This window comes from Nitratireductor sp. StC3, assembly GCF_003015025.1.
Lineage (GTDB): Bacteria > Pseudomonadota > Alphaproteobacteria > Rhizobiales > Rhizobiaceae > Mangrovimarina > Mangrovimarina alexandrii.
This window is the reverse complement of record NZ_PYBP01000012.1, coordinates 1-56599: the sequence shown is the minus strand read 5'-3', so window position 1 is coordinate 56599 and position 56599 is coordinate 1. Positions and strand designations below refer to the sequence as shown.

The window sequence follows — 56599 nt, the reverse complement described above, 5'->3', positions numbered from 1 at the left end:
GTTTTCCTTGCCTGAAAACATCGCGCTTTCGAACTACTCGATCCCGTTTTACGAAAACTTTCCCGAGACGATGGCGACCGAGAACGGCCCGGCCGAGATCGGCTTCAAGAAGCAGGGATATATCTTCATCGTGCCGCCGGCCGAAATCGACGTGCTCAAGGCCAATTACGATACCGAGCTCGGCCTCGGCTGCAATGTGGTCTGGCTGGAGCCCGACGAGATCAAGGCGCGCTTTCCATCGATGTATGTCGGGGATCTGGGCGCGGCGGTGCTGTCGCCCGACGACGGCTGGCTCGATCCGTATGCGGTGCTCATGGGCTTGCGCAAGAAGGCGCAGGCGCTGGGCGCGGTTTTTCTGGCCGAGACGGTGACGGGAATGGAGCGCGGGGCGGCGACGGTGACGGCGGCGCTGACCGACAAGGGCACGCGCATCAAGGCCGACCATTTCGTCAATGCCGCGGGCGCGTGGGCCAAGGATATCTGCGCCATGCTGGATTTTGCGGTGCCGATCGAACCTCTGCGCCGGTTCGAGCACTATTTCGAATGCGAGGACGAGATCGAGGCGCTGCCTTATCTCAAAGACCCTGAACGGCTTGCCTTCCGGCCGGAGGGCAGGGGCTACTCCGGTGGCGTGCCGACGCTCGAGGAACCGCGCGGCTATAATTTCGAGGCCGACCACGGCTATTTCGAGCATGTCGTCTGGCCGGCTCTGGCGCACCGCTTTCCGAAATTCGAGCGGACGAAATGCAAGGCCACCCTGCCGGGGCTCTATGACCAGAACGATTTCGACGGCAACGCCATCATCGGCCCCGGCGCCGATGGTCTGGGCAATTTTCACATGGCGGCCGGCTTTTCCGGCCACGGGCTGATGCACGCGCCGGGCTGCGGGCGGGCGATCGCCGAACTGATTGTCAAAGGCGGCTACGAGACGATCGACCTGACGCGGTTCGGATGGCAGCGCCTCGCGGACGGAAAACCGTTGCCGGAGCGTGGCATCATCTAGACCGCCTGCAATACGGTGGGCCCGAAGCTGGCCGCGCCGGGCCGAAGGGCAAACGGCCTCACTCCGCTTGTCCTTGACGACGCGCGACGCCCCGCTCCGGCGCGGTTCAGCACATCTGCCTTATCAACCGCGATAAGAGCAGATCGCATTGGCCAAGATCGGAAAGCGGCAAGAATTCGTCCGGCTTGTGGGCCTGCTCGATCGAGCCCGGGCCGCACAGGACCGTATCGATTCCTTGGCCCTGAAACAGGCCCGCTTCCGTCGCATAGCCCACGCATCTGACCTCGCGGTCTCCAGTCAGCGCGCGCACCAGCCGTTCGGCGCTCGAGTTCGTATCGACGGCCAGGGGCGGGATGTCGAAATCGGTCGTCGTGCGTATCGACGAGCGCGGGCCGACGGCCCGCATCTCGGGCAGGATGACGTCCTCGACCCAGTGCGTGAACCTATCGACGATTTTTTGCGACTTGGTTCCCGGCAGGGTTCGGATATCCCAGCAGAACGCGCAATGGCGGGCGATGATCGATGGCGCCAGCCCGCCCTGAACCATGCCGACATGGATGGTCGTGTAAGGCGGCACGAACGCCTGCTGCAGCAGGCCCGGCCGCTTTTGCGCCTCGGCCATCTCGGCCAGGCGCGCGATCAGCCGGCCGGCAGTCATGACGGCGGAGACGCCGATGTCGGTGCGCGCGGAATGGGCTTCTTGCCCCTCGACGACGGTGTTGAGGCGGCGCATGCCCTTGTGCCCGGAAACCACGCGCAGACTGGTCGGTTCGCCGACGATGGCCCAGTCCGGCCTGGGTAGGTCCGCTCCGATCTTGGCGACGAGTTCCAGCGCCCCGGCGCAGCCGTTCTCCTCGGTGTGGGTCAGGCAGAAATGAATCGGGCGTTTCAGCGGCGCGGCGATCATTTCGGGCAGCATGGCCAGAGCGGAAGCGCAAAATCCCTTCATGTCGCAAGTGCCGCGGCCGAAGAGCCTGCCGTCCTTCTCGACGAGGCGGAACGGATCGCTCGACCATGGCTGGCCGTCGACGGGCACGACATCGGTATGGCCCGAAAGGCAGACGCCGCCCTCGGGCGCGCAATCGCCGACGGTCGCCCAGAGATTTACGAAGCCCGCCTGCTTGCCGGGCATGATTTTCGGCTCGATGCCATGGGCGCGGAACCAGGCCGCGACGAAATCGATAAGCCCGGCATTGGGGCGATCGAACACGGTGTCGAAGGCAACCAGCCGATCCAGCATTTCCAGCGAGTTCATCGGGCCGATCCGAAACGAAACCAGGTCATGACAGCCTCAGGAGCCCAGATAGTTGGGCAACCACAACGCGATCTCGGGAAATGCGATCAGCAGCACCACCATGATCAGCATGGTCAGCACGAAGGGCAGCGCGCCGATCATCACGTCGTTGAAATTGATGTCGCCGCGAATTCCCTTGATGACGTAAAGATTGACGCCGATCGGCGGCGTGATCAGCGCCATTTCCAGAAGCACCATCAACAGAATGCCGAACCAGAGCGAATCGAAGCCGAGCGCGAAGACGATCGGCGCGATCAGCGGAACCGTCGTCAGCATCATCGAGAAGGTCTCCAGGAAGCACCCCAGAATGATGTAGAAAATCACGATGGCGATGATCATCTGCAGCGGGGAGAAGCCGAGGGATTCGATGAAATCGGTCAACTCCCGGGTCATGCCGGTCGCGGCGAGCACGAAGTTGAGGAAGATTGCGGCGATGATGATGAACATGATCGTGCCGGTGGTGCGCATCGTCGACACCAGCGCGTCGCTCAGCATCTGCACGCTCAAGGACCTGTAAAGCGCGGCAAGGCCGATGGCGCCGGTAACGCCGAGGGCGGCGGCTTCCGTCGGCGTGGCAAGGCCGGCGTAGATCGAGCCGATCACCAGGGCGAAAAGGAAGAGCGGCGGCCCCAGATCCTTGAGAAGACGGAAGCGCATGCGCCATGTCGTCTCGATCCTGGCGCCGTCCCACGACGGACGCAGCGTGCATGCGATCACCACGATCAGCATGAACAATCCGGCTAGCAGCAATCCCGGAATGAAACCGGCAAGGTAGAGCTGGGGCACCGAGGTGCCGGTCAGCAAGCCGTAGACGATCAGGTTGATCGACGGCGGGATCAGGATGCCGAGCGTGCCGCCGCTTGCCAGGGTGCCGAGAAACAGGCGCCGATTGTAGCCGAAACGGTCGCATTCCGGCAGCGCGACGGTTCCGATGGTCGCGGCGGTCGCGACGCTGGAGCCGGAGGTTGCCGCGAACATGGCGCAGCTTCCGATATTGGTGTGCATCAGCCCGCCCGGCAGCCACGACAGCCACTGCGACAGCGCATTGTACATCCGCCCCGCAATGCCCGCCCGCAGGATGATCTCGCCGAGCAGAATGAACATCGGCACGGCCACGATCAGGAAGTCGTTGCTGCTGCGCCAGAATATCTCGCCAAGCGCGCGGTCGAGCGGCACCGGCGAATAGAGCCAGCCGATGCCGAACCCAAGCAAACCGAGCGATGCGGCGATCGGCACGCTGAGCACGATCAATGCGATCAGCGCAATTCCAGTGGTCTTCAGCATCGTGTTATTGCCCTACATGACCGAATTTTGACCGTCTTCGCCATGATCGGACGCGCTTCCGGCGATCAGGAAGACGCTGTCCAGGTCGCGGCCAAGCAGGGCGGTGAACAGCCGCGCAAGCGAGACCAGATAGGCGAAGGTGTACCAAACGAGCCCCATCAACCAGATCGATTGGGGCACAATCAGCGGCACGCTGAGCGGCGAGACGGAGCGTGAATTGCGCGCCACCGTCTCGATCACGACCCCGCTCGCGCGATAGGTCAGCAGCAATATGAAGGCGCCGAGCAGCACCATGCTGATCACATCGAGGACGACGCGGCCGCGCCGCGGCAGCATCCAGTAAAACGAGTCGACGCGGATATTCGCCCGCCGGTGGAGGCAATAGGGCAGCGACCATGCAATGCCGATGGCAAGCGCATAGCCCGACAGCTCATCGGCGCCGCCGAGCGTCCATCCAAGCAGGCTCCTGGTGACAACATCGATGGAAACCATCAAGGCAGAGCCCAGGATGACCAGGCCCGCGAGCTTGGCGAACATGAGCGAATAGCGCCTCATGACGATGTCGAGTTTTGTGATCATGGGCCAGCCGTGTCATCGGGAAGAGGACGGGGCGGCTCGGGCCGTGATCGCCCGAACCGCCCGCATATGCATTATTGCTGAGCCGCCGCCGACAATTCCAGCACGGTGCCGACGGAGCCGTTCCATTCGGCTATGCAGTCCGCGCCGCAGCGTTTTGCCCAGCCGGACAGGACGTTCTGTTCGACGATTTGCTTGAGCTTTTCCAGATCGGCATCGCTGGGGACGACCAGCGTCATGTTCTGAGCCTCGCCGAAGGAGCAAGCGCCGTTACCGGTGTTGCAGTTGATGCCCTCCTCGTCGGCCGACTCCGCAAAGGCCCAAGCCTTATCCTCAAACCGCCTTGCCTGGTCTTCGATGAGTTTTTGGGCATCCGGGGTCAACGTGTTCCAGGTGGTGTTGCTGACGGCCAGAAACAGGCTCGAGCCCTGCGCCGCCTTCAGCGTGTAGAGATGCGTCGCGACCTCGTACCATTTGGCCGTGTAGCCGGAAAGCGTGCCGGTGACGGCGCAGTCGACAACGCCGCGCTGCAACGCTGTCACGACCTCTGCGAAATCGATCGAGGTGGGGATGCCGCCCATTCCGGTGACCAGATCCGATAGGGCGCGGTTGTAGACGCGGACCTTCTTGCCCTGGAAATCGGCGATCCCCTCGATCGGTTCGCGGCAATAGAAGACCTGGGTCGGTTCGCTGTAGATCGCCAGCAGCGTCGCATCGAAGGTCTGATCGAGCTCGCGCGCCAGGATCGGTCGATAGGCGTCGACCGCCTCGCGGGCCTGGCTCCAGTTCTGGATCGCGCCGGCCGGGTCCACGCCCTCGAATACCGGATTGTCTCCGGCGACATAGGTGAAACCGGCATGAACGAAATCGAACAGGCCGAGCTTCAGCATGCGACCGACATCGAAGCCGTCAAGGCCGAGTTCGTCGACGGGCGTAAGCTGCGCGGTAAGCTCTCCGCCGGAGCTTTCGGGCAGCGTTTCTTCCCACAGAGGCTGCTCCGAATTCTTGTAATGCGGCGCGTTGCTCCAGTTTCCGATCACCTTGAAGTTGTGGTTTCCGTAATCCTGAGCCGAGGAAATACTTGACGAATAAGTCATCATCGCCATTGCGCCGGCAAAAATAAAGGCGCATGAGCGTTTTGTACGCAATGATCTCATATCAAACCCCCTATGGTTGTGTTCTTTCTTGCTTGGTTTCATTAGCCGACGGGCATATTTCCTCCCAAGCCCAATTTTTAACCTATTGGCATATTGGATGAAAACAATTGAAAAAATCCATCAATTATGTGAAGATGATTCACTCAGCGGGGCGCGCAGAGGAATACGCACGAGACGAACGAGACGAACGCGAGGCCGGAAAAGCACATCCCGTTGGGCATCGTATGGCGCAAGCTGTGCAAGCGGAAAAGCGGCGGCGCAATTTTTTTTCAGGCGCGTTGAACGCCGCACCGGCCATCGTGCCGAGGCGGCCGGTTCGGCAGGCCGCAACGCCCGCAACGCCCGCAACGGCTCATATGCGGTTGAAGGCGGGTGGGCGCCTGGGGGGCCGCGTCCGGGTCGGGCGGATCGGCCGCGCGCCGGTTTCGTCACCCGAAGGCACGGGGCGGAAAAGCCGGCCCGGGCGGATGCCGGCCACGGACCGAACGCATTACCGGGATGCGGCGGAGCGTCCGTTTTGAATGTCCTGCAAGGCTCCCAGCAATTGCGTGACCTCGCGCTCGGTGTTGTAGTGGCACAGTGAAATTCGCACGCAATCGCCCAGGCCGAGCGGTTCGAGGACGTTGCCGCTATAGTGATCGGCCTTGCGGGTATGGGTGCGAATGCCCTGCTCGTTGAGCCGCGTCACCACATCAGACGAGGCCATGTCCGCCACCACGATGGAAACGAGGCCCTCGCGGTCGGGATTGTCGGGACCGGCCAGGATGGTGACATGGTCCATGGCGGCCAGTCCGGGAAGATTTCCCGTGCCGTTGATCATGATGTCGGTCAGGTGCTTTTCATAGGCCTTTATCGCCGTGCCGGCGGCCTCGATACGGGCTCGGCGATCGCTCGACTGGCACAACTCGCCGCCGAGCCAGTCGAAATAGGCGACGACGTCCGACGTGGCGGCGTAGGCGCCGGTGTCGCGGGTTCCAAGCTCCCAGCCGGTCGCGGGGCCGTTTTGCAACATGTCGTGGGGAAGGGCGCTCAGCCGTTCGGAAATCCAGGCGACGCCGTAACCGTGACGCGAAAAAACCTTGTAGGGCGAGATGGCGTAGCCGTCGACCCCGTACCCGTCTATGTCGAGCAGCCCGTGGGCGGCGTGCTGGATGCCGTCGACGATGATCATGCAATCCGGCGCGACGTCGCGCACGGCGCGGGCGATGGCGGCGACATCCATGCCGATACCGGTGACGGGGGAGGCGTGCAGAATGGTTGCCACCGCCGTGTCGGGCGTGACGCGGCGGCGATAATCGTCGGCGGTCACGGCTCCGGTCCGGTTGTCGTGCGGGACGTTGACATAGGTCAGGCCGGCGATCTCGGCCCACCGGCGCGCCGCGCTCCGGCTTGCGGGGTGCTCGATCGACGAGCCGATCACGGTCGATCCCCGCGCGGCGTTGACGCAGGCCGTGCGGATCATGCGGAACAGAAGTTCGGTACCGCTTTCGCCGACGAAGAACTGTCCCTTGGAGGCGTTCATGAAAACGGCAAGATCCGACTTTGCCCGCGCGATAATGTCGACCAGGGCGTGGCTGGCCGGGTTGTCGCGTCCCTGGTTGTCGGGGATCGCGGCGAATTTCGCCGAGGTCTGCACGACGCTCTTGAGCGTCAGCGCGCCGCCGGCGTTCTCGAAAAAGATGCGAGGCCCCTGGAACGGGCAATCGTCCACATGGGCGAAACGGTCGCGGACGGCGTCGATAAGACCAGGTTTGGTATGAAGCACTGCGGTGGGTCCTTGTTCTAGAGCGTGTGCGCGACGATGGTCCGGCACAATTCCGCGATTGCTATATGGCTTGCCCGCGGAAATCCGTCGACCGCGTCATCGATGATCCCATGGGTGGAATTGATCAGGCCGTTGGCAACCATTGTGTCGAGCAGCCGAGTTTCGCGTTCGGGTGTGTGAAGCAGTCTGGCGTCGCGCGCGCGTGCGGCCATCGCCGCGGCGATCGCGGTGCATCCCCAGTTCGAGCAGGCTGCCGTCACCAGCACGTCGCAGCTTGTCACCGCGCCGATGCCGCCACCGCATCCGCACTGGCATTGCGCGCCGTAGGGGACATGGGCACGCACGTGATCGGCGACTTTGCCCATGCCGATCTCGTTGCCGCCATCGCCGACAGCCACGACCGGGATGGCGCGCTTCAGGCCCTCGTCGAAAAGCAAGTCGACGCGCGCGCGGCCCATGCCGTAGTCGATGCCGCGCATGGAATGGTAGACGCCGTGCGTGTTCCGGCCCACGCGTTCGGTCGAAAACAGCAGGTCCGGCCCGAGCCGGTCGAGCAGGGCAGGGGCGGCGGTGCGCCCGGCATCGTCCTCGGTGGGAAACGGCATCATGACGACGGTGGCCAGGCTCCGGTCGGATCGGGCGATCGCGGCCTGCTTGTGCGTGACCGGCGACAACCCGGCCGCGACCATGACGGCGCGAATGGCCGGCAGCAAGGACGCCTCGCACAAGACGATGCAGGTCGCGTTGCGTGCCAGAACGAGCGCGCGCACGATCGCGGCCGCGCCCGAGGGGCCGTCGTTTTCGCCGATCGCCGGCGAAATCCACGCGCGCGAGACCGAGCCGGTGGTCACGACCACCGTCCCGCCCTCCGGAACGGCCATCAACGCCTCGGCCGCGGCCCCGACCAGCGCGCCGCCCTGCAGGTCGCGGGCGGCGGCAAACAGCGGTTCCACGCCGCGTTCTCCGATGTCGATGGTGACCAGCCTGTCGAGGCGCTCATCTAGGCGCGTCTGCGTCGTCTTAGCGTTCATATGTCGCCTCCGAACAGGAGATTTGCGAACCATGCGCGGTCTTCAAGATGCTCCGCGACCGTGCCCATGGCGCCGGTCAGGCCGTCGGCGATCCTCTCGGCTCCGCCGGCCCGCGCCAGCGCGCCCGAAGTCGGTTTCAGCCGCATGGAGACGCGGCCGCCGGGCTGGCCATGGGTGTTGACGGTGACGATCCCCAGATCGCGCAGCATCAGCATGCCGATCGCCGCCGTCGTCTCGGCGGGGACACGCGCGGTCCGGGTTTGTCCGGCCAACTCCAGCACTTTGGCGTGCAGGTCGTTTTCGTCGAGTTTGGGGCCGAGCGCGGAGCGCGCGACGATGCCGCCGCCCAGCTTTTCCTCCAGCACGGTGGCAAGGTCCTGGCCGTCCTGGGCCTCCTGGACGAGAAGTTCGGGCGCGAAGGCCTGCAGGCTGCGCATGGCGCCGACGGAGATCGGGGCACGGGCCTCCATGCCCAGTTCGCTGGCGCGCGCGACGACCGGAACGATCATGTCCGGCCTGCCGCACAGCACGCCGGCGCGCGGACCGGAAAGGCCGGCCTTGTCGGCGTTGGTTATGACCAGATCGGCGCCGAGACGGAGCGATTTCGCGCCGCCGCACAAGACAGGCCGGAACCGGGCGCCATAGGCCTCGTCCATGAAGCTTATCGCCTTCGCCGTTCTGGCCGCCGCGATCGCCGCGCGGGTCAGATCGTCGGGCAATACCGAAAGTTCGGAGGTGACGGTGGTGACGACGAGAAGGGCGGCACCGGTTTCCGTCAGCGCCCGCTCGACGCCGGCCAGGTCGTGGACCTCGTGCAGCGCAACGCCGGCCAGCCGCGCCCCGCGGATCACCGAGGCATGGGAGCGGTCGCCCGCCGGCACCAGGGAAACGACCGGGCGATCGTTCGAAAGCGCCAGGATGGCGGCGACGTTTCCCGCGCTGGTCCGGTTGATCACGGCGGCCTGCTCGTCGCCGGTGCCGCCAAGATGCGCGACGGCGATCCGGCGCAATTCCTCGCCGAACAGGCCCGGACCGATCCATTCCTCGCAAAAAACGTCAAGATCGTCGCGTTTTACCGGGAAAAAACGCAGATTTCCGGTGAAAATTGCAACTTTTTCGACACCTTCACGGGCAACGAAGGCCTTTGCCACGTGCCCCGCCCGTCGCAGGCGCCGGACCTCGTCCGCTGAGGATGCCAACACCTGGCCACGGGCGTAACCGACGTTTTCGTCGATCGAATTGCCGAACCGGTCCACTGTCATTGATCGGCTTCCACGTTGACCGTCACGTTCTTGCGATAGGTATAGGCTTCAAGCGCGCCTTCGATGGAGTATTCGCTGCCGATGCCTGATTGCTTGGTGCCGCCATAGGACATTCCGGGAATTTGGCCGCCGCCCTGATTGACCTGAATCCAGCCGGCATCGAGGGCGCGCGTCATGCGCATGATGCGGCTTGCGTCGTGGGTGAACAAAAACGCCGCGAGCCCGTAATGGGTATCGTTGGCCATGGCGATCGCCTCCGCCTCGCTCTTGAAGGGGATCGCGACCATGACCGGTCCGAACACCTCCTCGCGCACGATGCGCCAGCCATTGTCGACGCCGGCGACTATCGTGGGAAGCGGATGGAAACCGGCCGGATCGGCCGCGGGCGTGCCGCCGAGCAGGAAACGGGCGCCTTGCGCTTCGGCTTCGGCGACATAGCGGCGAACCTCTTCGTAGCGCTCGGCATTGATGATGGCGCCGACATCGGCCTCGTCGTCGAGGGCGTCGCCGACCTTCAAGGCCGCAGCCTTGCGGACCACTTCGGGCATCAGCACGTCCCAGATGTTTTCATGCACGAACAGGCGCGATCCGGCGGTGCAGCTTTGACCCTGGCGGGCAAACCGCATGGCGTTGGCGACCTGTTGCGCGGTCGCGTCCAGGCGGCCGTTTTCGACGGCGTCGGGGAAGACGATGGTGGGCGATTTGCCGCCGAGCTCTAGCGTTAGCTTGGCGATACGATCGGCGGTCGCATGGCCGACGAGGCGGCCGACCTCGGACGATCCGGTGAACGATACCTTGTCGACGCCGGCATGGGCGGCCAGGCAGGCGCCGGCCTCCTCGCCGAGCCCTGTGACCACGTTGAAGACGCCGGGCGGGAACAGGCCGTGTGCGAGTTCCGCCAGCTTCAATATTGCGAGCGGGGCGTCCTCGGCCGGCTTCAGGACGAGGCAATTGCCGGTCGCGAGCGCCATGGAAATCTTGACGGCACCGAGCTGCAGGGGCGAATTCCAGGGAATGATGGAGCCGACGACGCCGTGGGGTTCGCGCGTCGTGTAGCTGAAGAGGCCGGGCCCGAGCGGCAGTGTCTCGCCCTTCTGCTCCACCGCCACGCCGCCATAATATTTCAAGACGCCGGCCGCGCCGAGCGCCTCGCCGCGCGATTGGGTCCGGATCGCGTTGCCGGTTTCGGCCGCCAGCAGGCGTGCGATCTCCTCGGCGTTCGCCTCCAGCCGGCGGCCCAGTTCGAGCAGGCGGGCGCCGCGTTCGCTGGCGGCCAGGGCGCGCCAGGCAGGCTGGGCGGCTTTGGCCGCCGCGACGGCCAGGTCGATCTCGATGCCGGTGCCGCGTCCCACCTGGCATATCGTGCTCCGGCGCGAGGGGTTTTCGATGTTCAAGGTCCGGCCGTCGGCCGGCCGGTGCCAGGCGCCGTTGATGTAGGAACCGGCCAGGCCGTCGGTGGGAAGCGTGTAGTCGAGAAGCGGCATGTCAATCGTCCTGTGGGCAGGGAGCGCCGGTGCGCAGGGTTCGGTAGTAGGCGGAAAAATCGAGACCGCCATCGGCGCCGTCCGCGAAGTCCGTGAAGGCGTTGGCGGCGAGCGCGCCGAACGGCGTCGTCTGGCCGCTGGAGCGGGCCGCTGCCTGGGCAAGGCGCAGATCCTTGGCCATGAGCTGCGCGGCAAACCCGGGCGCAAACCCGTTTGACGACGGCGCACTCGGAACGATCCCGGGGATCGGGCAACGGTTTTCAAGCGTCCAGCTCTGTGCCGCCGCGCCCGCGCACAGCGTGTAGAACTGCCCCAGATCCAGATTCATCGCCTCGGCGAGCGCGAAGCCTTCCAGCACGGCCATGGCGGTGATTCCGCAGATCATGTTGTGGCATGCCTTGGCCGCCTGGCCGGCGCCGGGAGGGCCGAAATGGTTGATCTTCTTGCCGAGCAGCTCCAGCACCGGCCAGGCGCGCGCGACATCCCGGTCGCTGCCGCCGACCATGAAGCTCAAGGTTCCCGATCCCGCGGCCTGGGGGCCGCCGGAGACGGGCGCGTCGATCTGGGGCAGGGAGCGCTGCGCGGCCATTCGATTGAGCTCGCGCGCGGTATCGACGTCGATCGTCGAACAGTCGATCAGCACCGTTCCCGCCGCCGCGCGGTCAAGGATCAGCCCGGTATAGGTGTCGCGGACATGCTTGCCTTCCGGCAGCATGGTGATCACCACCTCCATGCCCGACAGATCGGCATCCTCCGGCGCGCATGCACCCTCGAACCGGGATCGTGCCTGCGCGCTGCCGTCCACGCCCAGAACGGCGTTGCCGCACGCGGCCAGATGTCGTGCCATCGGCAGGCCCATCGCGCCGAGGCCAATCACCGCCAAAGTCGTCATGATCCGTCTCCCTAGATTTTTTCGCGGACGATGTTCCACGCATCGTCGAGTGCGAGCTTGAACCGGTCGACGGCGATGTCGATTTCCTGTTCGTTGATGATGAGCGGAGGCATGAAACTGATGCGGTCGCCGATGGCACGCAGGTAGAGCCCGCGGTCGTGGGCGAAGTTCTGGACCAGTTCGCCGACCTTCCAGGCCGGATCGAACGGCTCGCGCCGCACGGCGTCGCGCATCAGCTCGAACCCGCAGAACAGGCCGACACCGCGCACGTCGGCGACCAGCGGATGGTCGCTCAAGGCCTGGCAGCGTTCCAGGAACCGCTGCGAAACGCGCCGCACGTGGCCGACCAGGTCGATCTCCTCGTATATGGCCAGCGTTTCCAACGCGACCGCCGCGCCGACGGGATGTCCGGCATAGGTGTAGCCGTGCCCGAAAATGCCGACCTCGTCGGCATTCGTCATCATCTGCGCATAAAGCTCGTCCTTAAAAAGCAGCGCGGAGATCGGGAAGAAGGCGGCCGACAGCGCCTTGGCGCAGCTCACCATGTCGGGCTTGAGGCCCCACGTGTCCGAGCCCCACATATTGCCGGTCCGGCCGAAGCCGCACACCACTTCGTCGGCGACGAAGGTAATGTCGTATTTGCGCAGCACCGCCTGCATCTGTTCCCAGTAGCCGGCGGGCGGCATCAGCGCGCCGCCGCCGGAAATCGCCGGTTCGGCGAAGAAGGCGGCAATCGTTTCAGGGCCTTCGGCGAGGATGAGCTCCTCGAAGCGTTGCGCCATGCGCGCGGAAAATTCCTCCTCGCTCTCGCCGTCGATGTGGAAACGGTAATAGTTGGGCAGTTCGGTATGCTTGAACTCGGGCAGCGGCAGGCCGAACTTGGCATGCATATGCGGCTGCCCGGACAGCGAAACGGTGGCGACCGTATTGCCGTGATAACCGCGGATGCGCCCGATGATCTTGCGGCGCTGCGGCTCTCCGCGCGCGGTGCTGGCGTACCAGAGCAGCTTGATGGCGGTGTCGTTGGCCTCCGAGCCCGAGCACTGGAACAGGGCGCGGGTCATGGCGCCGGGCGCCAACGCCGTCAACCGGGCGCTCAGTTCGGCAACACGCGGATGGGAGCGATTGTAGAAAGTGGGCGCAAACGGCAGGGTGTTCATCTGCCGCTTGGCCGCTTCGGCGATGCGCTCGTTGTGATAGCCGAGGCTGACGCAGCCCAAACCCGAGAAGCCGTCGATGATTTCGCGGCCCTCCGCGTCGTAGATGAACACGCCCTGGCCGCGATTGATCAAAGTGGGGCCGTGTTCGGCATGGGCGCGCAGATTGGTCTGGGGGTGCACGTGATGGGCGATATCCTGCGCAATGGTCGTCTTGACGTCGACGTTCATGAAACGGCTCCGGTACGAAAGTGATGATCGAAATCACAATAGGATTGACTGAACCGCAATCTCGAATTTCAATGGTTTTGATGAAATTCAATCATGCAAAGCCGTCATGAAGCCCTATCTGGACCTCCGCCATCTGCAAATGATCCAAGCCGTGATCGCGACCGGCCGCATCACCGACGCGGCCGACAGGCTCGGGGTGACGCCGTCCGCGCTTTCCCATCGTCTGCGCGAGGCGGAACGGCGTCTTGACGTGCCGTTGTTCACGCGCATGCACAAACGGCTGCGCCAGACGCCGGCGGCGGAATATCTGGCCGTCGTCGCCGAGCGGGTGCTGGCGGATTTGACGCGCGCCGAAGACGACGTAAGGCGAATGAATGCCGGCATTCAGCATGTCGTGCGGCTGTCGGTGGAGTTTTATTCGAACTATCGATGGCTGCCGGCGTTTCTGAGTTTTCTGAAGTCGCGCAGTTCGGCAATCGATCTGCAGATCATGGCCGGCGGCTCGACCCAACCGCTGAACGCTCTGATGAACCGCCATATCGACATCGCCGTGGTGTCGGGCGAGCAGCGTCAGACCGGCCTGACGCTGATCCCGCTGTTCGACGATCCGTTGTTGTTCATCATGCCTCCCGGCCACCGGCTGGAGACGCGCGATTACATCGAAGGCGCCGATATCGTCGACGAACCCTTCATCACCTACACCAAGGTGCCGCGACCGGACCGGGAATTCGCCCGCCTGTTCCGTCCAACCGAAACCTATCCGAAATGGATGTCGACGGTGGAACTGCCCGAAGCGATCGTGGAACTGGTCGCCTCGAACCTGGGCACCAGCGTGTTGACGAGTTGGGCCCTGCAGAGCGCCCTGGCCGAGGGCCGCATCAGAGGGGTTCCGCTCACGCGCCAGGGCATCACTATTCGCTGGTCCGCCGCCTTGCGCAACGAGGATATGGAACAGGACAATCCAATCCGCATCGTGGCGGAACTGATGGCCGAATGGTGTTCACTGCCCGGTCGCGGCCTGCATGTCGCTTAGCGCCGTTCCTGTTTCGCTGGAGACGTTCGGGCGTCGGGATTTCGTCTGGCCAGGCGCGGGCGGCGATCCGGTCAAAGCCCCGTCAGCCACTGCGAAGCTCACATCCGGAGCCGTTCGGCAGCGTCACGTTTGCATGCGCGCGTTGTTCGGGTCGTACAATGCTCGCAGGCTCGCCGTCGCCGCGACATGGCGACCGGCGACGGGAATCGCGTAAGGCGTTTCGGCCGCGGCCTTCGGCGTCGATCCGGCCTCCAGCGCGACATAACCCATGCCGATCGCGCTTCCGACGGTCCAGCCGTAACTCGCCGAAACAAGCCGGCCCACAACCTTGCCGTCGCGCAGGATCGGTTCGTTGCCGAAGAGGAGCGGATCGGGCTCCTGCAGCCGAAATTGCAGCAGACGCGTTGTCGGGCCGGCTTGCCGGCGCGCCATGATCGCCTGCTTGCCGACAAACTCGGTCGTGAAATCGCAGGCGAAGGTCAGACCGGCATCGACCGGACTGTCGAACGGACCGATATCGCGGCCCCAGTGGCGAAACCCTTTCTCGATCCGGCAGCTTTCCACCGCCATGCCGCCGCACAGGCGCGGCGCCCGCGCGGCGGTCGTCAGAAGCTCGAATACATATTGGGCGAACTCGGCGGGCACGTGGAGTTCCCATCCCAGTTCGCCGACATAGGTGATGCGCTGGGCGCGCGCCGGCGCCTTGCCGATGAACACGTTCCGCCAGGTGCCGAAGGCGAAGGCCTCGTTCGACAAATCCGCGTCGACCAGGTTGGACAGGAAGGCGCGCGCGCTGGGGCCCATCACGGCGAGGGTGGCCTCCGATGCGGTGACGTTGACGACGGCGGCGCGCGTGACGTTCGTTTCCAGCCAGCGCCCGACCGGTGCCTCGGCCCCCGCAGAGGCCATGACGAGATAGCGGTCCGGGCGCAATCGCGCCACCGTCACATCGGCTTCGATGCCGCCTTGCGCGTTGAACATATGGGTGTAGATCAGCGTTCCGGGAGCGACCGCCACGTTGCCGCCGCACAGCCGCTGCAGCTCCGCCTCGGCCGTCGACCCCGCCACCACGAAGCGGGCGAATGTCAGGTCTATCAGGCCGAGATCGTCACGCAGAGCCTGATGCTCCGCCCGCCAGGCGTCGAACCAGGGCTGTCTTTCGAAACCATCGGTGAACGCCGCTCCGAAGAACATCGGCCGTTCCCAGCCGCCAACCGCGCCGAACGCCGCGCTGGCCGCCGCAAGGGCGGTATAATAGGGGGTGCGCCGCAAGCCGCGCGCGGCCTGCGGCTGGCGATGCGGCGAATGCAGCGCGTAGGCCAGCGAGAGGGTCTCGGCCGCCTTGGCGGCGACATAGCCGGGCGCGTTCAAGCCGGGGTGAATGCGCCTGGCATCGACGTCGGTAAGGTCCATGGTCATATGACCGACCATGATCCACTCGGCCAGAGCCTTGCCGGCACCGGGCCCGTTCTGGATACCGGTCGAGTTGAACCCGGCGGCGACCCATAAGTTGTCGATCTCAGTGACCGGCCCCAGATAATATCGCCCGTCGGGCGTGAAGCATTCCGGACCGTTGAAAAATTTCCGGATACCCGTCTCGGCCAGGATCGGCACGCGCTCCATCGCCGGTTCGAGTATCGGCAACAGGTGCTCCTCGTCGCAGGGCAGTTCGCCGAACTCGAAATCCTCGGGTATGCCGCCCTCGGCCAGCCAGGCCGTGGCGTGCGGCTCCGAACAGCCGATCAAAAGCCGCCCCGCATCTTGCTTGTAGTAGGTGTATTCGTCGACCACCCGCACTATCGGCAGGTCGTCGCCGAGCTCGTCGATCGGGTCGGTGACCACGTAATAGTGATTGGTTGCGTGCAGCGGCAGACTCACCGCGTGCGCAAGCCCGAAATCCCGCGACCACATGCCGGTGGCGCAGACCACGTGTTCGGCCCGCACCAGGCCCTCGGGCGTTTCGACACCCACGGCGCGGCCGTTCTCGATCACGACCCGCTCAATCTTACAATCCTCGAAGATCGCCGCGCCGTGCAGACGCGCGCCGCGGGCCAGCGCCATCGTGGTGTCGATCGGGTTGGTGCTGCCGTCGCCGGGAAACCAGAAAGCGCCCTTGGCACCGTGCGTCGACAATAGCGGCCAGCGGCCTTGGGCGTCGCGCACCGGGATCTCTCTGGCCGCGATGCCGCAGCCATGCGCATAGTCGACCCTTCGGCGCAGCTCCTGCATGCGCGCGTCGTTCAGCGCCAGGGTCAGCGAGCCGGTTCGCTTGAAGCCGGTCGGCTGTCCGGTTTCCGCCTCCAGCCGCTCCATCAGGTCGAGGCCGTATCTGGCCAGCGTCGACATGATCGGCGTCGCCTGGGTCTCGCTCACCAGCCCGGCGGCGTGCCAGGTCGATCCCGAGGTCAGCTTCTTGCGTTCGAACAGCGCGGCGTCCCAGCCCGATTTGGCAAGATGATAGGCAATGGCGCATCCGACGATGCCGCCGCCGACGATGGCGACCTGGACCGTGTCTGGAAGGGGCTTTTTCATGGCGTCAATCCTTCAGCCGTGCATTGTCCGGGTCGTAAAACGGCGTTCGCGCGACGATGGCCGGAACCGGTTTGCCGAATATCTTGATGTCGACCCTGTGGCCGGGGACCGCCGGGCGCTTCAGATAGCCGAGTGCGACGCGCGAACCGATGCGAAAGCCCATGCCGGCCGAACTGACATGGCCGGCGAGCTGGCCGTTTACATAGATCGGATCGGAGGGCAGCGGATCCGGTCCGTCGTCCTCGAGCAGGAAGCCGGCGAAATGATACTCTTGGGGCCCGGCGCTTTGCGCCAGAAAGGCGTCGCGGCCGACGAAATGGCGCTTACGGCGGCTGACGAAGCGATCCAGCCCGGCTTCGAACATGGTATGTTCGGTGCCGAAATCGGCGCCCCACGCGCGATACCCCTTTTCCAGCCGCATGGCGTTGAGGGCGTAGGAACCGAAATCGACCAGACCCGCATCCGCGCCCCGCTCGGCGATCGCGTCGTAGACGGCGGTCAGGTCGGCCGGGCGCAGATGCAGTTCCCATCCCAGTTCGCCGACATAGGAGACGCGCAGCGCACGCGCCGGCGCGCCGGCGACGGTGATTTCGCGCACCGACATGAAGGGCGCGGCGTCGCGCGATAGGTCGTCGCCGGTCAGCGGCTGCAGCAGGTCGCGCGATTTCGGTCCCATCACCATCAAGGCGGCGTCGAAGACCGAGCCGAGCCGCAGCCTGACCCCGGTTTGCGGCAGAAACCGCCGCAGCCAATCATGATCGCGCTGGGCGGCCAGCGTCGGTCCGTAAAGCAGATAGCGGTCCTCGTCCAGCCGGGCTATCGTTGCTTCCGACCAGATCCGGGCCCTCGGCGTCAGCATGTAGCCGAGCTTGACCCGCCCCACGGCGGGCAGCTCCCCGCAAAACACATGGTTCAGGTAGTCGCCGGCACCGGGGCCCTCGACCTCGAAGCGCGTAAAGCCGCCATGGTCCATGATGCCGACACGGTCGCGCACGCCCAGGCATTCGCCCCTGGCCGCTTCGCGCCAGGCCTCGTCCCGGAAGCGCAGATCGCCGTTGTTCCTGACCGTGTCGGTTTCAAACCAGAACGCCCGTTCCCAGCCGGCGACCTGGCCGAAGACGGCGCCTTTGGTCTTCAGGCGTTCGGCTAGCGGGGTCTGGCATACGGGCCGTCCGGACGTCCAGATACGGTGCGGATAGGGGATGGCATATTGGTGCTCATACAGGTCGCAGGCCCGGTCAACGGCGTAGTCGAAACCGGCCCAGTCCCCGAAACGGCGCGGGTCCCAGGCCGCCATGTCCCACTCGGTTTCGCCTTCGCTGATCCACTCCGCGATCGCCTTGCCCGCCGCCGCGGAATGGGTGATGCCGACAGGAAAGCCGCACGCGTGAAAGACGTTCGGCATGCCGTAGGCGGGACCGCATAGCGGGGCGCCGTCGGGACTGTAGGGAATCGGCCCGTTGACGAAGCGCCTGACGCCAGCCTGCCGCAGCAGCGGGATGTGCTCCAGCGCGGCTTCGAGCACCTCCATCATGTCGTCGACACTGTCTGGAAAAAGCTGATTGGCAAAACAGTCGGGCATGCCGTCCAGCCACGCGGCACGGCCGGCGTGCCCGTAGGAGCCCATCAACAGCCCGTTGCGCTCGCGGCGCAGGTAGAACATGGAGTCGGGATCGCGCACCAGCGGAAAATTCGCCGGGTCGGCTTCCAGTTCCGCCAGCGCCTCGGTGACGAGATATTGGTGCTCGAGCGTGACGATCGGCAGCGATTGGCCGACCATCTGCCCGACCCGTCGCCCATAATAGCCGGCGGCATTGACCACCACCTGGCAAACCACATCGCCCCTGTCGCTTGCAACCAGCCAGTCGCCCGAGGGGCGCCGGGTGATCGCGCGCACGGTGGTGAAGCGGGCGATGGCGGCGCCCAGATCGCGCGCGCCCTTGGCCAGGGCCTGGGTCAATTGACTGGGATCGGCATCCCCTTCGTAAGGATCGTAAAGACCGCCGATGACGCGCGTGCCGGCCGTGTAATAGGGATGCATCGCCTCCATCTCGCACGGCGTCAGCATGCGCAGATCATAGCCAAGCGTATCGGCAATGCCGACGAGGTGGCGGTAGAAGTCGACCCTTTCCTGGGTTTGGGCGGTCCAGAAGGCCCCGGTATGGCGATAGGTGATCGGGGCGTCGACGGCCTGTGCCAGATCCTTGTAGAGCCGCCAGGCATAGTTTCCCGCACGCATGCCGCCCTGGCTGTTGGCATAGGTCGGGATGTTGCCGGCGGCGTGCCAGGTCGAGCCGCTGGTCAGCTCGTTCTTCTCGATCAGCAGCGTGTCGCTGACGCCGGCCTTGGCCAGGTGATAGAGGATCGACATGCCGACCGCACCACCACCTATGACGACGACATGGGCATGGGTTTTCATTGATCAAATCAGCGTATTTTCGAAGAAAACGAGGCGGATACCGAAGGTCGCGGGGACAGTAGGAACAGTTTCGGCCGTGTCCAAACACATAAAGAACGGGATTTGGTGAAAGAAATTCAATCGGCCGGCCTTTCCGGACAAGACGCGCCGCCCGTCGACGCGAACGCCTCGCCCCCGGCCTTCCCCCCGCTGGATTTTCCGAACCGGTCGGGAGGGATCGTTGCCGCATTCGCCTTTCTCGGGTCTCGCCCGGGCCGTGACGCCCCTTCGAAACGATCCGGCCCGGTCTTGGAAAACGGTCGAGACACGAACGGTTTGATCGAGCGCAAGGCGCGGGGATCGCCGGTCGGAATAAGCTCCAAAACATGCAGTCTGCGGATTGCCTCTTTCATGCGGCACGGAACAGGTCAGGGTTGGTTGGGACAAGGTTGGCTGGAACAGGGACACACGATCCGATCCACCTGGGGATCAGGCGGGGGCTGGACATCCGCTTGCCCGGCAAGCCGCGCCAGCTCGTGCGCGAGGCGGCCGGCGCGGTCGCCTCGGTCGCGGTCTCCGGCCACGACCTTCCCGGGGTAAGACCTGATTTCGCGGTCGGGCCCGGCGACAGGGTCCGCGCCGGTCAGACGGTCTTCGTCGATCGAAAGCGGCCCGAGATCGCCTTTGCCGCACCGGCCGCCGGCATCGTCACGGCGATCAATTACGGCCGGCGGCGCGCGCTCGATTCGCTGGTGATCCGGCGCGACGGCGACGAGGCGGAAAGCCACGACGTGCCGTCGAACCCCGCCGAGGCGGGGGATATGCGCGGCCTTCTTCTGCGCAGCGGTCTGTGGCCCTCCTTCCTGGCACGTCCCTTCGGCCACATTCCCGACCCCGACGCGCGCGCCGACGCGATCTTCGTGACCGCATTGGACAGCAATCCGCTGGCGGCGGATCCGCGCGTGGCGATTGGGCTGCACGCGGACACATTCCAGCGCGGTCTCGCCGTGCTGCCGCTGCTGACCCGCGGACCCGTTTACGTGTGCCGCGCGCCGGGTCCGTCGCTATGCGGCGATGGGGACGGACGCATCCGCGACGTCGCGGTGTCGGGCCGGCATCCGGCGGGGCTGGCGGGCACCCATATCCATCACCTCGCTCCGGTGGCGCATGGCGGGACGGTCTGGCAGATCGGCTACCAGCATGTGATCGCCATCGGCCATCTGTTGGCGACCGGACGGTTACCGGGCGAGCGTGTCGTGGCGATCGCCGGCGCGGGCGTGCGCGATCCCTCGCTGGTGCGGCTGCCTGTGGGCGCTTCGCTGGACGAGGCGCTCGACGGCGAACTGATCGAGAGCGCGGTGCGGGTCATTTCCGGCCCGGCGCTGTCCGGTCGCGAGGCGGCCTATCTCGGCTGCTATCACAACCAGGTCACCGTGCTTGCGCACGAGGCGGAGGGGCGGGGCAGGCACGGGCTGCTTGCCCGGCTGGGCGGGCTGTTCGCGGGCGCCCCGGACAGGGCGATCATACCGCGCGAGGCCTTCGAGCGCGCTATGCCGCTCGACATATTGCCGGTGCCGCTGCTGCGCGCGCTCTCGATCGGCGATGTCGAGACGGCCCGCGATCTGGGGTGTCTCGACTTGGTGGAGGAGGATCTCGCGCTGCTTTCGCATCTGTGCACCACCGGCACGGATTACGGCGCCTTGCTGCGCGAGGTGCTTGACCAGATCGAGGCGGAAGGCTGATGGACGCGCGGATCGACTTCCCTCAGACCGCGCTGGCTGCCGGGCGGGGCGGACATCTTCCACGCCGCTGGACCGGCGACCGGGCAACGAGCGTCTTTTCGCTGGCGCTGGCCTTTCCGCTTGCCGCGGCGGCCTATGAGACGGCGGGCGCGATCCTGCCGCTGATCGCCGGTGCGCTTGCCGTCGCGCTCGGCTGGACCCTGTTGTTTACGCGGCTGCGCGGCCGGCAGATGAACTGGCACGCCGTGCCGACCGCGATCGTCTTCTGCCTGATGGTGCCGTCCGGGCTTCCCGCCTGGCAGGCGCTGCTGGCGCTGAGTTTCGGCGTGGTGATCGGCGAGCAGATATTCGGCGGGCGCGGCTATTCCTTTTTGCACCCGGCCGTCGCCGCCCTTGCCTTCGTGTTCTTCTCGTTCCCGGCATCAGGCGCCGAACAGGGCGATACGCTGCTCGTCGCCGCCGCCGTGCTGCCGGGGGCGCTTCTTCTTCTGGCGTCGGGGCTGATTTCCTGGCGCATCCTGGTGTCCGTGGCGATCGGCTTTTCAAGCTGGGCGATGTTGAAGGGGCTCGGCATGCCGGGCGCGTTGTTGACGTCGAGCCTCGCACTCGGCGCGGTCTATCTCGTGTGCGAGCCGGCAAGCGCGGCGGCCACCAACCCCGGACGCTGGGCCCACGGGCTGCTGGTGGGCGTGCTGATCGTCATCCTCGGCGAAGCCGGGCAGGGCGTCGGCTCCACCGCCGCCATCGTGTTTTCAGCCCTTCTCGGCAGCGTGTTCGCGCCGCTGATCGACCGCATCGCCGTCCGCATCAACATCACTCGCAGGAAGCGCAGGCCATGGCAGACCTGAACCCTCTCAGCTGGTGGCGGCGATTCCTCGCGCTGCCCAACGACAGCAGCGCCAAGACCTTCCTGGTGGCCTTTCTGGTCGCGTCCGTTTCGGCCGTCGCCGTGGCTGTCACCGCCGTCAGCCTCAAGCCGCGGCAGATGGAGAATGTCGAGCGCGCCCGCCAGCAGCGCATGGCCGAGATGCTGGCTTCCGTGCCGGGGATGGCCGATATTCTCGGCGAGGTCGACGCCGACACGCTGGAGACGCGTATCGTCGACCTGACGGCCGGTATCTATGAGGACGATGTCGATCCGGCCTCCTTCGACGCGGCGGCGGCAGCGACCGACCCCGCGCGCTCGGTCGCGCTGTCGAAAGAGCAGGACATTGCCGGCATCGGCCGGCGGCCCGACCTTGCGCCGGTCCACATCGTGCGCCGGGACGAGGAGACGCTGCTCGTCGTGCTGCCGGCCTACGGCACCGGCTACCAGTCGACCATCCGCGCCTATCTGGCGCTTGAAGGCGACCTCAACACGATCGCGGCCATCTCGATCTACGAGCAGGGCGAGACGCCCGGGCTGGGCAGCCGCATCACCGACACCGAATGGCAGGCCCAGTGGGCCGGCAAGAAGGTCGCCGACGAGGCCGGCGAGATGCGCATAGGCGTCGTGCGCGACGCGTCCGGCAACGCCTACGAGGTCGACGGCATCACCGGCGCGACGCGCTCCTCGCTCGGCGTTTCCAATCTCGTCCGATTCTGGCTCGGCGCGGACGGGTTCGGCCCGTTCCTCGACAATCTGCGCGAGGGGAGGCTGCCGCGATGAGGCGCGCCGGCTTGCGTACAGTTCTGTTTCCGATCCTCGACGGCAACCCGATCACCGTGCAGATTCTCGGCATCTGCTCGGCGCTCGCCGTCACCACGTCGCTGGCGACCTCGCTGACCATGAGCGCGGCCCTGACCTTCACGGCCGTCGCCGCGAGCTTCCTGATCAGCCTGATGCGCAACCATATAGCGTCCTCGATCCGGCTGATCGTGCAGGTGACCGTCATCGCCTCGCTGGTCATCGTCGTCGATCAGCTTCTCAGGGCCTATGCCTACGGCATGAGCCAGCGCCTCTCGATCTTCGTGGGGCTGATCATCACCAATTGCCTCGTGCTCGGCCGCGCCGAAGGTTTTGCGATGCGCAATCCGCCGCTCGCCGCCGCGCTCGACGGTCTCGGCAACGGGCTCGGCTACAGCCTGATCCTGGTCGTGGTCGGCACAATCCGCGAGCTTTTCGGAACCGGCATGCTGCTCGGCTTTTCCGTTCTGCCCACCGTGGAGGCTGGCGGCTGGTTCCAGCCGCTCGGCCTGATGCTGCTGGCACCGAGCGCGTTTTTCATCATCGGTTTCCTGATCTGGGCGCTGCGTACCTGGAAACCCGAGCAGGCCGAGGAGCCGGAGTTTCGACTGCGCACCGGCGATCAGCGGAGGCGGGCATGATCGAGCTTTTCCAGCGCGCCCTGCTTGAGGACAATCTCGCGCTCGCCTTCTTCCTGGGCATGTGCACGTTCCTGGCCGTGTCGAACCGGTTCGAAACGGCGCTGGGCGTTGGCGTGGCGCTGGCGGTCGTGCAGACGATCACCGTGCCGGCAAACTATCTGGTACAGACATTCCTGCTCTCGGAAGGCGCCTGGACTTGGGCCGGCCTGCCCGAGGTCGACCTGTCCTTTCTGCGTTTCATGGTCTTCATCGGCGTGATCGCGGCGGTGGTCCAGATTCTCGAAATGGTGCTTTATCGCTACGCGCCGGCGCTTTACGGCGCGCTCGGCATCTTCCTGCCGCTGCTGACGGTCCAGTGCGCCATCCTTGGCGGCAGCCTCTTCATGGTGGAACGGCGTTACGATTTCGCTGAAAGCGTCGTCTACGGGCTGGGCAGCGGATTGGGCTGGGCGCTGGCGATCGTCGCCTTCGCCGCGATCCGCGAGCGGCTGCGCTATGCCGACATTCCCGCCGGGCTGCAGGGTCTCGGCTCGGCCTTCATCGTCGCCGGGCTGATGTCGATGGGCTTTTCGGCCTTTGCCGGGGTGCGGCTGCCATGAACGAAATCGTCCTCGGCGCGGTCCTGTTCGTTGCGGTCGTGCTGATCCTGTCGTCGATCGTGGTCGCCGCGCGGGCGCTGCTGTTGCCGAGTGTCGGCGTCGCGGTGCGCGTGAACGGGGAAAAGACCCTGCACGGCCGGGCGGGTATGAAACTGCTGGAAATCCTGACGGATGGCGGCGTGCCGGTGCCCGCCGCCTGTGGCGGCAAGGGCACGTGCGGCCAGTGCCGGGTCACGGTCGAGCAGGGCGCGGGCGCGCCCGCGCCCACGGAGGCGGCGAAGCTCACCCGTCGCGAGATGCGCGAAGGGGTGCGCCTGGCCTGCCAGGTGAGCGTGCGCAACGACCTCGACGTCGGCGTCGCTGACGAGATCATGGGCGTGGAAAGCTGGGTTTGCCGGGTGTTGTCGACGCGGATGCTGTCGCCGCTGATCCGCGAAATCGTGCTCGAGCTGCCATCCGGGAAAAGGCTCGATTTTCGCGCCGGCGCCTTCGTGCAGGTGACCGCGCCGGCCCATGATCTGCGCTTCGCCGAGCTGGACGTCGCGCCCGCCTATCGTGAGACATGGGAACGGCTCGGGCTGCGCGCGCTCGTCTCGCACAGCGCCGGCTCCACCTCGCGCGCCTATTCGATTGCGAACCGGCCGCAGGATACCGGCCGCATCGTCCTGTTGATCCGGCTCGCCCTGCCGCCGCCCACGGTCGATGGTGCCGCGCCGGGGATCGTGTCGTCGTGGCTGTTTGACCGCAAGCCCGCAGACGAAATCGCCGTGGCCGGGCCCTATGGCGATTTCGCCGCGCGCCAGACCGATCGCGAGATGGTGTTCATCGGCGGCGGTGTCGGCATGGCGCCTTTGAGGGCGATGATTTTCGATCAGCTCCAGCGCCTCGGCACAAAGCGGCGGATGAGTTTTTGGTACGGTGCGCGCAGCCGCGCGGACCTCTTCTATCAGGACGAGTTCGACGCCCTACAGGCCGACCATGCCAATTTTTCCTGGACGCCGGCGCTTTCGGAACCGGCCGCCGGCGACGCGTGGAAGGGCGCCACCGGCTTCATCCACGACGTCGTGCTGAGCGACCATCTGGCCGACCATCCGGCTCCCGAGGATTGCGAATATTATCTCTGCGGCCCGCCGCTGATGATCAAGGCGGTGCTGGCCATGCTGGACGAAATCGGTGTCGATCCCGACAGCATCTTCTTCGACGATTTCGGAGTCTGACCATGAAACTGTCCCGACGCGATCTGATGCTTTTTGCAGGCGGTGCGGTGCTGGCCGGGGCCCTGCCGGCCGAGGCGGCGGAGGCCGGGCAGCGTGTCCTGCGTGGCCCGGCTTTCGGCGCGTCCTGGACCCTCGTGGCGGCGGGGCCCTTGGACGCGGGGGCGATCCGAAGCGCTTTCGCGGCGGTCATCGCCTCGGTGGACGGCGCCATGTCGCCGTTTCGCGCCGACAGCGAGCTGTCGCGTTTCAACCGCGCGGCCACAACCGGCTGGCAGGCGCTGTCGGCGGCGAGCTGCGCGGTGGCGGCGGAGGGGCTGCGCGTCGCGGCCCTGACGGACGGCGCCTTCAACCCGACGCTCGGCCCGCTGGTCGGCCGCTACGGCTTCGGCCCGATCCGTCAGGGCCGGGCCGGCCGGCCCGGCGAGATCGAGGTGGCCGACGGCGCGGCGCGCAAGGCGCGGCCGGACCTGTCGCTCGATCTGTGCGGCATCGCCAAGGGCCATGCGCTCGACCGCATGGTCGCCGTGTGCCGCGCGCGCGGCATGACCGATTTCGTGCTGGAACTCGGCGGCGAGGTTTTCGCCATCGGCCGCCACCCGTCGGGCCGGCGCTGGCGGATCGGCATCGAACGGCCGCTGCCGCAAGGCGGCCTTCAGCGCGCGGTCGCGCTCGACGGCATGTCTTTGGCCACGTCCGGCGATGCGGTCAATGGCTATGCCTATGGCGGACGGCGCTACGGCCACATCATCGATCCGGCAACGGGCGCGCCGGCGCGTTCCGCTCTCGGCTCGGTCACGGTGGCGGCGGAAACGGCGATGACGGCGGATGCGTTGGCCACGGCGCTTTACGGGATGGGCGCGCGGCGGGGCCCCGAATTCGCCCGGCGCGCGGCGATCGAGGCGCTGTTCGTCATGGACGATGCGCGCGAGGTCGCCACCGCCGGCTTCCAGGCGCGGCTGCTTTGAGCGGAGGCGGGCATGCAGACATTTCTTCTCACGCTTTTCCTGATCCTGCTGTCCATCGGCGGGTTGGCGCTCGGGCTGCTGTTCGGGCGCGCTCCGATCCGCGGTTCGTGCGGCGGGCTTTCGGGCGGCGACGGCGCGGATTGTGCGGCCTGCGGCTGCAAGACGAGGCGCACGCCATGAAAGCCAGGCCGAAGATCGCCGACTATATGGCCACGCAACTGGTGACGCTGACCCCGGGGATGGAAATCAACAAGGCGATGAAAATCCTGCTCGACGCGCGGCTTTCCGGCGCGCCCGTGGTCGACGACAAGGGCCAACTGATCGGCATGCTGTCCAAGAAGGACTGTCTCAAGGCCGCGCTCAGCTCGCATTATTATCGGGAATGGGGCGGCGTGGTTGGAGACTATATGGCCACCCAGGTCGAGACCCTCGAGGCCGAGATGGAACTTGTACAGGCGGCCGAACGCTTCCTTGCGAGCCATTTCCGCCGCTTTCCCGTGCTGCGCGACGGTCGTCTCGCCGGTCAGATCAGCCGCAGCGACGTGCTGCGGGGATTGATCGAGACCTGGTGAGGAGCGGCGTGCGGAGGCCGATCGCGCCACCGCAGCGGCGCGACCGGCAGAGGCCGGAGGCTCATTGCGCGACGTAGCCGCCGTCCACCGGGACGTTTGCCCCGGTCATGAAGGAGGCGCGTGGAGAGCAGAGCCACACGATCAGTTCCGCCACCTCTTCGGGCCGGCCGATCCGCCCGATCGGATGCATGGGGTCCATCATTTCCGCCGATGTCTGCGCGCCGTCGGTCGACTGCTCGGCGAGCGAGTCCAGCATGCGGGTGTCGATGCCTCCCGGGCAGATCGAATTGACGCGTATTCCGTGCTTGCCGTATTCCAACGCCGCGTTCTTCGTCAGGCCGTTGACGGCGTGCTTGGAGGCGACGTAGGGCGCGAGGCCGGGAAAGCCGACCAGGCCGGCGACGGAGGCCAGATTGACGATGGCGCCGCCGCCATTCGACGCCATCTGCGCCAGTTCGGCCTTCAGGCACAAGAAGACGCCCTTGGCGTTGATCGTCAGAACGCGGTCGAAATCCGCCTCATCCTGTTCGGCCAGCGGCGCGATCTTGCCCTCGATACCCGCATTGTTGCAGGCGCAGTCCAGACGGCCATAGGTCTCCACCGTTTTGGCGATCAGCGCGGAGACGTCGGCGGCGGACGAGATATCGGCTTTGACGAAAATCGCCTCGCCGCCGTCCTTGCGGATCAGTTCGACGGTTTCCGCGCCGCCCGTTTCGTTTACGTCCGACACCACCACCTTGGCGCCTTCCGCCGCAAACCTGACCGCGGTCGCCTGGCCGATGCCGGCGCCCGAACCCGTAACCAGCGCAATCTTTCCTGAAACAAGTCCCATCTCGTGCTACTCCGGATCTCTTCCTTGACGGTTTTCCAGAAGAACGGATTTGGCGCGGGCGCGCCTTGACGGGGATCAAGCCGAGGCTTGTTTCGTCGGCAAAACGGCGCTGGGGCCGCAGGCGGCGACTATGCCCGACCACCCCTGGCGGGTAGCGCGAACGCCTGCCTGCCGAGCCGGCGGCACGAACCGCGCGATCGGGTTTTTGCGCCTCCAGGCGTGGTCATGGCGCCGATGGGCTGGCATAGGGCGGTGGCGGATGATCGCCGGCCCGGTCCGGCGGTCTCGATCCGGAGGTTCCCAAACAAGGGCCTGGCGCGGCCGATCCATCCTTTGCGCTAGGTCAATGCGGTGTCAGCCTCGCGCGGGCACAAACCCGAAACTGCAGGAGACAGGAAAAGATGATCAGAGTTCTCGCCGCCCTCGGCGTCGTGCTGGCGGCCATGTCGCAGGCCCGGGCTGACGAGCGGCCGGTCGCCGACGGTCGCGCGCTGATCGAGGCCAATTGCGCGCAGTGCCATGCGACTGGGTCGACCGACGCCAGCCCTCATCCGGACGCGTCGCCATTGCGCACGCTTTCCCAGCGCTATCCGATCGAATCGCTCGAGGAAGCACTGGCCGAGGGCCTGTCGACCGGTCATCCCGATATGCCGGAATTCGTCGCCGCTCCCGAACAGATCGGCGCCATCATCGCCTATATCAAAAGCCTCAATCCTTAGGCTCCCGGCCGCGCGTCGTCAGACGCCGCGAGCCAGGCGGCCGCCGTTTGAGACAGATCAAGGCGATGGCCCTGCGCGGGCGCGATAGTGCGCGGGCTGGAAAGGACGCTCATGAGACTCGAAGCCTTCGTTCCCCTCGTTACCTATCCGGAAGCCAACGCGGACGCGTTTGCCGAGCATGCGGTGCGTGTGGGCGCCGCGATCGATGCGGGTCTGCACGCACTGGCCATCGAGGCCGATATTCCCGACACGGCCAACGTGCTTTCGAAATGGCTGCTCGACACGCCCGCCCTGATCCGGCAGGCGGAGGCGGCAAGCCGACAGCGCGGCGCGCACCTGCTGGGATTGCTGCGCGACGAGGCCGCGCGGATCGGCGTTGAGGTCGCCACCGAGACCGTTGCGGCGCCGCTGGCGATGCTGGCCGACGCCGCCGCCAGGAAAGCGCGGTATTTCGACATGAGCCTGATCGGCTGGGAGGCGGGCAACGCGACCTCGCGCGCGACCGCCGAGGCCGTCGTGTTCGGCTCGGGCCGGCCGACCATCCTGTTGCCGGAACTCTCCGACATTTCCCATTTCGACCACGTCGCCATCGCCTGGGACGGCGGCCGCGTGGCCGCGCGCGCGGTGGCTGACGCAAGCGTGTTCCTGAAACGGGCGTCGCGGATTTCGGTCGTCACCGTTCTGGACGAAAAGCCGCTGGAGGAAAAGGATGCCGGCGAGCGGCTGGCGGGCGTGCTTCGCGCACGAGGCCTGAATGCCGAGGCGGTGCCCTTCCATGCCGAGGATTGCCCGATCGCCGAGACGCTTCAGCAGACGGCGATCGAGGCGCGGGCCAAGCTCCTGGTGATGGGCGGCTACGGCCATTCGCGCATTCGCGATTTCGTGCTCGGCGGGGCGACGCAAGGGGTGTTGAGCGATCTGTTGATGCCCGTCCTGCTTTCCCACTGAACCTGCCCGCAGATAAAGGTCGGGCCGGCTAGGCAGTTTCGAGCGGCCTGGGACGGGAGCGCGGGTGATCGGCCGGCGTTCAAAGGCCCAGTTCGTAGTTGCCCGTCTTGTCGTGCAGGAGTTGCGCGATCTTTCGCAGGCCCTTTTGGAGTCGCGCTTCGTCGATTTCGTGGCTCAGGCAGATCCGCACGGCGTCGGGCGCGCCGGCGGCTTCGGCGGCGAAGCTGCGGGCTTCACTCACCAGGACGCCGTATTGCGCGCAGCGCGCGCGAAACGCATCGGCGCGCCACCCCTCGGGCAACGGCATCCAGACATGAAGGCCGTGCGGGTCGGAAACCAGGCCGCTGTCGCCCAGCAGGGCGCGCGCCAGCGCCTGCCGCTGCTCGGCGACCTGTCTCTGGCGGGCGGCAAGTTCGGCCGCAGTGCCATCGACGATCAGGCGTGCGGCTATTTCCAGCGTCAGGGGCGGCGTCATCCAGACGCTCACATTGACCGCGTGGCGCAGGCCGGGCAGCAGATGTTCGGCTGCGCGCGCGAAGCCGACCCGCAGACCGGGCGCAACCGTTTTCGAGAGACTGGTGACGTAGACCGTGTGGTCGGGTGCGTGTGTCGCGAGCGGCGCCGGGCGGTCGGCCTTGAGCGGTCCGAACACGTCGTCTTCGATGAGGATCACGCCGTGGCGGCCGGCAATATCGGCGATCGCCCGGCGCCGTTCGTGCGAAAGCGTGACGGTCGTTGGGGCCTGCAAGGTGGGGGTCAGGTAGAAGGCCTTGGGATGCGCATGGCGGCAGAGGTCTTCAAACGCCTCGGGGATCGCACCTTCCCGGTCCATCGCGACACTGGCGGCATGCAGGCCCAGACGCGCTGCCATGGCGCGCACCGGCATGTAGGTGAGGGCTTCGGTCAGCAGCAGATCGCCCGGCTGCAGGACGGCCATCAATGTGCACAAAACGGCATGCTGTCCGCCTGCGGTCGCGACGATTTCGTCCGGTCCGGCGCTCACGCCGCAATGATCCAGCCACGCCTGTCCGGCCCGGATATGGAACGCGAGGTCGTCGTCGGCCTGGTAGTCCAGCAGCGCCGGCAGTCGCGAACCGTGCGCTATCTCCTCAACAACACGCCGGACATGCGGTTCGGCAAACCCCTGTAGCGGCAGGTTGCGGGACAGGTCGATCGGTCCGCTTCGCGTCCGGTGTAGGCTGTTTGCCGTCTCGCCGTCCTTCCGGCCGTCGGGCGACCTGACAAACGTGCCGCGCCCGACCTCGCCGCGAAGCAGCGCCCTGCGCACGGCTTCCGCATAGGCGCGGGCGGTGGTGTTGGCCGAGACGGCGAGCCTGTAGGCGAGCTCGCGATGCGGTGGAAGGCGGGCGCCGGCCGCCAGTTTGCCGGAGGCGATGTCCTCGGCCATGGCGGCCACGATTTGAAGATATTTGGGTCCGGTGCGGCCGTCGAGATCTGGAATCCAAATTGCCATCAGCGCAATGTTTCGATTGAACCGCTGCAATATTGAGTTCAATTTTTGGCATCGTCAATGCAATTTGCATGGATAGGTCGATGGGAATTTCTACGCCGTCCGCCGGCAAGGGCATCGCGCTCTCGCTGGTCAGCCTGGGCCTTCTCGGCGTGATGCCGATTATTTCCAATCTCGGCTCGGCCGCGACCGGTGCTCTTGCCTTCGCCTTTGCCCTTTCGGTGTGGCAGGTGGTGTTTGCCCTGCCGGTATTCGGGATCGAGCTCAAGCGGGGCACACGCGGCATTTTCGCGGCCGGGCTGTCGCGGCGCGAACGCAGGCGCATGGGGGCGGTGGCGGTGTTCACAGGCTCTTTGTTCGGCCTGTCGACTTATCTCTACGTTCTTGGCGTCGACAGAGCCGGCGCCGCCAACGCGGCCATCGCCATCCAGGCCTATCCGCTGTTTTCCATCGCGTGGGAAAGCCTGTTTTTGGGGCGGCGCAAGACGGCCGCCGAGCTTGCGCTGACGGCCGTGTTGATCGGATCGCTTTATTTTCTCGGCACGGGCGGCACGTTCACGATAGCGGGCATGTCGCCCTGGTTCCTGGTTTGCCTGGGTGTGCCGCTGTTGTGGAGCATCGCGCACGTGATCATCAAGGAGGAGCTCAGCACGACGCCGATCACGCCGGCCCAGGTGACCTTTTTCCGGGTCGCGATCTCCACCGTGTTCCTGGCGGTCGTGCTGACGGTGGCGCTGCCGTTTGGACTGCTCAGGGGGGTCGAGGCGGTGATGCGCCCGATCTCGGCGGTGATGGGGCTGGTCTATTTCCTGGAACTGATCGTCTGGTTCTATGCCGTGCGCCATATTGCCGTGTCGCTGGCCAGCTCGATCACCGCACCATGGCCGGCCTTGACCATGGTGCTGGCGGTGCCTTTTTTGGGAGATACGATCGCGGCGTACCAGATCGTCGCGTTGGCGGTCGTCGTCGCCTGTATCTACGGGCTGACGCTGGCCGGTCTTCGACAGGACAAGGTCCGCAGGATTACGGCCGCGACTGATGCCTAGCCATAGACGGCGACCGGTTCGCCGAGGCTGTCGAAATCCGGTTCCACGCCCAGGCCCGGCGCGTCGGGCGCGTATAGCCTGCCGTTCCGCGTGGGCGGCAGCGGCGTGCCTGTGCGCTCGTTGTTGTAATTGTGCAGGTCGGTGGTGTTGATCAGGAATTCCTGCGGCGTCGAGGCGGCGAAGTGAGCGAGCGCGGCGGTGGTTATCTCGCCGCCCCAGCTGTCCTCGGCGACGACGGGGATACGGTTGTCGATCAGCAGGTCGCGCATGCGCCGCGCCTTCGACAGGCCGCCCTGCTTGGAGATCTTCAGGCACACCACCTCGGCTGCGCGGTCGCGAATGACCCGCTGGACCATGTCGATCGTGGTGACGCACTCGTCGAGCTTCATCGGCAGGTCGATGCGGCGGCGCACCTGCAAACACTCCTCGTAGGTCTGGCAGGGCTGCTCCATCGTGTAGTCGAGATCGCGCGTGGCGCGCGCCACGCGGATCGCCTCGTCGACGCGCCAGCCCTGATTGGCGTCGGCGAAGGCCTTTTCGCCCGGCAGCAGATTCGGAACCGTGGCGCGGATGCGCTCGATGTCTTCGACCCAGTCGGCGCCGACCTTGACCTGGAACTGGCGGTAGCCGGTTTCGCGCAGCGCATTCATCTCGGCCACCATCTGGTCGGGCGCGTTCTGGGGAGCGACCTTGTAGAGCGGCGCGCCGTCGGTATGCCGGCCGCCGAGCAGCACCCACACCGGCTGGCCGGTCGCCTTGCCGAGGATGTCCCAGCACGCTGCGTCGAACGGCGCCTTGGCGTAGCCGTGGCCTCGAATGGTGTTGTCCATGAGGCGCTCGATCACGGATAGTTGGCGCGGATCCTGACCGAGCAGCGCCGGCGCGAGCAGCCGCGCGGCAGCTTCCGTGCCGTGGCCGAAGGCTTCCATATAATTGTCGCCGCAGGGACAGAACTCGCCGGCGCCCGACAGGCCGGCATCGGTGTCGAGGACGACGACGGTGGAGGCGGCGACGGTGATCGCGTTGCCGCGGCCCCAGCGGTAGATACCGCCGACATAGGTGAGGTCCTTGCGATAGACGCGGATGCGCGTGATCTTCATGCTTCGAGCCCTTTCGAGATGGCATGGGGACGCTGGGGAGGGGGCGCCGCGGCGACGGGCCGCGCGGCTGCCGGACGCGTCCGCAGCGCTATGCTTTCAGGCGCGCATTGGCTGGATCATAGGCGGCCTGCCCGAGCACGGTGGCGGCGCGCAGTTCGCCGAGCAGCGAGACGGTCAAAGCCGTGCCCGGCGTCGCCATGTCGGCCGCGACGAAGGCAAGCGCCAGGCTGCGGCCGACGCTTGGTCCGTAGCCGCCCGAGCTCACCGCGCCGACCCGCGCCGCGCCGCAGAACACCGCCTCGCCGCCGAGGACGTCGGCGTCGCCGGTGTCGATCTCGAGATAGGCGATGCGCGCGCCGTCCGTCTTGTCCATGCGCTCCATCAGAGCCTCGCGGCCGACGAACGGCTTGTCGAGCTTCACCAGCCGCATCATGTCGACCTCCACCGGCGAGACGTCGTTGGCGAGTTCGTGGCCGCCGCGATAGGCCTTTTCGAGACGCAGCAGATCCAGGGCCTTGGCCCCGAAGGGGGCGATGGCGAAGGTCTCGCCCGCCGCCCACAGCGCGCTCCACAACCGGCCGAGCGCGTCGTTCGGCGCGTGTAGCTCCCAGGCCAGTTCGCCGGCGAAGGACAGCCGAAGCGCGATGACGGGAATCCCGGCGACGTCGATCTCTCGCGCGCGCAGCCAGGGGAAGGCGGCGTTGGACAGGTCGGCGCCGCTCACGCGGGCCAGAACGTCGCGTGCCCGCGGGCCGGCGAGCGTGAGGATGCCGATCTCGTCGGACCGGTTGACGATGGTCACCGCCTCGTTGCCGCGCTGGTGGACGGTCAGCCAGTCCCAGACCCGCCGTTCGGAGGGGGCGCCGGTCACGAACCAGAAGCGCTCCGGTCCGAGCCGGGCGACTGTCGCCTCGCCCTCGAAAGTGCCGCGCCGGTTAAGGATCGCCGTCAGGCAGGTGCCGCCGACGGCCTTCGGCATCCGGTTGGCGCAGATCCGGTTCAGGAACGCTTCGGCCTCGGTGCCGGTCAGCTCGAACTTGGCGAAGGCCGAAAAATCGCCGAGCGCGACGCCCTCGCGCACCGCCAGCGCTTCCTTGTTGACCGTGTCGAAGGCGGCGGTGCGGCGCCAGCCGGCCGGTTCCCGGGGCGCGTAGAGGCGCGGCCGCTCCCAGCCGCCGGCCTCCTCGTAGACGGCGCCCAGTGCGTTCGTATGTGCGTGGGCGCCCGACAGGCGGATGTCGCGCCCCTCCCGGCGCTGGATCTGCGGGAACGGCATGGCCTGGCGCAGCGTGTAGTCCTCGGTTGCGCGCCGGCGGGCATAGCCGGCGTCGCTCCAGGCGCCGAAGCGGCGCGGATCGAAGGCGCGGGTGGAAATCTCGGCGCTGCCGTGCACGATCCATTGCGCCAGGGCGCGGCCGGCGCCCGGCCCCCAGGCGATGCCGACGGTCGCGCCGCAGGCGAGCCAGTAATTGGCGAGGCCGGGGGCGGGGCCGAGCAGCATGGCGCCGTCGGGCGTGTAGGTGATGCCGCCGTTGACGATGCGCTTGATGCCGATATCGGACAGGGACGGACAGCGCTCGAAACAGCGCTCGAGCCAGGGCAGGATGCCGTCGAGATTGGGCTCGAAGAGCTCGTTTTCGGAATCCCAGGGACAGCCGTCCAGCCAGGCGGTCTGCGGCGCCTGCTTGTCGTAGAGGCCGATCAGCGCCGATTTCTGCTCGCGCCGGATATAGCCGCAGAAATAGTCGTCGCGGGTGACCGGAATCTCGTGGCCCATGGCGGCGAACGCGGGCACGTCGTCGGTCACCGCGTAATGATGCTGCATGGTGGTGATCGGCAGGTCGAGGCCCGAGAAGGCGCCGATCTGCCTGGCGTGGTAGCCGCCGGCGTTGACCACATGCTCGCACACGATGCGATGGCCCTGGTCGGTCAGAACCTCCCATTCGCCCGAGGCCAGGCGGGTGACGTCGGTGACGCGGCAGCGGCGCACGATCTCGGCGCCCATCATGCGGGCGCCCTTGGCCATCGCGAAGCAGGTGCCGGCGGGGTCGACATGGCCGTCGTCGGGCGTGTAGAGCCCGGCCAACACGCCCGCCGCCTTGGTGTCGTACAAGGGATTGAGGCGCGCGACCTCGTCAGGCGAGACGATCTCGGCCACCTGGCCGCGCGCCACGACCGTGTCGCGTATGTGCCGGATCCAGTCGAGATGGTCCGGCGAGGTCGCCACGCGCAGCGAGCCGCATCCGTGCCAGCTCACCGACTGCTCGGTCTCGGCCTCGATCGACTTGTAGAAATCGACCGCGTAATCGTGGATGGAGCCGAGCGCATGGCCGGCGACCATGCGGCTCACCAGCCCGGCCGCGTGCCAGGTCGCGCCCGAGGTCAGTTCCGCCTTTTCCAGCAGCAGGCAGTCCGTCCAGCCTTCGCGGGCCAGATGATAGAGCACACCCGTGCCCATGTTTCCGCCGCCGATAACCACAACGCGGGCATGTTTGCGCATTCGTCCTGTTCCATCTTTTGCGAGGGGAGCTCCGGGCGGCGGGGACTTGGACCGTTCTTGGGAGCGGCGGTCCTAGCGCCTGAGCGAGATCGGCGTGTTGGCCCACACCACGACCGCGGTCACCTGGCCGGGATTTCGATAGCGGTGCGGAATCTTCGAGGGGAAGGAAAAACTGTCGCCGGGGCGCAGCACAAAAACTTCGTCGCCGAGGGTGAGTTCGATCTCGCCCTCCAGCACCAGGCCCGCCTCTTCGCCCTGATGGGCGTAAAGATCGTCGCCGGTGGAGCCGCCGGGTTCGTAGCGCGATATGCCCATCGCCAGCTCGCCGTCGAGATTGGCCGACAAAAGGTGATCCTGAAAGCCCATATAGTCCGTCGACGCGACGCCCGAATAGGTCAGGCGCCGGCGGCGGCCGGCGCGCACGACATAGGGGCGCTCATTTGCCGCCACCGGTCCCTCGGTTTCGAAGAACCAGCCGATAGGCACGCCCAAAACCTCGGCGATGTCCTGCAGCGCGGTGATCGACGGCCGCGCCAGACCGCGCTCGATCTTGCTGAGAAAGCTCAGCGACTTGCCGCTTTTCTCCGCGAGCTGCTTCAGGCTGAGCCCGTGCGCCTTGCGCAGGCTCCTAAGCTCGCCGCCGAGGTGCTCGGCAGGCGTCTTTTGCCTTTTTGATGTCTGTTTTTTACTTATCATGAAAATATTGACATCATAATTTTCATATGGTGTCAATATGGTTGTTGTTTTTGAAACGAGGCGAATGTCATGCAGCATTCCGAAGTGACGGCCAGGGTCAGAACCCTGTTGGGAGAGGAGGGGCTTGCGCAGGCCTTCGCGCCGATCGAGGAGGCGTCGGGCCTGCCGAACGCGGCCTACTGGTCGGAGGAATGGCTCGCCCTGGAACAGGAGCGTGTGTTTCGCCGCTCCTGGGTGTTTGCCGGCGCGGAGGCCGAGCTGGTCGAACCCGGCGCGATGAAACCGATCGAGATCGGCGGCGCGCCGCTGGTGGTGGTGCGCGGCCGGGACGGTATCGTGCGCGCCTTCCACAATGTTTGCCGGCACCGTGGCGCCCGGCTGGTCACCGAGCCGTGTCGCAAGTCCACCCTGACCTGTCCCTACCATGCGTGGAATTACGGGCTCGACGGCAAGCTGCGCGCCCGGCCGCATTTTCTCGGACCCGACCAGGTCGATCGGTTCGACAATGGCGGAGGCGACAAGCTCGATCTGGTGGCGGTGCGTACCGAGGTGTGGAACGGCTGCATCTTCGTCAACGTGTCGGGCGACGCGCAGCCGCTCGCCGACTGGCTGGCGCCGCTGCTGCGGCGCACCGGCTCCTACGATTTCTCGGCGATCCGCTGGGCCGGGAAGCTGGAATTCGAGGTGCGGGCCAACTGGAAGCTGGTCTACGAGAACTACATGGAGGGGTATCACGTCTTTGCCGTGCATCCGCGCCTGATCAAGTTCGCGCCGATGAACATCCGCTGGTCGGGCGAGTGGCAGGACCATGTCTTCTACAACGACTACGTCTTTCCGCAGGTTGAGGAAGGGCGCGGGGACGGGCTGCCGCACTATCCCGGCCTGCCGCCGGCGGACGCGCAGCGGGGCCTGTGGTTCCTGTGTTTTCCCCACTTCGCCGCCGAGGTCTATCCCGACCAGTTCACCCTGCTGGTCTCCTATCCGGTCGCGCCCGACCTGACGCGCGAGGAGCTGCATGTGTTTCTCGTCGGGGAGGCGGCGACGGCGGAAACCTTCCGAGAACCGCGCACGGCGCTGATGAAGATGTGGGACGATCTCAACCGCGAGGATATCGGCGTGCTCGAGCTGCTGCAGCAGGGACGGCGGTCGCCCGCTTATGACGGCGGTCGGCTTTCGCCGCACTGGGAAGGGCCGACCCATCAGTTCGGCCGCCGCATCGTCGAGAAAGTCATGGCGCCATAACAACCTGGAAAGGGCTCGGCGGCAGCCCGTCGCGGCCGCCGGGCCACGCCGGGGTCAGTCCAAAAGACAGTCTTCGAGAGGGTAGGTCGACAACAGCTCGTAGCCGCCTTCGACCAGCAGAACCTGCTGTTCCAGCTTGACGCCGTCGCGCTCGCCGAGCGCGCCGACATAACTTTCCACGCACACCACCATGCCGGCCTCCAGCGTGCCGTCATAATGCGACGGCGTGCCGAACACAGGATTGACGCGCGGATACTCGTCCGCCATGCCGACGCCGTGGATCAGGCAGGTATAGGCGTTGGCGTGATACTCCTCCGGCAGCACCAGCGCCTGCTGTTGAAACTCAAAGAGCGTGAGGCCCGGGCGCAGCAGGGCGAGATTGTGGTCGATCTCGTCGACGGCGAGGCGGTAGAGCTGCTTCTGCCTCCTGGTCGGTTTGGCCGGCCCGCAATGAAAGGTGCGCGAGATGTCGGCGAAATAGCCGAACGGGCCGATCATGTCGGTGTCGAAGCCGACAAGGTCGCCGGACTCTACCTGCCGCTGGGTCGCCTCCTGCAGCCAGGGATTGATCCGCGGTCCGGACGCCAGCATGCGACCGTCGTGCCAGTCGCCGTTATTGGCGAGATTGGTGTAGTTGAGCAGGCCCCAGAGCTGCAGTTCGGTGACGCCGGGACGAAGCGCCTGCTTCATCTTGGCGATGCCCAGTTCGGCCACCCCGATCGCCCAGCGCATGCAGGCGATCTCGTCAGCCGACTTGATGACCCGTGCCGCCTCCGAGACGGTGACGCCGTCGATCACCTCGAGCCCGCGCTGCAGCAGGGCCTGGGTGATGCTCGGGTTGACATATTCCACCGCCACGCGCCGGTTGTCGGTGCCGATCTCGGCCAGATAACGCACCACGTCGTCGGCGAACAGCCGCGCCGCCTCGCTCAGCTCGTGGCCGCCGTCGAAGAAGTTGAGCGGGCGTGCCGGGCGCGTTTCGTCGACCATCGGCGGCGTGCCGTAGACGCCGTGGATCACCAACGGTCCCTCGACCGGCACGAACAGATAGGTGGTCGGCACATGCGACTGGAACAGCCCGTAGGTGCGATAGTCGACCGCGTAACGCAGGCTGATCGGGCTCACCAGCACGCAAAGTGCCGCGCCGGTCTCGCGCAGGGCGCCGCGCAGGCGCCCGAGGCGATAGGCATAGAGCCGTTCCATGTCGATGTCGGGCATGTCGCGATAGGTCCTGAGATCGCTCCACAGGTCGGCCGCGACGAGTTCGTCAGGGTAAGCCATGACACGCTATCCACTTCGTTGGATGATGAAAAAACGCGGCCGGCGTCCAAAACTGCTTTCAGACGCCGGCCGCCGAAGCGGGCCGGAAAAACCTGTCCACGACCGCTATGGCGCTCGGTCGAAACGCCCTCGCGGTCCAGCGCTCGGCATGGCGCGTGCCGACCCGAAAACCGGCACCCGGTTTTCGGGATCGAGCGCTAGTCGGCGAACCAGGCGCGCTCGGCCAGGCGCGAGCCGAACATGGTGCGGACCAAGTCGGGTTCGACGCCGGCCACCCGGTCGCTGTAGCCGTCCAGCGCGGCCGGGAAGGCAAAGATGCAGTTGCCGCCTTCGTCGTGGCTCAGCGCCTGCATTTCCTGGTACATCCCGCGCCGCTTTTCGGCGTCGAGTTCGGTCTGCGCCGCCTTCAGGAGCTGGTTGAAGCGCTCGCCGCACCAGCGCGATTCGTTCCAAGGCGCGTCGCATTGGAAGGCGAGCGAGAACATCATGCCCGGAGTCGGGCGTACCCCCCAATAGGTCATGAAATAGGGGCGCTTCATCCACACATTCGACCAGTAGCCGTCGTCGGGTTCGCGCTTTACGTTGAGGTTGATGCCGGCCGCGCGGGCCTGCTCGCGCATCAGCACGGCCGAATCGACCGCGCCCGCAAAGGCGGAATTGGCGGCGCTCAGTTCCAGGTCGAGCGAGCTCAGCCCGGCTTGCTTGAGATGCCATTTGGCCTTTTCGGGGTCGTACTGGCGCTGGGCCAGGTCTTTGTTGAAGAACGGATCGTTGCTGGCGATCGGATGGTCGTTGCCGACTTCGCCGAAGCCGGAGAAGGCGCTGGCGACCAGCGCCTCGCGGTCGATGGCGTATTTGACCGCCTGACGCACGTCGTTGTCGTCGAACGGACCTTCGCGCACGTCCATGCAGCTTGCCACGTAGGTGCTGCCGATCGTCTCGACGAGCTTGAGATTGGGCTGGCGCTGGATCAGGTTGACGATCTTCGGCTCGATCCGGTCTGCTGCGTCAACGGCGCCGGTGGTCAGCGCGTTGGCGCGCGCGGTGGCGTCATTGATGAAGGTGAACTCGATGCCGTCGAACCAGGCGCGGTCGGGCTTCCAGTAGTTCGGGTTGCGGCGCGCCGACAAGGTCACGCCGGGTTGGAAGCGCTCCAGGATATAGGGCCCGGAGCCGATGAAGGTCGTCCAGTCGTTGAAGCCCTCGGGAATGATCTGCAAATGGAAATCGGCGAGGATGACTGGAACGTCGGCATCGCCGGTCGCGTGCTCGACCACCACCACGTGGTCGCCGTCGGCGCGCACGTCGGAAATCCCCTCCAGCAGCCCCTTGGCGGCGGACTTCGAATCGTCCGTCATGTGCCTCTTGAGCGAATAGACCACGTCGGCTGCGGTGAGCTTCTTGCCGTTGGTGAACTCCACGTCCTTGCGCAGCACGAAGGTCCAGGTCTTGGCGCCGTTGCTGCCTTCCCAGCTTTCGGCCAGTTCGGGCATCGGGCTCTTGTCCGGCGCGAGCTCGACCAGATTGTTGCCGAACATCCAGCCATAGGCGTATTGCGGATCGGAGAAATAGGACATCGGATCGAGACTGTCGCTCGTGCCGCCCTGCGAATAGCCCACGCGCAGGATTCCGCCTCGCTTTGGCGTCGCGGCCGCGGCGCGACCGGCAAGGCCCGGAAGGCCAATCGACGCAATGGCCGCCGCGCCGCCGCCCAGAAGGGCGCGCCGCGACAGGTTCCACGATTTCGACGGATCACGATTCATTCGAACTCTCCCTTTCGCCCCTCGTGCGGGCCGTCGCCGCCAGGGGCGGTCGGCAGCGACGCGTTCTCCCGGCACCGCGCGCCCGGCCCCGACCGCTCCTCGTTCGCGGCCTTTTTCGGGGACTGGCGCTGGTGTGCGTTTTGTTCATTGACGAGCGTACGATTGTTTTATTAACCTGTCTATAGAAAAACGATTGTATCATTCGGACAACCGGAAGCTCGATGGGGAACATACTGACGCTGGTCTTGAAGCGCCTGGCTTTGGGTGTGTTCGTGCTGTGGATCGTCTCGCTGATCATTTTTCTCGGCGTGTCGATGCTGCCGGGCGACGTGGCCACCGAAATCCTCGGCCGCTCGGCCCTGCCGGAGACGGTGGCGGCGTTCCGGCGCGAGCTCGGGCTCGATCTGCCTTTGCACGTGCGCTATCTCGACTGGCTCTCGGGGCTTTTGAGCGGCGATCTCGGCAATTCGCTCGCCAACGGGCGCGCCATATCCGAACTGATGGGCGAGCGGCTGGGCAACACCGTCTTTCTGGCCGCGGTCGCGGCCTGCGTCGCGGTGCCGGTCTCGCTGATGCTCGGCCTGTTGACGGCGCTCTATCGCGGCAGCCTGTTCGACCGTCTCACCAATCTGGTGACGCTGACCTGGATGTCGTTTCCGGAGTTCTTCGTCGCCTATATCCTGATCATGTTTCTGTCGGTGCAGCTCGGCTGGTTCCCGAGCCTGTCGACGATGCGGCCGGGCAACGGTTTCGGCGAGGCGCTGCACCTGGCCGCGCTGCCGGCGCTGACGCTGACGCTGGTGGTCGCCGCGCACATGATGCGCATGACCCGGGCTGCGATCATCAGCGTTCTGGCAAGCCCCTATATCGAGATGGCGCGGCTGAAGGGGGCGACGCGCTACAGCCTGATCGTCCGCCACGCCCTGCCCAACGCGCTGGCGCCGATCATCAACGTCGTGGCCGTCGACCTTGCCTATCTGATCGTCGGCGTCGTCGTCGTGGAGGTGGTGTTCGTCTATCCCGGCCTCGGGCAGCTGATGGTGGATTCGGTCCAGCGCCGCGACGTGCCGGTGGTGCAGGCATGCAGCCTGATCTTCGCGGCCACCTATGTGATGCTCAACCTGATCGCCGACATTCTGTCGATCCTGACCAATCCGAGGCTTTTGTATCCGCGATGAGCGATCCTTCCAGACCCTACGAGGCCGCGTCGCCGCCGGACAGCGGCAATGCCGGTCAACCGGCCGCCGGCGGCCTGCGCGCCGCAGCCGGCGCGTTCGCCAAGAGCCTCGGCGCGGCGCCGTGGAGCGCCTGGTTCGGTTTGGCCGTGATCGCGGTCTACGTGATCGTGGCCGTGTTCGCGCCGCTGATCGCGCCCTATGGCGAAAGCGAGGTCGTCGGCGCGCAGTTCAGCCCGTGGTCGAACGCGTTCCCGCTCGGGACCGACAATCTCGGACGCGACACCTTCACGCGGCTGATCTACGGCGCGCGCAACACGGTCGGCATCGCGTTTGTGACCACCTGTCTGGCCTTCATCATCGGCGGCGGGGCCGGGCTGCTGGCGGCCACCGTCGGACGCTGGCTCGATCAGTTTCTCGCCCGCGCCGTCGACGTGCTGATGGCGATCCCGCAATTGATTTTCGCGATGCTGCTTCTGACCATCTTCGGCACCTCGGTGCCGACCCTGATCGTCATCATCGCCGTGCTCGATTCCACGCGCGTGTTCCGGCTGGCGCGGGCGGCGGGCATGAACGTCGTGGTGATGGATTTCGTCGAAGTTGCGCGGCTGCGCGGCGAGGGGCTGGGCTGGATCGTGCGCCGCGAGATCCTGCCCAACATCCTGCCGCCGCTGATCGCCGAGTTCGGCATGCGGTTCTGCTTCGTGTTCCTCTTGATCAGCTCGCTGTCCTTCCTGGGGATCGGCATCCAGCCGCCGACGGCCGACTGGGGCTCGATGGTGCGCGACAACGCCATCCTGATCACCTATGGCGACATCACGCCGCTTCTGCCGGCCGCGGCGATCGCGCTTCTGACCGTCGGCGTCAACTTCGTCGTCGACTGGTTCCTGCATGAAACGAGCGGGCTGCATGATGAATCGTGAAAACATGTCCGACCCGCGGGACGACGTGGTGCTGGAAATGCGCGGGCTGCGCATCGAGGGCCAGAACGACGCCGGCTGGGTGGAGATCGTCAAGGGGATCGACCTCACGCTGAAGCGCGGCGAGGTGCTCGGCCTGATCGGGGAATCGGGCGCCGGCAAGTCCACGATCGGCCTGGCAGCGCTCGGCTACGCGCGGCCGGGTTGTCGCATCAGCGGCGGCGTCAGCCTGTTCGACGGCGCAGATCTCAACGTGCTGAGCGAAGACGAGCTGCGCCGGTTGCGCGGCGTGCGCATCGCCTATGTGGCGCAGTCGGCGGCCGCGTCGTTCAACCCGGCCCATCGCATCATCGACCAGTTCGTCGAGGTGGCGACCCTGCACGGCGCCTGCGATGCCGCGACGGCGCGCCAGGAAGCTGTCGCGCTCTACCGCAAGCTGCGCCTGCCGGATCCCGAGACGATCGGCGACCGTTTCCCGCACCAGGTTTCGGGCGGCCAGCTCCAGCGCGCCATGGTGGCGATGGCGATGGCCTGCCGGCCCGACCTGATCGTCTTCGACGAACCGACGACGGCGCTCGACGTCACCACCCAGATCGAGGTGCTCGCCGCCATCAAGGACGTCGTGCGGGACTTTAATACCGCCGCGATCTATATCACCCACGATCTCGCGGTGGTGGCGCAGCTCGCCGACCGCATCATGGTGTTGCGCTATGGCGAGCTGGTCGAGGAGGGCGAGACGCGGCGCGTGCTCGAACGCCCGAACGCCGCCTATACGCGCGAGCTGTTGGCATCGGGCGCGGCGCGCCGGGCCGGCTCGCATGTCGGCCGGGCGATCCTCGAGATCGGCGACGTCAGCGCCGCCTATGGCGCGACCAAGGTGCTGCACGATGTCAGCCTGTCGGTGGCCGAAGGCACCACGGTGGCGATCGTCGGCGAATCGGGATCGGGCAAGTCGACGCTGGCGCGCGTGGTGACGGGCCTGTTGCCCTGCACCGGGGGAACGGTCCGCTTCGACGGCGAAGAGTTGAAGCCGACGCTGCGCGAGCGCAGCAGCGTGCTGCGCCGGCGCATACAGCTCGTCCACCAGACCCCCGACACCTCGCTGAACCCGCGCCAGCGGGTGGACGAGATTCTGGGGCGGCCGCTTACCTTCTTCCACGGCATGACCGGCGCCGCGCGCAAGGAGCGGATGGTCGAACTGCTCGACCAGATCGAGCTCGGCGAGGCCTTTCTGCAGCGCTATCCGGGCGAGTTGTCGGGCGGGCAGAAACAGCGCCTGTGCATCGCCCGCGCCCTCGCCGCCGAGCCGGACCTGATCATCTGCGACGAGGTGACCTCGGCCCTCGACCAGCTCGTCGCACGCGGCATCCTCAAGCTGTTGATGCGGCTGCAGGAGGAGTTGCGGGTGTCCTATCTGTTCATCACCCACGACATCGCCACCGTCAGGGCGATCGCAGACGAGGTCGTCGTCATGCATCAGGGGCGAGTGGTGGAGCAGGGACCGAAGGAGGAAATCTTCGTGCCGCCCCATCACGCCTATACCGAATTGCTGCTGGCCTCGGTCCCGCAAATGGACCCGGACTGGCTCGACACAATCCGCCAGACGCGCATGACGCCGGCACAGTCATAAGCGGCGGCACCTCCCCCGGTTGACAGGCAGCCCGCTCATGCGCCACGTCGGTGGGTGAGACCGTTCGGGGGCGCGGCGTTTCGACGGCGCGACCCTGAGGGCCCACACGGGCACTGCCCTGAGCCGCGAAGTGGAGGACATGGATGCTTCTCGTGTTGGGCCGCGTGTGGGCATTGCTGTTCGGCATGACCCTGATCATGACAGGCAACGGCCTGCATGCGACCCTGCTGGCGGTGCGCGGCGGAATCGAGGGGTTCTCCTCGGCCGAATTGTCGGTGGTCATGTCGGCCTATTTCGTCGGCTTCCTGTCGGGTGCGCGCATGGCGCCGCGGCTAATCCGCCGTGTCGGGCATGTGCGCGTCTTCGCCGCCTTCGCCTCGTTCATGTCGGCCACGCTGATCGCCTTCCCGCTGGTCGCGGAACCGTGGGCGTGGGTTCTGCTGCGGGTATTGTTCGGCTTCTTCATGTCGGGGGTCTACGTGACCGCCGAGAGCTGGCTCAACAACGATTCGCCGAACGACCTGCGCGGCAAGATCCTTTCCGCCTACATGCTGGCGCAGATGGCGGGCATGGTCGCGGCGCAATGGCTGCTCACAACGGCCGATACCGCCGGCGCGACGCTGTTCATCCTCGCCTCGATCCTGGTGTCGCTGTCGTTCGGGCCGATCCTTCTGGCAGCGACGGCAACGCCGGCCGCCGAAACCAGCAAGCCGATGAGCCTGCGCCAGCTCTACGAGAATTCACCGCTGGGCACGATCGGGCTTTTCCTGCTTGGCGGCGTCTTTGCCGCCCAGGCCGGCATGGGCGCCGTCTACGGCACCCAGGCGGGTCTGTCGGAAACCGGCATCGCGCTGTTCGTGGCGGCGATGTTTCTGGGCGGTCTGGTGCTGCAATTCCCGGTCGGATGGGCGTCGGACCGCATGGATCGGCGCCTACTGATCCTGCTTCTGGCGGCGCTCGGCGTGGCGGCCTGCGGGCTCGGCTTTTTCGCCGGCGCGACATTGGTACCGCTGCTGGTGGCCGCCTTTGCCATGGGCGGGGTGGCGAGCCCGCTCTATTCGCTGCTGATCGCCTACACCAACGACTATCTGGATGCCGACGACATGCCGGCCGCTTCCGGGGGGCTTGTCTTCATCTATGGGCTCGGTGCGATCTTCGGTCCCCTGGTCATCGGCGGCGCGATGGACAGGGCCGGCGCGCAGTCCTTCTGGCTCGTGCTGGCGTTGCTGTTTGCCATGGTGGCGTCCTACGCTTTGTGGCGGATGGCGCAGCGGCCGACGCCGCCGGTCGAGGAAATGGCGCCTTATGTGGGCGTGATGCCGGCCTCCACGCCGCTCGCCGTGGAGACGGCGCAGGCCTGGTCGAACGAATTGCAGGAGCGCGACGAGGCGGACGGAGCCGACGGGACGGACACGCGGGATTGAGGCCCGCACGCGCCCGGTCGCCGTCCGTCACGCCATGGTGACGACGATGTTGCCGACATGCCGCTTTTGCATGAACGCTTCCTGGGCGGCGCCAAGCTCGCGCAGCGGATAGCGTTCGGCCAGCAGCGGCCGCAGCAGGCCCTGCTCGATCAGGCTGACCAGGCGCGTGGCGGTGCCCGGGGGCACGATGGTCGCGCCGGTGAGTTGCAGGTCCTTGTAGATCAGCTGGCGCAGGTCGAACTCGACCACCGGACCGGCGATCGCGCCGGAACTGGAATAGCGTCCGCCATGGCGCAGGGCCTCGAGCAGGGGCGCGAAAAGACCGCCGCCGACCACGTCAAGGGCGACCTCGACGCCGCCGCCGGCCGCGGCGCGGATCGCCTCGGCCATATCGGGCGTCGCGCGGTCGATCACCTTATCGGCGCCCAGCTCTTCCAAGAGGCCGGCCTTGGCGCGCGAGGCGATCGCGATCACGCGGGCGCCGCGCAGCCGGCAAAGCTGGATCGCGGCCGAGCCCACCCCGCCCGAGGCGCCGGCGATCACCACGGTCTCGCCGGGTTTCAGCCCGGTCCGTGCGACCAGGTTTTCAGCCGTCGTGTAGGCGCAGGGAAAGGTCGCCAGTTCGGCATCCGACAGCGGACTGTCGATGCGCAGCGCATTGCGGGCCGGCACGGTCGTGTAGTCGGCGAAGCCGCCGTCGCATTCGGAGCCGAAATAGGCCGCGTTTGCGGTGTCGAGCCAGTCGCCCGGGCCGAGAAGCCAGGGGTCGACGATCACTCTTTCGCCGATCCGCGCGGGATCGACCCCGTCGCCGACCTCCGCGATCCGGCCGGCCACGTCGGCGCCCTGGATGCGCGGAAAGCGCAGCGCCGCGCTGCCCCAGCTGCCGGCCTCGGCCTCGGCTTCCTCGAAGCCGGCGCTGCCGCTCGTCGGCGTGATGCCGCCGCTGACGGCGCGGGAATACCAGGCTGTGCGGGTATTGATGTCGGTGTTGTTGAGCCCGCACGCCCCGACCCGGATCAGCACCTCGCCGGGCGCCGGATCCGGTACCGGCCAGTCCTCGCGATAGGCGAGCTTGTCGAGGCCGCCATGGCCGGTCAGGACGACCGCGCGCATTGAATCCGGCTGCTTCACGTCGTTCTCCTCGTCATCAGGAATAGATGGCGACCGGGTCGCCCAGTCTCTCGACATCCGCAGCGACGCCGAGGCCTGGAGCGCTCGGCGGGACGGCAAATCCATCGCTGTTGCGGGCGCCTTGTCCGGCCACCGGGTCGATGGCGAGATGATGGTGGCACAGCCAGCTCGCCAGCCGGTTCTCGGCCGGTGTCGACGAGGCCAGATGGATGGCGGCGGTGTCGGCGAGCGCCGAGCCGCCCAGGTCCTCGATATGCATCTGCCAGCCCACCGACACGCCGAAATCGCGGATCTGGCGGGCCTTGGTGAGACCGCCCACCCGGTTCGGCTTCACCTTGACGCCCTCGCAGGCGCCGAGCTTCCAGGCCTCCAGATGGTCCTCGAAGCTGTGCAGGCATTCGTCGAGCATGATCGGCTGGCGCACGCGGCGGGCGACATGGGCGCATTGCGCCAGCGTCTGGCACGGCTGCTCGACCCAGCCGCGCAGGCCCACATTGTTGAGCACCTGGATCGCGACCGCCGGGGTCCAGGCGCGGTTGACGTCATAGGTGACCGTTTCGTCATGCTCGAGCGCCGCCTCGATCGCTTCGATCCGGGCAATGTCGCGCGCGGGGTCGCTGCCGCCGACCTTGGCCGAATGGGTGCGGTAACCTTCGGCATAGGCGTCGCGGATCAACGCGATCATTTCCTCGTTGGAACCGGTCGAGATCGAGGAGTTGACGGCGACGGGATCGGCGGTCTCGCCGCCGAACAGACGCCATAACGGCATGTTGCTCGCCTTGCCGAAAATGTCCCAGCAGGCCATGTCGATCGCCGATTTGACGTAGGGATGGCCGGGCAGCGCGGTATCCATCGCCCGGTTGACGGCCTCCAGCGCGCACGGGTCGCGACCCAGCAGAGCCGGGGCCAGTGTCGCGATACCGGCGCGGATGCCCGGTCCGTGCGCCGGCAGATAGGTGTTGCCCCAGGGGCAGCCTTCGCCCCAGCCGGACAGGCCGGCATCGGTGTCGATGCGCACGAACGTGCTGTCGAGCGCCTCGAATTTCAGCCGGCCACCGGACAGCCAATAGGGTTTCGTCAGCGGAAGGTCGAACCGCCAGACGCAGATCCGGATGATTTTCACAGCAGGTCGCGCTCCTCGAGCACCTTTCTGGCGACGCGGAAACATTCGAGCGCCTGCGGCACGCCGCAATAGATGCCGACCACATGGATCGCGGCGCGGATCTCGTCGGTGGACACGCCGTTGTTGAGCGCGCCGCGACAATGCGTCTCCCATTCGTGCATCTTGCCGAGCGCGCCGATCATGGCGAGGTTCATCAGCGAACGCGTCTTGGCGTCGAGCGTCTCGTCGCCCCAGCCGAAACCCCAGCACCAGGCGGTCATCGCCTCCTGAAAGGGGCGGGTGAAGGCGTCGGCCGCGGCGAGGTTCTTCTCCACATAGTCGGCCCCGAGCGTGGCCTTGCGCTTGGCGAGGCCCTTGTCGAACAGATCTTGCTTCACACGAAACTCCTGGAATTAAACCGCGATCGCGATGTTTTTGGTCTGCACATAGTTCCACAGGGCCTCGCGGCCCTTTTCCCTGCCGTAGCCGGATTTGCCGTAACCTCCGAACGGCGTCTCGACGCCGCCGGCGAACCATTCGTTGACGAAGACCTGGCCGGCGCGAAGCCGGGCGGCGGTCTTCATCGCACGGCCGACATCGGCCGTGAACACGCCGCCGACCAGGCCGTATTCGGTGGCGTTCGCCAGACGTATCGCCTCGTCGTCGTCGCGGAACCTCAACACCGACAGGACCGGGCCGAACACCTCCTCGCGGGCGATCGTCATCTCCGGCGCGATGCCGTCGAACACGGTTGGCTCGAGAAAATGGCCGGGCCGGTTGAGCCGCCTGCCGCCAACGACGGCGCGCGCGCCCTGGCGCTCGGCCTCCCGGCACATCGCTTCGGCCCGGTCGCGCTGCGCGGCGGAAATCATCGCGCCCATATTGGCGCCGAAATCGGCCCGATCGATGCCGGGACCGGTCGAGATCGAGCGTGCCAGGTCGGCGATCCGGTCAACCACTTCGTCGTGGACGTCGTCGTGAACGATCAGCCTGGACATGGCCGAGCAGACCTGGCCGGCATTGAAAAAGATGCCCCAGCGCACCGAGGCGAGCAGCCGGCTGAGATCGGCGTCGGGCCAGGCGATCGCTGCCGACTTGCCGCCGAGCTCGAGCACGCAGGGCACGACATTGCCGGCCGCCGCCGCCGCAATGCTGATGCCGGTCGGCACCGAGCCGGTGAACACGATCTGGTTGACGTCGCGGTGGCCGACCAGGGCCGCACCGGCCTCGCGGCCGAGCCCGCACAGAATGTTGACGGCGCCGGGCGGCAGGCCGGCATGCTCGGCCGCCAGGGCGATGAAGGCGCTCGACAGCGGATCGAGCTCGGGCGTCTTGAGGACGCAGGCATTGCCGGTGGCCAGCGCCGGGGCCAGCGAACGCGCGGCCATTTCCAGCGGGTAGTTCCAGGGGATCACCTGCGCCGACACGCCGTAGGGTTCATAGGTGGTGAAGTCGTAATAGGCCTCGCCAAGCGGGATCGAGCGGCCCTCGAGCGTTTCGGCCTGGTTGCCGTAATACTCGAAATAACGCGCCGCGCCCTCCACCTCCAGACGCGCCTCCCAAAGCGGCTTGCCGGCTTCGCGGCACAGCACCTCGGCGACGGTGTCGATCTCGGTCAGCAGATAGTCGCCCATGGCGCGGACCATGCGCCCGCGCAGGACCGGGCGCATCGCGGTCAGGACGCCGGAACGGTGGCAGGCCTTGGCGGCCGCGACCGCGCGCTCGACATCGCCGGCGTCGGCGCAGGCCTGCTCGGCGAGCGTGTCGCCCGTCGCCGGGTCGTCGACCGCGATCCTGCCGGCGCCGCCATCGACCCAGGCGCCGGCGATATAGTTTTGCCAGTACGCTCTCATGTCAGCCATCCACCCCTTCGCGTATCCATTGCTGCAGGACGCGCACCGAATGTTCGGAATTGACGCCGCATTTGGGGTCGATGACCAGCGGGCCGGGCTGGTAGCCGCGGCTCTTCAGACCGCGCTGAACGGATTCCACGATGTGGATGTCTTCCTCGACCGTGGTCGCCCGGTCCTGGAGCGCCAATTTGCGGATCACCTCCGAATCGACGCCGTCGATCGTGTACCAGCCGCGCCAGACCACCACTTCCTCGACGCTCTTGACGGTCCAGTGATAGGTGTTGAGCACGTTGCCCGGATAGACCTGGAAGGAGAAGGTGGGCCACAGGAACCAGGACGAATATTCGCCGGCGCGCGGATTGGCGGCCAGGTCGATCGGGTAGCTCATCTGCTCCAGGTTCTGGCACTCGGTGGTGTGCCGCAGACAATGGCCCTGGGGCTGGATGTCGTAGGTGTCCGGCTTGATCACGCCGGTGGCGAAGGTCTTGTGGTTGATCGGGCAGTGATAGCACTCGGAATAGTTCTCGACCGAGACCTTCCAGTTGCAGTTTTCCGGAATCTCGACCCATTCCAGCGGTTTCAGCCGCTCGATGTCGGGCACATAGTCGCGCAATTGCTCGCGCACGCCCGGAAACCACTCATCCATCGGCCTGGCGTCGGGGTCGAGATTGACGAAAATGAAGCCGCAGAAGAGCTCGGTGCGGACCGCGGGCAGGCAGATCGCGCTGCGGTCGAAGCCGGGCACGGCGCGGATGTTGGGGCCGCTGCGCAGCTTCCCGGTCAGTTCATAGGTCCAGGCGTGGTAGGGGCAGACCAGAAGCTTGGTGTTGCCGGTGCCGCGCAGCAATTCATGCGCACGGTGCTGGCACACATTGTAGAAGCTGCGCAGCTCGCCGTCGCGGTCGCGGATGCAAAACAGGTTCTGGCCGGCGATTTCGAAGGTGAAGTAGTCGCCGGGCTTGTCCACGAGCGAGACGTGTCCGGCGAATTGCCATGTCCGCGCCAGCAGTCCCGCCTGTTCCTTGGCGAAAACCTCCGGATCGGTGTAGTAGCGGGCGTCCAGGGATCGCAGGGGCGCGATCGGCGGCACGGCGGGTGCGTTCATCGTGGTTCCTCACTCCAGTAGATGCCAAGCTCATGACGTCGCCGGTGAAATCGCTCGATATTGCTGACGGCCTCGGGGCCGGCCTCGGCGACGACAAAAGCCATGATCGTTTCGAGAAGCGCCGTCAGGGCGACGGTCGAGGTGAAGAATTGCGGGGTGTCCATCGGCACCACGAAGCGATGCCTGGCCTTGGCCAGGATCGGCGAGGCCGGGCTGTCGGAAATGCCGATGACCTTCATGCCGTGCGCCACCGCGACGTCGACGGCCTCCACCACCTCGCGGCGATAGGGCTTGAAGGTCATGGCCATCAGCACGTCGTTTTTGTCGGCCCTGACCAGCCCGTCGACCGGCAGCGAGCCGTCGCGCGGGATGGCCACGACGCTGCCGACGGCCATGCCGGCGAGATAGGCGAAGTTGCCCGCGATCACGTTGGCGATGCCGACGCCGAGCACATAGGTGGTGCGCGCCTTGATGACGGCGTCGGCGGCCGCCTTGACGCTCTTGGCGTCGGTGTCTGAAAACAGGCTTTCGATGTTCTCGATCGAGGCCGCCGCCATGTCGGCGTAAAGGCTCGCCAGCTTGCCGCCCTTGGACAGCGACTGCAGCCATCGGGCGCGGTCGGGAAAGTCCTCGCGGCCGCGAATGACCTGCTCGCGGAACGGTTTGCGGAAATCCTCGTAGCCCTCGAAGCCCAGCGTCCGCGCCATCCTGACAAGCGTGTTGGGTTTGACGTCGGCATCTTGGGCCATTTTCCGGATCGAGCTGACGCTGACCAGGTTGGAGTTTTCCAAAATGTGGGTGGCCGCCTTCTGCAGTTCCGGCGTGAAGGACGACAGCCGGTTGGCGAGCTCGGTAAGGACCTCGGCGGGTGATTTCGGTAATGGTACATTCATTTGTTTCATCGTTGACAACCGTACATTTGTTCGATAGCCATGTCCATAGGCTGTTTTCATCGGAGAGACGATCATGAGTGTAACCCACGCCCGGGTGGTAATCATCGGCGGAGGCGTCATGGGGTGCGGGCTGGCCTATCACCTCGCGCATGAGGGCTGGACCGATATCGTCTTGTTGGAAAAGTCGGAGCTGACATCCGGCTCGACCTGGCACGCGGCCGGCCAGATCACGCATTCCACGTCCAGCTTCTCGCTCGGCAAGTGCGTCGGCTACAATATCGACCTCTACTCCCAGGTGCTGGAAAAAGAGACCGGGCAGTCGGTCACCTGGCACGGCTGCGGCTCGTTCCGGCTCGCCTATACCGAGGACGAGTTCGACTGGCTGCGTCAGACCATGAGCGTCGGCCGGGCGCTCGGTTTCGAAATGGAACTGGTCGGGCCCGAGCGGGTGCGCGAGCTGCATCCATTCTACAATCTCGAGGGGGTGCGCGCGGCGCTCTATACGCCCGACGACGGTCATGTCGATCCCGCCGGCGCCACCTTCGCGCTCGCCAAGGGCGCGCGTCAGCTCGGTGCGACGATCACCCGTCACTGTCGGGTGGTCGACGTGAAGCCCGAGCCCAACGGCGAATGGCGGGTCTATACCGAGCAGGGCGAGATCGTGTGCGAGCACGTCGTCAATGCCGGCGGCACCTATGCGCGCCAGGTCGGCAAATGGGTCGGGCTCGACGTGCCGACCACCTCGATGACCCACCATTATCTGATCACCGACACGGTTCCCGAATTCATGGATCTGGAACGGGAGCTACCGGTGGTGCGCGACGACCGGCTGGTCTCCGGTTATATCCGCATGGAGCAGAAGTCGGGCCTGATCGGCATCTACGAAAAGGCGAATCCGAACACGGTCTGGGTCGACGAATGCCCGTGGGAGGCCGAGCACGAGCTGTTCGAGCCCGACTACGACCGCATCATGCCGTGGCTGGAAAACGCCATGGGGCGGATGCCGGTGCTCGCCGAACTGGGCATCAAACAGGCCATTCACGGTGCCATCTCGCACCCGCCGGACGGCAATCCGCTGATCGGGCCGGCGCCGGGACTGCGCAATTTCTGGCTGAATTGCGGCTGCCAGATCGGCATCGGCTGGGGGCCGGGCCTGACCCGCGAGCTGGCGCGCTGGATGGTGCACGGCGCCGCCGACATCAACATGCGCGACTACGACCCGCGCCGCTACGGCAAGTTCGCCGACCAGGATTATCAGGTCACCAAGGCGAAGGAGGACTATCTGCTTCGCCACGAGATTCCGTTCCCGCATCTCAACCGCACCGCCGGACGCCCGGTCAAGCCGAGCGCGCTCTACGACCGGCTGAAGGACAAGGGCGCCGTGTTCGAGGAGGTCTATGGCTGGGAGCGGCCGCGCTGGTTCGCACGCGGCGGGCTCGAGCAGCGCGACTATTATTCGTTCCGCCGTCCGGCCTGGCACGATCTGGTCGGCGAGGAGGTCCGCGCCGTGCGCGAGCGCGCCGGTTTGGTCGATATTTCCGCCTTCACCAAGGTCGAGGTGTCGGGACCGGATGCGGCCGGCTTTCTCGACCGGCTGGTGCCGAACCGGCTGCCGTCCAAGCCGGGGCGCATCGCGCTGACGCATCTGCTCAACGACACCGGCCGCATCGAGCTTGAAACGACGATCGTGCGGTTTGCCGAGGATCGGTTCTATTTCACCTGCGCGGCCTTCTTCGAACAGCGGCTGCTCGACCATCTGGCGTTCAGCCGCCGGCCGGACGAGGCGGTGACGATCACCAATCTTTCCGAAGAGTGGGGCGCGGTGGCGCTGAACGGGCCGCGTGCGCGCGACATTTTGTGTGCCTGCACGGACGCAGCGCTCGACAATGCCGCGTTTGCGTGGCTGACGGCGCAGCCGATCGCGGTGGCGGGGCAAAAAGTGTGGGCGTTCCGCATGTCCTATGCCGGCGAACTCGGCTGGGAGCTGCACGGTCCGCGCGACAGCCTGCCCGTGATCTACGACGCGCTGCACGAGGCCGGCGCCGCGTTCGGCCTGGCCGATTACGGCTCGTTCGCGATGAACGTCATGCGGCTGGAAAAGATGTTCAAGGGCGCCGGCGAACTCACCAACGAGGTGACCCTGCCCGAGGCCGATGTGATGCGCTTCGTGAAGATGGACAAACCCGATTTTCGCGGCAAGCGCGCCACCGAGGCCGCGTTGGCGGAGCCGCCGCGATGGCTGTGCGCCTATCTCGAGATCGAGGCCGACGGGATCTGCGACGGCAATGGCGGCGAGGCCGTGGTGCTCGACGGGCGGGTGGTCGGCTCGGTGACGTCGATCGCCTATGGCGGGTCGGTGGGCGCGATCCTCGCCTTCGCCTATATCGCGCCGCAGGCGGCCGTCCCGGGCACCGAGCTCGACGTCATCATCATGGGCGAGGCGCGCAAGGCACGGGTTCGCGACGAACCGGCCTACGACCCGCAAAACCGCCTGCCGCGTACCGACGCGGAGCCCCTTGACCTGAACGGAAAGGCGATCGCCAATGCTTGACAAGACGAGTGGGACGGCGGGCTCGATGCAGGACGCGTGGCTGAACAGGGCGAAGGCGGTGTTGCCGGCCGGCGGCTTCGGGAACTTCGATCCGTCGATCGTCGTCCGCGAGGGGCATGGCGCGCGTGTCTGGGACGAGAACGGCAAGGAATATGTCGACTATCTGATCAGCTCGGGCCCGATGATCCTCGGACATGACCATCCCGAGGTGATCGAGGCGGTCCGCGAACAGCTCGGCAAGGGCATGACGTTCTTCGCCAGCAATGCGCGCGGCATCGAACTGGCCGAAGTGATCTGCCAGGCCGTGCCCTGCGCCGAACAGCTGCGTTACCTGTCGACCGGCGGCGAGGCGGACATGTATGCCCTGCGCCTGGCGCGTGCGCATACCGGGCGCGACAAGATCCTGAAATTCGAGGGCGGCTATCACGGCATGTCGGCCGAGGCGATGATCAGCATCTTTCCCGACCGGCTCGAGAATTTCCCCAACGGCATCGCCGATTCGGCCGGCCTTCCCGCCGGAGTGCGCGAGTCCGTGCTCGTCGCGCCGTTCAACGACGAGGCGTTCGTGCGGCAGATTCTGGCCGAGCACGGCGACGAGATCGCCGCCGTCATCGTCGAGCCGCTGCAGCGCCTGGTGCCGCCCGAGCCCGGCTTCCTCGAGGCGCTGCGCGAGGAAACGTCGAAGCGCGGCATCGTGCTGATCTTCGACGAGATCGTGACCGGCTTCCGGCTCGCCTATGGCGGCGCGCAGGAGCGCTACGGCGTCGTTCCCGATCTGTGCACGCTCGGCAAGATCGTCGGCGGCGGATTTCCGCTCGCCGTGGTTGCCGGCAAGGCCGAGATCATGGCGCATTTCGACAAGGCGGCGGTCGGGCGCGCGGGCTTCACGCCGCAGATCGGCACGCTGAGCGGCAATCCGGTCGCCGCCGTCGCCGGCCTAAAGACCCTGGAGATTCTGCGTCGCGCGGGCAGCTACGAACAGATTTCCCGGCGCGGCGAGGCCGTGATGGCGATGCTGCGCCGGGCGTTGGATCCGCTCGGCGTCGCCTACCAGATCGTCGGCGACCCGGTGCTGTTCGACGTCGTCTTCAGCGCCCGCCCGGTGCGCGACTATCGTGGCGTGGCCGGGGGCGACCAGGCGTTGAGCGCCCGCTTCAACGCGCTCTTGCGCGAGCGCGGCATCCTCAAGCCGGCCAGCAAGATCTATGCGTCGTTGGCGCTGACGGAGGCGGATATGGCCTGGACCGAGGACGCCATCGCCCACGCGGCGGCCCATCTGCTGGACAGCTGACACCCTGAAACGGCGACCCGACCCGCCAGAGGTGCGAATTGCGCGACGATATTGTCATTGTCGGAGGCGGGCAGGCGGCGCTGTCCTGTGCGGCGCGCCTGCGCGAGGGCGGGCACCAGGGCGCCGTGGTGATGATCGGCGCGGAGCCTTGGCTGCCCTATCAGCGTCCGCCGCTGTCGAAGGCCTATCTGCTCGGCAAGACCGAGGCCGGGCGGCTCGGGCTGCGGGCGCCTGAGTTTTTCGACACGCAGCGTATCGCCGTGCGCACGGGCACCCGGGTTCATCGCATCGACCGCGCCGGGCGCGCCGTTGAACTCGCCGACGGCGAGCGGCTCGAGTATGGCCGGCTGGTTCTGGCTACCGGCTCGCGGGCGCGAACCCTGCCCGAAACCGTTTCCGGCGGGCTGGACGGGGTCTTTACCTTGCGCGGCATTGACGATGCCGAACGCCTGCGCGCGGCGCTCGCCGATGCCGGGCGGGTGCTGGTGGTCGGCGGCGGTTATATCGGCCTGGAAGTGGCGGCGATCGCCGCGCAGACCGGACGTGCGGTCACCGTCGTCGAGCAGACCGACCGGCTTTTGCGGCGTGTCGCCTGCGCGCAGACCGCCTCGGCCGTCGGCGCGCTGCATGGCGCGCACGGCGTCGATGTCAGGACGGGCGCGAGCCTGGCGCGGCTGATGGGCGACGGGTCGCGCGTGCGCGCGGCCGTGCTCGACGACGGCAGCACGGTTGCGGCCGATCTGGTGCTGGTCGGCATTGGCGGGATCGCCAATGACGATCTGGCGGCCGCGGCGGGGCTTGCGGTCGATGGCGGCATCTTGGTCGACGCGTCCTGCCGGACCAGCGACCCGGCCATCTTCGCGGCGGGCGATTGCGCGGTCTTTCCGTTCGCCGGGCGGCGGGTGCGGCTGGAATCGGTTCAGAACGCGGTCGACCAGGGAATCGCGGTCGCCGATGCCCTGCTCGGCCGCGATGTCGCCTACGCGCCCGTACCCTGGTTCTGGAGCGATCAGTACGACGCCAAGCTGCAGTCGGTCGGCCTGGCGCTGGACTACGACCGGGTGATCCCGGTTGCGGCGGCGCGCGCCGGCGGGTGGGCCTTCTGGTATTTTCGCGCCGGCACGGCGGTCGCCGTCGACACGATCAACGACGCCAGGACTCACATGGCCGCCAGGCGCCTTTTCGCCTCGGGGGCGGCGCTGTCGCCCGACCATCTTCTTTCATCTCAGTTCGATCTGATGCAATACGTGCGCGCGGATGCGCGGGCCGCCTCGTGATCTCGACCCATTTGGAGCAAAACGCATGAAAGTCCTCGTCCCGGTCAAGCGTGTGATCGACGCGAATGTTAAGCCGCGTGTTAAGGCCGACGGCTCGGGCGTCGAGCTTTCGAACGTGAAGATGTCGATGAACCCTTTTGACGAG

Annotated in this window: 48 protein-coding genes and 1 pseudogene (1 of these 49 cut by a window edge); 24 read left to right on the top strand and 25 right to left on the bottom strand. The window is 66.4% G+C overall.

From position 1 onward, the window contains the following. Positions 1-1003 carry the 3' portion of an FAD-dependent oxidoreductase gene (locus tag C7T96_RS20310; RefSeq protein ID WP_106573093.1) on the top strand. Its footprint begins 161 nt before the window's first position, so 1003 of the gene's 1164 nt are visible here — the last part of the coding sequence; its start codon lies off the left edge, out of view; the stop codon is at positions 1001-1003. A 106-nt stretch (positions 1004-1109) separates the two neighbouring features. Here the strand turns inward: C7T96_RS20310 and argE are convergent, their stop codons facing one another. The 7 genes from argE to C7T96_RS20275 form a co-directional block, all read right to left on the bottom strand. Continuing rightward, positions 1110-2258, bottom strand: a complete 1149-nt coding sequence (argE, locus tag C7T96_RS20305; protein ID WP_106573092.1) for an acetylornithine deacetylase — start codon at positions 2256-2258, stop codon at positions 1110-1112. 36 nt (positions 2259-2294) lie between these two features. Then, on the bottom strand, positions 2295-3581 hold the full coding sequence (locus tag C7T96_RS20300; RefSeq protein WP_106573091.1) for a TRAP transporter large permease: 1287 nt from the start codon (positions 3579-3581) through the stop codon (positions 2295-2297). Positions 3582-3593: 12 nt separating this feature from the next. Further along, a complete protein-coding gene (locus C7T96_RS20295) occupies positions 3594-4160 on the bottom strand; it encodes a TRAP transporter small permease (protein WP_106573090.1) in 567 nt (188 codons plus the stop codon). A 71-nt stretch (positions 4161-4231) separates the two neighbouring features. Beyond that, positions 4232-5257 carry a TRAP transporter substrate-binding protein gene (locus tag C7T96_RS20290; protein WP_158264429.1) on the bottom strand — a complete coding sequence of 342 codons (1026 nt, stop codon included), beginning with the start codon at positions 5255-5257 and terminating at the stop codon, positions 4232-4234. A gap of 547 nt (positions 5258-5804) precedes the next feature. After that, positions 5805-7079, bottom strand: a complete 1275-nt coding sequence (locus C7T96_RS20285; protein ID WP_106573088.1) for an aminotransferase class V-fold PLP-dependent enzyme — start codon at positions 7077-7079, stop codon at positions 5805-5807. Between the two features lie 17 nt (positions 7080-7096). After that, the gene (locus C7T96_RS20280; protein WP_106573087.1) at positions 7097-8110 is read right to left on the bottom strand and encodes a glutamate cyclase domain-containing protein; all 1014 of its coding nucleotides are present in this window, start codon (positions 8108-8110) and stop codon (positions 7097-7099) included. Continuing rightward, complete coding sequence (locus C7T96_RS20275; protein WP_199190529.1) at positions 8107-9120, bottom strand: aminotransferase class I/II-fold pyridoxal phosphate-dependent enzyme; 1014 nt, start codon at positions 9118-9120, stop codon at positions 8107-8109. The genes C7T96_RS20280 and C7T96_RS20275 overlap by 4 nt, the downstream gene beginning before the upstream one ends. Between C7T96_RS20275 and C7T96_RS24255 the strand changes: the two genes are divergently transcribed. Further along, the gene (locus C7T96_RS24255) at positions 9097-9300 is read left to right on the top strand and encodes a hypothetical protein (RefSeq protein ID WP_199190528.1); all 204 of its coding nucleotides are present in this window, start codon (positions 9097-9099) and stop codon (positions 9298-9300) included. The two genes, C7T96_RS20275 and C7T96_RS24255, sit on opposite strands and share 24 nt — an antisense overlap. 68 nt (positions 9301-9368) lie before the next feature. Here C7T96_RS24255 and C7T96_RS20270 read toward each other — a convergent pair whose 3' ends face one another. From C7T96_RS20270 to C7T96_RS20260, 3 genes are read right to left on the bottom strand one after another with little or no spacing between them, the layout of a single operon-like run. Then, a complete protein-coding gene (locus C7T96_RS20270; protein WP_106573085.1) occupies positions 9369-10856 on the bottom strand; it encodes an aldehyde dehydrogenase family protein in 1488 nt (495 codons plus the stop codon). Position 10857: 1 nt separating this feature from the next. Next, complete coding sequence (locus C7T96_RS20265) at positions 10858-11748, bottom strand: NAD(P)-binding domain-containing protein (RefSeq protein WP_106573084.1); 891 nt, start codon at positions 11746-11748, stop codon at positions 10858-10860. 11 nt (positions 11749-11759) lie between these two features. Then, positions 11760-13136 (bottom strand): aminotransferase, encoded by a 1377-nt coding sequence (locus C7T96_RS20260; RefSeq protein ID WP_106573083.1) that lies wholly within the window; start codon positions 13134-13136, stop codon positions 11760-11762. 106 nt (positions 13137-13242) lie between these two features. On the opposite strand from C7T96_RS20260, the gene C7T96_RS20255 reads away from it, so the two are divergent. Continuing rightward, positions 13243-14169, top strand: a complete 927-nt coding sequence (locus C7T96_RS20255; RefSeq protein WP_106573082.1) for a LysR family transcriptional regulator — start codon at positions 13243-13245, stop codon at positions 14167-14169. Positions 14170-14292: 123 nt separating this feature from the next. On the opposite strand, the gene C7T96_RS20250 is transcribed toward C7T96_RS20255, so the two are convergent. Both C7T96_RS20250 and C7T96_RS20245 read right to left on the bottom strand, forming a co-directional pair. Beyond that, entirely contained in the window at positions 14293-16701 is a 2409-nt protein-coding gene (locus C7T96_RS20250; protein WP_106573081.1) for an FAD-dependent oxidoreductase, read from the bottom strand. Between the two features lie 4 nt (positions 16702-16705). Beyond that, on the bottom strand, positions 16706-19120 hold the full coding sequence (locus C7T96_RS20245; RefSeq protein WP_106573080.1) for an FAD-dependent oxidoreductase: 2415 nt from the start codon (positions 19118-19120) through the stop codon (positions 16706-16708). A 365-nt stretch (positions 19121-19485) separates the two neighbouring features. Between C7T96_RS20245 and C7T96_RS20240 the strand changes: the two genes are divergently transcribed. The 9 genes from C7T96_RS20240 to C7T96_RS20205 are packed head-to-tail and all read left to right on the top strand — an operon-like array spanning position 19486 to position 26501. Beyond that, positions 19486-20841 (top strand): NADH:ubiquinone reductase (Na(+)-transporting) subunit A, encoded by a 1356-nt coding sequence (locus C7T96_RS20240; protein WP_106573079.1) that lies wholly within the window; start codon positions 19486-19488, stop codon positions 20839-20841. Beyond that, a complete protein-coding gene (locus tag C7T96_RS20235) occupies positions 20841-21689 on the top strand; it encodes an RnfABCDGE type electron transport complex subunit D (protein WP_106573078.1) in 849 nt (282 codons plus the stop codon). Before C7T96_RS20240 ends, C7T96_RS20235 begins: the two co-directional genes overlap by 1 nt. Further along, positions 21677-22489 carry an NADH:ubiquinone reductase (Na(+)-transporting) subunit C gene (gene nqrC, locus C7T96_RS20230; protein WP_106573077.1) on the top strand — a complete coding sequence of 271 codons (813 nt, stop codon included), beginning with the start codon at positions 21677-21679 and terminating at the stop codon, positions 22487-22489. Before C7T96_RS20235 ends, nqrC begins: the two co-directional genes overlap by 13 nt. Beyond that, positions 22486-23148 (top strand): NADH:ubiquinone reductase (Na(+)-transporting) subunit D, encoded by a 663-nt coding sequence (locus C7T96_RS20225; RefSeq protein ID WP_106573076.1) that lies wholly within the window; start codon positions 22486-22488, stop codon positions 23146-23148. The genes nqrC and C7T96_RS20225 overlap by 4 nt, the downstream gene beginning before the upstream one ends. Continuing rightward, on the top strand, positions 23145-23747 hold the full coding sequence (nqrE, locus tag C7T96_RS20220; protein WP_106573075.1) for an NADH:ubiquinone reductase (Na(+)-transporting) subunit E: 603 nt from the start codon (positions 23145-23147) through the stop codon (positions 23745-23747). The genes C7T96_RS20225 and nqrE overlap by 4 nt, the downstream gene beginning before the upstream one ends. After that, positions 23744-24964: an NADH:ubiquinone reductase (Na(+)-transporting) subunit F gene (gene nqrF, locus C7T96_RS20215; RefSeq protein ID WP_106573074.1), complete on the top strand. Its 1221-nt coding sequence runs from the start codon at positions 23744-23746 to the stop codon at positions 24962-24964. The genes nqrE and nqrF overlap by 4 nt, the downstream gene beginning before the upstream one ends. 2 nt (positions 24965-24966) lie before the next feature. Beyond that, positions 24967-25929 carry an FAD:protein FMN transferase gene (locus C7T96_RS20210; protein WP_106573073.1) on the top strand — a complete coding sequence of 321 codons (963 nt, stop codon included), beginning with the start codon at positions 24967-24969 and terminating at the stop codon, positions 25927-25929. A gap of 12 nt (positions 25930-25941) precedes the next feature. Beyond that, positions 25942-26109: a hypothetical protein gene (locus tag C7T96_RS24250; RefSeq protein WP_164749937.1), complete on the top strand. Its 168-nt coding sequence runs from the start codon at positions 25942-25944 to the stop codon at positions 26107-26109. Further along, complete coding sequence (locus C7T96_RS20205) at positions 26106-26501, top strand: CBS domain-containing protein (protein WP_106573072.1); 396 nt, start codon at positions 26106-26108, stop codon at positions 26499-26501. Before C7T96_RS24250 ends, C7T96_RS20205 begins: the two co-directional genes overlap by 4 nt. Positions 26502-26562: 61 nt before the next feature. Here the strand turns inward: C7T96_RS20205 and C7T96_RS20200 are convergent, their stop codons facing one another. Continuing rightward, a complete protein-coding gene (locus C7T96_RS20200) occupies positions 26563-27333 on the bottom strand; it encodes an SDR family oxidoreductase (protein WP_106573071.1) in 771 nt (256 codons plus the stop codon). Between the two features lie 443 nt (positions 27334-27776). Here C7T96_RS20200 and C7T96_RS20195 point away from each other — a divergent pair, with 443 nt between their 5' ends. Continuing rightward, on the top strand, positions 27777-28052 hold the full coding sequence (locus C7T96_RS20195) for a cytochrome c (RefSeq protein ID WP_245414194.1): 276 nt from the start codon (positions 27777-27779) through the stop codon (positions 28050-28052). 111 nt (positions 28053-28163) lie between these two features. Beyond that, positions 28164-29000 carry a universal stress protein gene (locus C7T96_RS20190; RefSeq protein ID WP_106573069.1) on the top strand — a complete coding sequence of 279 codons (837 nt, stop codon included), beginning with the start codon at positions 28164-28166 and terminating at the stop codon, positions 28998-29000. 79 nt (positions 29001-29079) lie between these two features. Here the strand turns inward: C7T96_RS20190 and C7T96_RS20185 are convergent, their stop codons facing one another. Continuing rightward, positions 29080-30504 (bottom strand): PLP-dependent aminotransferase family protein, encoded by a 1425-nt coding sequence (locus C7T96_RS20185; RefSeq protein ID WP_199190526.1) that lies wholly within the window; start codon positions 30502-30504, stop codon positions 29080-29082. Positions 30505-30554: 50 nt separating this feature from the next. On the opposite strand from C7T96_RS20185, the gene C7T96_RS20180 reads away from it, so the two are divergent. Continuing rightward, on the top strand, positions 30555-31517 hold the full coding sequence (locus tag C7T96_RS20180; protein ID WP_106573067.1) for a DMT family transporter: 963 nt from the start codon (positions 30555-30557) through the stop codon (positions 31515-31517). Here the strand turns inward: C7T96_RS20180 and C7T96_RS20175 are convergent. The 3 genes from C7T96_RS20175 to C7T96_RS20165 all read right to left on the bottom strand — a co-directional run bounded on the left by C7T96_RS20175 (position 31514) and on the right by C7T96_RS20165 (position 35813). After that, on the bottom strand, positions 31514-32617 hold the full coding sequence (locus tag C7T96_RS20175) for a mandelate racemase/muconate lactonizing enzyme family protein (protein ID WP_106573066.1): 1104 nt from the start codon (positions 32615-32617) through the stop codon (positions 31514-31516). The genes C7T96_RS20180 and C7T96_RS20175 overlap by 4 nt on opposite strands. A gap of 88 nt (positions 32618-32705) precedes the next feature. Continuing rightward, complete coding sequence (locus C7T96_RS20170; protein WP_106573065.1) at positions 32706-35117, bottom strand: FAD-dependent oxidoreductase; 2412 nt, start codon at positions 35115-35117, stop codon at positions 32706-32708. Between the two features lie 72 nt (positions 35118-35189). Next, positions 35190-35813 carry a cupin domain-containing protein gene (locus C7T96_RS20165; protein ID WP_106573064.1) on the bottom strand — a complete coding sequence of 208 codons (624 nt, stop codon included), beginning with the start codon at positions 35811-35813 and terminating at the stop codon, positions 35190-35192. A 69-nt stretch (positions 35814-35882) separates the two neighbouring features. Between C7T96_RS20165 and C7T96_RS20160 the strand changes: the two genes are divergently transcribed. After that, complete coding sequence (locus C7T96_RS20160) at positions 35883-37055, top strand: aromatic ring-hydroxylating dioxygenase subunit alpha (protein WP_106573063.1); 1173 nt, start codon at positions 35883-35885, stop codon at positions 37053-37055. A 54-nt stretch (positions 37056-37109) separates the two neighbouring features. On the opposite strand, the gene C7T96_RS20155 is transcribed toward C7T96_RS20160, so the two are convergent. Both C7T96_RS20155 and C7T96_RS20150 read right to left on the bottom strand, forming a co-directional pair. Further along, positions 37110-38336, bottom strand: a complete 1227-nt coding sequence (locus C7T96_RS20155) for a Xaa-Pro peptidase family protein (protein WP_106573062.1) — start codon at positions 38334-38336, stop codon at positions 37110-37112. 197 nt (positions 38337-38533) lie between these two features. Further along, positions 38534-40099 (bottom strand): ABC transporter substrate-binding protein, encoded by a 1566-nt coding sequence (locus C7T96_RS20150; RefSeq protein ID WP_106573061.1) that lies wholly within the window; start codon positions 40097-40099, stop codon positions 38534-38536. Positions 40100-40320: 221 nt separating this feature from the next. Between C7T96_RS20150 and C7T96_RS20145 the strand changes: the two genes are divergently transcribed. The 4 genes from C7T96_RS20145 to C7T96_RS20130 all read left to right on the top strand — a co-directional run bounded on the left by C7T96_RS20145 (position 40321) and on the right by C7T96_RS20130 (position 45248). After that, positions 40321-41277: an ABC transporter permease gene (locus C7T96_RS20145; protein ID WP_106573060.1), complete on the top strand. Its 957-nt coding sequence runs from the start codon at positions 40321-40323 to the stop codon at positions 41275-41277. Continuing rightward, positions 41274-42197 carry an ABC transporter permease gene (locus tag C7T96_RS20140; protein WP_106573059.1) on the top strand — a complete coding sequence of 308 codons (924 nt, stop codon included), beginning with the start codon at positions 41274-41276 and terminating at the stop codon, positions 42195-42197. The genes C7T96_RS20145 and C7T96_RS20140 overlap by 4 nt, the downstream gene beginning before the upstream one ends. Further along, positions 42184-43824, top strand: a complete 1641-nt coding sequence (locus tag C7T96_RS20135; RefSeq protein ID WP_199190525.1) for an ABC transporter ATP-binding protein — start codon at positions 42184-42186, stop codon at positions 43822-43824. The genes C7T96_RS20140 and C7T96_RS20135 overlap by 14 nt, the downstream gene beginning before the upstream one ends. A gap of 143 nt (positions 43825-43967) precedes the next feature. Further along, positions 43968-45248 (top strand): MFS transporter, encoded by a 1281-nt coding sequence (locus tag C7T96_RS20130; protein WP_106573058.1) that lies wholly within the window; start codon positions 43968-43970, stop codon positions 45246-45248. Positions 45249-45275: 27 nt separating this feature from the next. Here C7T96_RS20130 and C7T96_RS20125 read toward each other — a convergent pair whose 3' ends face one another. From C7T96_RS20125 to C7T96_RS20100, 6 genes are read right to left on the bottom strand one after another with little or no spacing between them, the layout of a single operon-like run. Further along, entirely contained in the window at positions 45276-46382 is a 1107-nt protein-coding gene (locus tag C7T96_RS20125) for an alcohol dehydrogenase family protein (RefSeq protein ID WP_106573057.1), read from the bottom strand. Positions 46383-46398: 16 nt separating this feature from the next. Then, positions 46399-47505, bottom strand: a complete 1107-nt coding sequence (locus C7T96_RS20120) for a mandelate racemase/muconate lactonizing enzyme family protein (RefSeq protein WP_106573056.1) — start codon at positions 47503-47505, stop codon at positions 46399-46401. Further along, positions 47502-47882, bottom strand: a complete 381-nt coding sequence (locus C7T96_RS20115) for a carboxymuconolactone decarboxylase family protein (protein WP_106573055.1) — start codon at positions 47880-47882, stop codon at positions 47502-47504. Before C7T96_RS20115 ends, C7T96_RS20120 begins: the two co-directional genes overlap by 4 nt. Before the next feature lie 15 nt (positions 47883-47897). Continuing rightward, the gene (locus tag C7T96_RS20110; RefSeq protein ID WP_106573054.1) at positions 47898-49346 is read right to left on the bottom strand and encodes an aldehyde dehydrogenase family protein; all 1449 of its coding nucleotides are present in this window, start codon (positions 49344-49346) and stop codon (positions 47898-47900) included. Further along, positions 49339-50442: an aromatic ring-hydroxylating dioxygenase subunit alpha gene (locus C7T96_RS20105; protein WP_106573053.1), complete on the bottom strand. Its 1104-nt coding sequence runs from the start codon at positions 50440-50442 to the stop codon at positions 49339-49341. Before C7T96_RS20105 ends, C7T96_RS20110 begins: the two co-directional genes overlap by 8 nt. Beyond that, positions 50439-51335 (bottom strand): MurR/RpiR family transcriptional regulator, encoded by an 897-nt coding sequence (locus tag C7T96_RS20100; protein WP_245414190.1) that lies wholly within the window; start codon positions 51333-51335, stop codon positions 50439-50441. Before C7T96_RS20100 ends, C7T96_RS20105 begins: the two co-directional genes overlap by 4 nt. 73 nt (positions 51336-51408) lie before the next feature. On the opposite strand from C7T96_RS20100, the gene C7T96_RS20095 reads away from it, so the two are divergent. From C7T96_RS20095 to C7T96_RS20080, 4 genes and pseudogenes are all read left to right on the top strand, one after another. Next, positions 51409-53886, top strand: coding sequence for an FAD-dependent oxidoreductase (locus C7T96_RS20095; protein WP_106573051.1), 2478 nt, complete (start codon positions 51409-51411; stop codon positions 53884-53886). Then, positions 53879-55177, top strand: a complete 1299-nt coding sequence (locus tag C7T96_RS20090; RefSeq protein WP_245414189.1) for an aminotransferase class III-fold pyridoxal phosphate-dependent enzyme — start codon at positions 53879-53881, stop codon at positions 55175-55177. Before C7T96_RS20095 ends, C7T96_RS20090 begins: the two co-directional genes overlap by 8 nt. A 38-nt stretch (positions 55178-55215) precedes the next feature. Further along, complete coding sequence (locus C7T96_RS20085; RefSeq protein ID WP_106573050.1) at positions 55216-56454, top strand: FAD-dependent oxidoreductase; 1239 nt, start codon at positions 55216-55218, stop codon at positions 56452-56454. Positions 56455-56479: 25 nt separating this feature from the next. Beyond that, a pseudogene (locus C7T96_RS20080) lies at positions 56480-56599 on the top strand (electron transfer flavoprotein subunit beta/FixA family protein); the annotation flags it as partial.

What these genes read in the sequence shown, in the direction of transcription:
- argE (WP_106573092.1), bottom strand. Translation starts at nt 2,258, where the DNA reads ATGAACTCGCTGGAAATGCTGGATCGGCTGGTTGCCTTCGACACCGTG.
- C7T96_RS20300 (WP_106573091.1), bottom strand. Translation starts at nt 3,581, where the DNA reads ATGCTGAAGACCACTGGAATTGCGCTGATCGCATTGATCGTGCTCAGC.
- C7T96_RS20295 (WP_106573090.1), bottom strand. Translation starts at nt 4,160, where the DNA reads ATGATCACAAAACTCGACATCGTCATGAGGCGCTATTCGCTCATGTTC.
- C7T96_RS20290 (WP_158264429.1), bottom strand. Translation starts at nt 5,257, where the DNA reads ATGATGACTTATTCGTCAAGTATTTCCTCGGCTCAGGATTACGGAAAC.
- C7T96_RS20280 (WP_106573087.1), bottom strand. Translation starts at nt 8,110, where the DNA reads ATGAACGCTAAGACGACGCAGACGCGCCTAGATGAGCGCCTCGACAGG.
- C7T96_RS24255 (WP_199190528.1), top strand. Translation starts at nt 9,097, where the DNA reads ATGCGCGACGGCGATCCGGCGCAATTCCTCGCCGAACAGGCCCGGACC.
- C7T96_RS20270 (WP_106573085.1), bottom strand. Translation starts at nt 10,856, where the DNA reads ATGCCGCTTCTCGACTACACGCTTCCCACCGACGGCCTGGCCGGTTCC.
- C7T96_RS20265 (WP_106573084.1), bottom strand. Translation starts at nt 11,748, where the DNA reads ATGACGACTTTGGCGGTGATTGGCCTCGGCGCGATGGGCCTGCCGATG.
- C7T96_RS20260 (WP_106573083.1), bottom strand. Translation starts at nt 13,136, where the DNA reads ATGAACGTCGACGTCAAGACGACCATTGCGCAGGATATCGCCCATCAC.
- C7T96_RS20255 (WP_106573082.1), top strand. Translation starts at nt 13,243, where the DNA reads ATGAAGCCCTATCTGGACCTCCGCCATCTGCAAATGATCCAAGCCGTG.
- C7T96_RS20250 (WP_106573081.1), bottom strand. Translation starts at nt 16,701, where the DNA reads ATGAAAAAGCCCCTTCCAGACACGGTCCAGGTCGCCATCGTCGGCGGC.
- C7T96_RS20245 (WP_106573080.1), bottom strand. Translation starts at nt 19,120, where the DNA reads ATGAAAACCCATGCCCATGTCGTCGTCATAGGTGGTGGTGCGGTCGGC.
- C7T96_RS20240 (WP_106573079.1), top strand. Translation starts at nt 19,486, where the DNA reads ATGCAGTCTGCGGATTGCCTCTTTCATGCGGCACGGAACAGGTCAGGG.
- C7T96_RS20235 (WP_106573078.1), top strand. Translation starts at nt 20,841, where the DNA reads ATGGACGCGCGGATCGACTTCCCTCAGACCGCGCTGGCTGCCGGGCGG.
- nqrC (WP_106573077.1), top strand. Translation starts at nt 21,677, where the DNA reads ATGGCAGACCTGAACCCTCTCAGCTGGTGGCGGCGATTCCTCGCGCTG.
- C7T96_RS20225 (WP_106573076.1), top strand. Translation starts at nt 22,486, where the DNA reads ATGAGGCGCGCCGGCTTGCGTACAGTTCTGTTTCCGATCCTCGACGGC.
- nqrE (WP_106573075.1), top strand. Translation starts at nt 23,145, where the DNA reads ATGATCGAGCTTTTCCAGCGCGCCCTGCTTGAGGACAATCTCGCGCTC.
- nqrF (WP_106573074.1), top strand. Translation starts at nt 23,744, where the DNA reads ATGAACGAAATCGTCCTCGGCGCGGTCCTGTTCGTTGCGGTCGTGCTG.
- C7T96_RS20210 (WP_106573073.1), top strand. Translation starts at nt 24,967, where the DNA reads ATGAAACTGTCCCGACGCGATCTGATGCTTTTTGCAGGCGGTGCGGTG.
- C7T96_RS24250 (WP_164749937.1), top strand. Translation starts at nt 25,942, where the DNA reads ATGCAGACATTTCTTCTCACGCTTTTCCTGATCCTGCTGTCCATCGGC.
- C7T96_RS20205 (WP_106573072.1), top strand. Translation starts at nt 26,106, where the DNA reads ATGAAAGCCAGGCCGAAGATCGCCGACTATATGGCCACGCAACTGGTG.
- C7T96_RS20200 (WP_106573071.1), bottom strand. Translation starts at nt 27,333, where the DNA reads ATGGGACTTGTTTCAGGAAAGATTGCGCTGGTTACGGGTTCGGGCGCC.
- C7T96_RS20195 (WP_245414194.1), top strand. Translation starts at nt 27,777, where the DNA reads ATGTCGCAGGCCCGGGCTGACGAGCGGCCGGTCGCCGACGGTCGCGCG.
- C7T96_RS20190 (WP_106573069.1), top strand. Translation starts at nt 28,164, where the DNA reads ATGAGACTCGAAGCCTTCGTTCCCCTCGTTACCTATCCGGAAGCCAAC.
- C7T96_RS20180 (WP_106573067.1), top strand. Translation starts at nt 30,555, where the DNA reads ATGGGAATTTCTACGCCGTCCGCCGGCAAGGGCATCGCGCTCTCGCTG.
- C7T96_RS20175 (WP_106573066.1), bottom strand. Translation starts at nt 32,617, where the DNA reads ATGAAGATCACGCGCATCCGCGTCTATCGCAAGGACCTCACCTATGTC.
- C7T96_RS20170 (WP_106573065.1), bottom strand. Translation starts at nt 35,117, where the DNA reads ATGCGCAAACATGCCCGCGTTGTGGTTATCGGCGGCGGAAACATGGGC.
- C7T96_RS20165 (WP_106573064.1), bottom strand. Translation starts at nt 35,813, where the DNA reads ATGATAAGTAAAAAACAGACATCAAAAAGGCAAAAGACGCCTGCCGAG.
- C7T96_RS20160 (WP_106573063.1), top strand. Translation starts at nt 35,883, where the DNA reads ATGCAGCATTCCGAAGTGACGGCCAGGGTCAGAACCCTGTTGGGAGAG.
- C7T96_RS20155 (WP_106573062.1), bottom strand. Translation starts at nt 38,336, where the DNA reads ATGGCTTACCCTGACGAACTCGTCGCGGCCGACCTGTGGAGCGATCTC.
- C7T96_RS20150 (WP_106573061.1), bottom strand. Translation starts at nt 40,099, where the DNA reads ATGAATCGTGATCCGTCGAAATCGTGGAACCTGTCGCGGCGCGCCCTT.
- C7T96_RS20145 (WP_106573060.1), top strand. Translation starts at nt 40,321, where the DNA reads ATGGGGAACATACTGACGCTGGTCTTGAAGCGCCTGGCTTTGGGTGTG.
- C7T96_RS20140 (WP_106573059.1), top strand. Translation starts at nt 41,274, where the DNA reads ATGAGCGATCCTTCCAGACCCTACGAGGCCGCGTCGCCGCCGGACAGC.
- C7T96_RS20135 (WP_199190525.1), top strand. Translation starts at nt 42,184, where the DNA reads ATGATGAATCGTGAAAACATGTCCGACCCGCGGGACGACGTGGTGCTG.
- C7T96_RS20130 (WP_106573058.1), top strand. Translation starts at nt 43,968, where the DNA reads ATGCTTCTCGTGTTGGGCCGCGTGTGGGCATTGCTGTTCGGCATGACC.
- C7T96_RS20110 (WP_106573054.1), bottom strand. Translation starts at nt 49,346, where the DNA reads ATGGCTGACATGAGAGCGTACTGGCAAAACTATATCGCCGGCGCCTGG.
- C7T96_RS20105 (WP_106573053.1), bottom strand. Translation starts at nt 50,442, where the DNA reads ATGAACGCACCCGCCGTGCCGCCGATCGCGCCCCTGCGATCCCTGGAC.
- C7T96_RS20100 (WP_245414190.1), bottom strand. Translation starts at nt 51,335, where the DNA reads ATGAATGTACCATTACCGAAATCACCCGCCGAGGTCCTTACCGAGCTC.
- C7T96_RS20095 (WP_106573051.1), top strand. Translation starts at nt 51,409, where the DNA reads ATGAGTGTAACCCACGCCCGGGTGGTAATCATCGGCGGAGGCGTCATG.
- C7T96_RS20090 (WP_245414189.1), top strand. Translation starts at nt 53,879, where the DNA reads ATGCTTGACAAGACGAGTGGGACGGCGGGCTCGATGCAGGACGCGTGG.